Origin of the sequence: Pseudomonas sp. NBRC 111131, from assembly GCF_001320525.1 — a bacterium.
Taxonomy (GTDB): Bacteria; Pseudomonadota; Gammaproteobacteria; order Pseudomonadales; family Pseudomonadaceae; genus Aquipseudomonas; species Aquipseudomonas ceruminis.
Genome location: NZ_BCBH01000008.1, coordinates 115344 through 173014 on the forward strand (window position 1 = coordinate 115344; position 57671 = coordinate 173014).

The following is a 57671-nucleotide window of genomic DNA, read 5'->3' on the forward strand; positions in this document are numbered from 1 at the left end:
ACCCTCGGCCGCCAGTCGGTGGATACACCGATGATCGCCTACATCGGCAACCGTGCCCTGCCTTCCAGCTTCCAGGGGGCCTTTGTGCACAGCGCCGAATTCGACAACCTGTCGTTCGACCTGGGCACCTTCGACCGGGTCTCGCCGCGCACCGAACAGAGCCTGAGCAAATTCCGCAGCGAGTATGGCGCCACCGGTATCGAAACCGACCGCGCCAGCACCGCAGGGGTCAACTACCAGCCGTTCAAAAGCCTGACCACCAGCCTCTATGCCACCAAGGTCGACGACTTCTGGAACCAGTACTACTTCGGCGCCAGCCACGTGCTGGGCGACAACGCGGTGTTGGCCCTGACCACGGGTCTGAACTACTACAAGACCGTGGACGAAGGCAGCAAGAAGATGGGCGAGATCGACAATGACACCTACAGCGTGTCGCTCGGCCTCACCCACCAGGCTCACACCCTCACGGCCTCCTGGCAGCAGGTCAACGGCAACGAGTACTTCGATTACCTGCACGAGACCAATGGTATTTTCCTGGCCAACTCGCTGCTGTCGGATTTCAACGGCCCCAACGAGAAGTCCCTGCAAATTTCCTACGTGCTGAACATGGCCCCCTATGGTGTGCCAGGCCTTAAGTTCAACCTGTACAACGCACGCGGCTGGGGCATCGACGGGACCCACTACCGTGGCACTGCCTATGACGTTGCTGGCATGGATGGCGAAACCCACTACGAGTGGGGCATCGGCACCAGTTATGCGCTGCAGAGCGGGCCACTGAAGGACACCAGCATCCGCGCCACCTATACCGCTCACCGTGCCAGCAAAGCCCAGGCCGACGGTAGCCTGGACGAGTTGCGCATCGTCACCACCATTCCGTTCAACATTCTCTGACCTCCAGCGCCACGGTTCATCTACGCATGGCCCGTGGCGACTACGCTGGAACCAATGCAGGCAAGGGAGCCATCAACGTATGTACAGAGCCTTCGTGAAGACATTACCGCTGCGCGCTGCCTTGGCAGCGGTCATTCTCACCGCCACCGGCAACCTGGCGGCCAAGCCGCTGGTGGTGTGCACCGAAGCCAGCCCGGAGGGCTTCGACATCGTCCAGTACACCACTGCAGTCACCGCCGATGCCTCTGCCGAGACAGTGTTCAACCGCCTGATCGACTTCAAACCTGGCACCACCGATATTCAGCCGGCGCTGGCCGAGCGCTGGGACATCTCCCCCGATGGCCTGACCTACACCTTCCATCTGCGTCAGGGGGTGAAGTTCCACACCACCCCCTACTTCACGCCAACCCGGAACTTCAACGCCGACGACGTGTTGTGGAGCCTGCGCCGACAGCTGGACCCTACTCACCCTTGGCACGACAAGACCAGCGTCGGCTACCCGTATTTCGAGAGCATGGCCTTCAACGACCTGCTCAAGTCGGTGGACAAGGCCGACGACCATACCGTGGTCATCACCCTGACTCGCCAAGAGGCGCCGTTTCTACGGGACATGGCCATGGCTTTCACCTCGATCTATTCCGCTGAGTACGGTGACCAGTTGCTCAAGGCCGGCAAGACCGCCGAGCTGAACAGCAAGCCGATTGGTACCGGCCCGTTCATTTTCCAGCGCTACAACAAGGACGCCCAGGTTCGTTACAAGGCCAACCCGGACTATTTCCGCGGCAAGCCACCGGCCGATACGCTGGTCTTCGCCATCGCCTCCGACAGCAACGTGCGCCTGCAGAAGCTGCGCGCCAACGAATGCCAGGTCGCGCTGTACCCCAAGCCGGACGATGTCGCGTCGATCAAGGCCGATTCCAGGCTCAAGGTCGCCGAGATCGAAGCGCTGGTCACCGGCTACATCGCCATGAACACCGAACACAAGTACCTCAGCGACGTCCGCGTGCGCAAAGCCATCAACATGGCCTTCGACCGCCAGACCCACGTGGACCAGCTGTTCGGCAAGGGTAACGCGCTGGTCGGGGTCAACCCCTACCCGCCGACCATGATCGGCTTCAACACCGATAACAAGAACCCGCCCCGCGATCTGGCCAAGGCCCGGGCACTGCTCAAGCAGGCCGGCGTGCCGGAGGGCACGGTCATCACCCTGTTCACCCGCAACGGCGGCGGCGCGACCAACCCCAACCCGCGCCTGTCTGCCGAGATGCTGCAGTCCGACCTCGCCCAGATCGGTCTCAAGCTGGATATCCGCGTGATGGAGTGGGCAGAGATGCTGCGCCGGGCGAAAAACGGTGAGGCGGATCTGGTGTCCACCGGCTGGGCCGGCGACAACGGCGACCCGGACAACTTCCTCAGCCCCCTGCTCAGCTGCGATGCCGTCAAGAACGGCGAGAACTAAGCCCGCTGGTGCAACTCGAAGTTCCAGGACCTGATCACCCGCGCCCGCGAGGTGATCGACAACGACGAACGTGCAAGGCTCTATGCCGAGGCATTGAAGGTGTACGATGACGACCAGCCCTGGATCAGCATGGCCCATCCGAAGATGTTCACCGCCATGCGTGACAACGTGGAGGGTTACGTGATCAACCCTCTGACCAACAACAACTTCGCCACCACCAAGGTGAAGTAGAACAACAACGATCGCCGGCAACCCACACGGGCACCGGCGGCACCGCCGTACAACGGCTGATGAGGTAACCCCGACAATGTTGAGTTTTATTGCCCGGCGCCTGGGCCTGCTGATTCCGACCTTTTTCGGCATCACCTTGCTGACTTTCGCGCTCATACGCCTGATCCCCGGCGACCCGGTGGAAGTGATGATGGGCGAGCGCAGGGTGGACCCCGAAATGCACGCCCAGGCCATGGAGCGCCTGGGCCTGAACAAGCCGCTGCCTGCCCAGTACCTGGACTACATCGGCAAGCTTGCCCACGGCGACCTGGGCGAATCGCTGCGTACCCGCGAAAGCGTCTGGACCGAGTTCCTCACGCTGTTCCCGGCCACCCTCGAGCTGGCGTTCGCCGCGCTGGTGTTCGCCGGCATCGTCGGCCTGCTGGCCGGGGTGATCGCCGCACTCAAGCGCGGCTCGCTGTTCGACCACGGGGTGATGGGCATATCGCTGGCGGGCTACTCGATGCCGATCTTCTGGTGGGGCCTGATCCTGATCATGTTCTTTTCGGTAAGCCTGGGCTGGACACCGGTTTCCGGGCGTATCGACCTGCTCTACGACATCGAGCCGAAGACCGGTTTCATGCTCATCGACACCCTGCTCAGCGACGAGGAAGGCGCATTCAAGGATGCGGTGATGCACCTGATATTGCCGGCCATCGTGCTCGGCACCATCCCGCTGGCGGTCATCGCCCGCATGACCCGTTCGTCGATGCTTGAAGTGCTGCGCGAGGACTACATCCGTACCGCACGCGCCAAGGGCCTGTCACCGGCCCGCGTGGTGTTCGTGCACGGCCTGCGCAACGCGCTGATCCCGGTACTGACCGTGTTCGGCCTGCAGGTCGGTACGCTGCTGGCCGGTGCCGTACTGACCGAAACCATCTTTTCCTGGCCGGGCATCGGCAAGTGGCTGATCGAAGCCATCGGTGCCCGTGATTACCCCGTGGTCCAGAACGGCATCCTGTTGATCGCCTGCCTGGTGATCCTGGTCAACTTCGTCGTGGACATTCTCTACGGCCTGGCCAACCCACGCATCCGTCATCAGCGCTGAGGCCTTCACCATGACTAGCCCGATTCCGAAACCCGTTTCGCCGGCCAGCCCGGTGGACCAGAGCCTGCTCTACCCGTCGCCGTACAAAGAATTCTGGCACGCCTTCTCGCGCAACAAGGGCGCGGTGATGGGCCTGGCCTTCATGTGCCTGGTGGTGTTCTGCGCGTTGTTCGCACCCTGGGTCGCACCGCACAACCCCAGCGAGCAGTACCGCGACTTCCTGCTTACGCCGCCGGTGTGGCTCGAAGGCGGCACCTGGCAGTTCATCCTTGGCACCGACGAGCTTGGCCGCGACCTGCTTTCGCGGCTGATCCAGGGGGCCAGGTTGTCCCTGCTGATCGGCCTCTCGTCAGTGGTGATGTCACTGATCCCCGGCATTCTGCTGGGTTTGCTGGCCGGTTTCTTCCCACAGTTGCTCGGCCCGTCGATCATGCGCCTGATGGACGTGATGCTGGCGTTGCCGTCGTTGCTGCTGGCCGTTGCCATCGTCGCCATCCTCGGCCCTGGCCTGATCAACACGGTGATCGCCATCGCCGTCGTCTCGCTGCCCTCCTATGTGCGCCTGACGCGCGCTGCGGTGATGGGCGAACTCAACCGCGACTACGTCACCGCCGCCCGCCTGGCCGGTGCCGGGCTACCACGGCTGATGTTCGTCACCGTGCTGCCCAACTGCATGGCGCCGCTGATCGTGCAGGCGACCTTGAGCTTTTCCTCGGCCATTCTCGACGCCGCTGCCCTGGGTTTCCTGGGCCTGGGCGTGCAACCGCCCACCCCGGAGTGGGGCACCATGCTGGCGTCGGCCCGTGACTACATCGAGCGCGCCTGGTGGGTGGTGAGCCTGCCCGGCCTGACCATTCTGCTCAGTGTGCTGGCAATCAACCTGATGGGCGACGGCCTGCGCGATGCGCTGGACCCGAAACTCAAGAACGCCGCCTGAGGAGAACGCCATGTCACTGTTGCAGATCAACAACCTGAACGTGCGCTTCGGCGACGCCAATGCGGTCCCTGTCGTGGATGGCCTGGACCTGGCGGTGGAGGCTGGCGAGATCCTGGCCATCGTTGGCGAGTCCGGCTCGGGCAAGTCGGTGACGATGATGGCCCTGATGGGCCTGATTGACGCCCCGGGGCGCATCACTGCCGACTCGCTCACCTTCGACGGTACCGACATGCTCAAGCTCAGCGGCCGCCAGCGGCGCAAGGTAGTGGGCAAGGACATCGCGATGGTCTTCCAGGATCCGATGACCGCACTCAACCCCAGCTTCACCGTGGGCTACCAGATCGAAGAAGTGCTGCGTCAGCACCTGGGCCTGAAGGGCAAAGCGGCGCGCCAGCGCGCCTTGGAGCTGCTGAAGAAGGTCGAGATTCCGGCAGCCGAAAGCCGTCTGGATGCCTACCCGCACCAGTTGTCCGGTGGTATGAGCCAACGGGTGGCCATTGCCATGGCGATTGCCGGCGAGCCCAAGCTGCTGATCGCCGACGAACCGACCACGGCGCTCGACGTCACCATCCAGGCGCAGATCATGGAGCTGCTGGTCAACCTGCAGCAGGAGCGCAACATGGCGCTGATTCTGATTACCCATGACCTGGCGGTGGTTGCCGAAACAGCCAGGCGCGTCTGCGTGATGTACGCCGGGCAAGCCGTGGAAGTAGGCCAGGTGCCGGAACTGTTCGACGTGCCTGCACACCCCTACAGCGAAGCGCTGCTGGCCGCGATCCCCGAACACAGCGCTGGCGCCGAGCGCTTGGCGACCCTACCCGGCATCGTTCCCGGCCGCTACGACCGACCCGTTGGCTGCCTGCTATCGCCGCGTTGCCCCTATGTGCAGGACAACTGCCGGCGCGAGCGTCCGCCCCTCGCCCCCCAGGCCCATAGCCTGGTGCGTTGCTTCTACCCACTGAACCAGGAGGTGGCGTGATGGCCGTCGTTCTGACTGCACGGGAGCTGACCCGGCACTACGAAGTCTCCCGTGGCCTGTTCAAGGGCAACGCCCTGGTGCGTGCGCTCAACGGTGTATCGTTCGAACTGGAGGCCGGCAAGACCTTGGCCGTGGTGGGCGAGTCGGGCTGCGGCAAGTCGACCCTGGCCCGTGCCCTGACCCTGATCGAGGCGCCCTCCTCCGGTTCGTTGCAAATCGCCGGCACCGAGGTCACGGGCGCCAGCAAGCACCAGCGCAAGCAACTGCGCCGCGACGTGCAAATGGTGTTCCAGAGCCCTTATGCCTCACTCAACCCCCGGCAGAAGATCGGCGATCAACTGGCCGAGCCCCTGCTGATCAATACCTCGCTGAGCAAGGCCGAGCGGCGCGAGAAGGTGCAGAAGATGATGGAGCAGGTCGGGTTGCGGCCTGAGCACTATCAGCGCTATCCGCACATGTTCTCCGGCGGCCAACGCCAGCGCATCGCCCTGGCCCGGGCAATGATGCTGCAGCCAAAGGTGCTGGTGGCGGACGAACCAACCTCTGCACTGGACGTGTCGATCCAGGCGCAGGTGCTGAACCTGTTCATGGACCTGCAAAAGGAGTTCAACACGGCCTATGTGTTCATCTCCCACAACCTTGCAGTGGTGCGCCATGTGGCAGACCAGGTGCTGGTGATGTACCTGGGCAAGCCGGCGGAAATGGGGCCAAAGGAAGATATCTATGGAAAGCCGCTGCACCCCTATACCCAGGCGCTGCTGTCGGCGACCCCGACGATTCACCCTGACCCGCTAAAGCCGAAGATCCGCATCGTCGGTGAGCTACCCAACCCGCTTAACCCGCCCGACGGCTGTGCGTTTCACAAGCGATGCCCGTATGCGACGGAGCGCTGCGCCCGGGAAGTGCCAGCGTTCAGGCCCGTGGGCACCCGGCAGGTGGCCTGTCACTATGCGGAGCAGTTTCTGTAGGTAGCAAAGCCGCGGCTGCAGAGGTGAAACGGTCCTCTGTAGCCGCGGCCATGTGACGCGAAAGGGGCGCCAGGCGCCCCACACGTCAATGCATGAATATCGCGATCAGGATGATGACCGGAATCGGTACCCCAAGCATCCACAGCAGTAATGAGCGCATGACCTTCTCCTTCCTTAACGTTGAACGGTACGACGAGCCGTAGCCGAGTAGTCCACACCTTCACCTTCCAGCCACAGCACGCGATCGCGCTGACGGCCACCGAACAGCGCCGCCAAGCTGGCGAAGAAGGCCCCGCACAGCAGTGCGACAAACGTCCACAGGGCAGTCCATGCCGCCACTTTGGCCGCCGTGTCAGCTGCTTGCTGTGCCTGCACCTTGGCTTGCTGAACCTGCGCGATCACTTGGTCCACCCGGGCCTCGGCCTCGGCCTGGCTCAAGCGGGTACGCTGGGCCACCAGCTGCGCCAGGTAAGCACGGTCACCTTCGTCCAATGTGCCCCCCTGGGCGACGCCTTTGGCCAGAATGCGCGCGGCCACACCGTTGGCGGCATCTTCACTCACGGCGACCGGGCCATCGCTACGGAACAGGCTGTCGACGAAATAACCACTAGGGTCAGGCTTGGGTGCCACGCTGGCAGCGGCGCCCACAGCACTGGCTCCCGCCTGTGCCCCGGCACTGGCAAGGCCACCGGCGGTGCTCACGATCAGCATGGCGGCCACCAGGGTCGCCACCGCCCAGGCCAGGAAGCCATGGGCCGTATCGCGAAAGTACACTTCATCACCGTGCAAGTTGGCCCACTTCACCCGCAGGCGGCCGGCGATATAGCCACCGAGGCCAGAGGCAAGGATCTGTGTCAACAGCAGCCAGATGATCGTGGAGATGCCCAACGCCTTGGCGCTGGCACCTTCATTAGCCCAGGGCGAGGTGGCCGCAAAGCCAAGCCCGGCGCCGAGCACCACGAGGATCAGGGACAATGACGCAGCGGCGGCAGCACCTGCGAAGATGGCCGCCCAAGAGACACCTGAACGGGTCTGGGAATCGACATAGGGGTAATCGGCAGAGGGGATCATGAGTTTTTTCGCCTTTGTTGTGAGCGTCAGGATCAGTTGCCCTGTGATCAGTGCAGACGCTGTGCCAATTGTGTCGAGAAGTGAGTTGCAGGAAAATCAATGGGTTAGCTCTAACCCACGTCCTAGGATCGTGCAAAACACCCGGTTTGAGGGTTAGGGCTCAGGGTTTATGCAATGTCACGACCCTCACGGCGCATGAAGGCGCGCGCCCAGAGGCCGCACTGACTTGCCTGTATCCCGTCTCCCTTGCACTATCTGCACATGAGCCCGAACACTCCCCCTGACGGCCCCGGACAAACGCCGATCACTGCCGAAACGGTCATGCGCTACCACTTGTGCTGGAAGCACCGTGACCTGGACGGGGTCATCGCGCTGTACCATCCCGAGGTCCAGTACCACGACTTCTTCCAGAACCGCATGCTCGGTTACGGCGAGCTGCGCGAGTACGTGCGCGCCTGCCTGCCCGCTGATGCCGGCGAGGACATCGTTCACAACGACCGTATTCGCGTCGATGGCTGTACCGCCTTCATCCAGTACCAGGTCACGGTGCAGGGCGGTGACGGGCTGGTGGCGTTCCAGTCCAGCGAAGCGATCACGGTCAAGGACGGCCTGATCTGGCGGGTCAACGAGTACGCCACGCTGGTGCGACAGACCAGTCAGGGCTTGGCCAGCAGCGGCCCGCGTCCGGCCACCAGCCGCTTGGGGCTGTCACCACGGCAGTTGTCGACCATGGCCCAGGACCTGGAGCACTATTTCCAACGCCAGCGCCCCTACCTCGACCCCGAACTGGACCTGCAGCAGGTCGCCGACGCCAGCGGCTATAGCCGCAACCAGATCTCCTACCTGCTCAACCAGGTGCTCGGCCAGAGCTTCTATCGCTACGTCAACCAGGCGCGCCTGCAGCACCTGATGGCCCGCCTGGATGATGACAGTGTCGAGGCAACAATCGACGACCTGGCGTTCGGTGCCGGCTTCAACTCCCTGTCAGCGTTCTACAAGTGCTTCCGCGCGCACACCGGGCTCACGCCCAAGGCGTACCTGAAGCAAATTTCCCTGCGTGCACGCACGTAAGACAGCCCTCGCCCGACGCCACTAGGATCGCCCACAGACCTTGATGGATGTGGAGCCGAACCCCGATGCAACCCCTGCGTACGCTCAGCCTGTGGATGGACCAGCTCGACGAGCCGCTGTGCGCCCGCCCGGCCCTGCGCGAAGACCTTGAGCTCGACGTATGCATCATCGGTGCCGGCTACACCGGCCTGTGGACCGCCTACTACCTCAAGCGCCAGGCGCCACACCTGAATATCGCCGTGATCGAGGCCAACATTGCCGGCTTCGGTGCCTCCGGGCGCAATGGCGGCTGGCTGATGGGCAACCTGCTGGGCGAAGACCGCCTGCTTGCCACGCTGTCGCCGCAACAGCGCCGCGCCAGCGTCGACCTTCTGCATGGCATCCCCGATGAAGTCCACGCCGTGTTGCAACGTGAAGGCATCGACTGCGACTACCGCAAAGGCGGTGTGCTGTATTGCGCTGCACGCTACCCGGAACAGGAGCGCAGCCTGCGCGCCTACCTGGATGAGCTGTACCGCCAAGGCATGACCGAGGACGACTACCGCTGGCTGCGTCCCGAGCAGTTGGATGGGCAGCTTCGGCTGAGCAATGCCTACGGCGCGATCTACAGCCCGCACACCGCGACCATCCAGCCGGCCAAGCTGGTCCGCGGCCTGGCCCGGGCGGTAGAGGCGCTGGGGGTAACGATCTACGAAAACACCCCGGCCATCGACTGGCAGCCCGGCGAGGTGCGCTCACCACTGGCGCGCATCCGCTGCCAGTGGATGGTGCCTGCGGTCGAGGGCTATGCCGCCAGCCTGCCGCCGCTGGGCAAGCACCAATTGCCGGTGCAGAGCCTGCTGGTGGCCACCGAACCGCTGCCCGAATCGACCTGGGAGCAGATCGGCCTGGGCCAGGGCCAGGCGTTCAGCGAAAGCAGCCGCCAGGTCACCTACGGTCAACGTACCGCCGACAACCGCCTGGTGTTCGGCGCCCGCGGTGGCTACCGTTTTGGTGGTCGGCTGCGCGAAGACTTCACCCTCAGCGAAGCCGAGGTCGGCCTGCGCCGTTACCTGTTCAGCGAGCTGTTCCCGCAGCTCAGGCATGTGCGCATCACCCACTCCTGGGGCGGCAACCTGGGCATGGCACGGCGCTTCCGCCCGCACATGCTGTGTGATCGTCAGCGCGGCATCGCGCTTTCGGGCGGCTATGGTGGCGAAGGTGTCGGCGCCACCAACCTCGGTGGGCGCACGCTGGCCGCGCTGATCCTCAACCAGCACAACCAGCTGACCGCGCAACCCTGGGTACTGGACAACCGTCCATTGTCGAGCCTGGCCAGCTGGCCGCCCGAGCCCTGCCGCTGGCTCGGCTACAACGCCATCATCCAGAGCTTCGTCCACGAGGACCGGACCCTCGCCAACCCCGCCAGCGCGCCCTGGAGGCGGCGCCTGGCCAGCTCACTCGCGGACTTCATGGAAGGCTTCATGCACTGACTTCCCTTTCACTCGCACAGGATCCACCGGTCATGAGCATCACCCAGTTCAAACACACCGACAGCGCCGTCCTGGACAGTTCCAACCCGGTCGCGGTACCGCTCGGCGACCCCGTGGCGGTGGCGTCAGTCACCTGCGTGGAGCGCAGCGATGGCGTCGAAACCGGCATCTGGGAATGTACCCCCGGGCGCTGGCGGCGGCAGATCGTGCAACAGGAGTTCTGCCACTTCATCAAGGGCCGCTGCACCTTCACCCCCGACGGTGGCGAAACCCTGTACATAGAAGCCGGAGACGCACTGATGCTACCGGCCAACAGCACCGGTATCTGGGACATCCTGGAAACCGTGCGCAAGACCTACGTGCTAATTTTCTGATCCGCTGATCGCCTGCCTTCGATAACAACAGACAAAGCAAGGTATACCCGACATGCGTACACTTCTTCTCGCACCCCTGATGCTGGCCGCCAGCGTGGCCAGCGCCGCCGACACAGTGAAGATCTACAACTGGTCCAGCTATGTCGCGCCCGACACCCTGAAGAACTTCCAGCAGGCCACCGGCATCGTGCCGACCTACGACGTATACGACAGCAACGAAACCCTTGACGGCAAATTGATGACCGGCAATTCCGGTTACGACGTGGTGTTTCCCTCCAACCATTTCATGGCCCGGCAGATCCAGGGCAAGGCCTTGAAGCGCCTGGACAAGTCGCAGTTGCCCAACTGGCACAACCTGAACCCGGTGTTGCTCAAGGCACTGGAAGTGAACGACCCTGGCAACCAGTACGGCTTCCCGTACCTGTGGGGCAGTACCGGGATCGGCTACAACATCGACAAGGTCAAGGCGGTGCTCGGCGACAACGCGCCCGTGGACTCGTGGGACCTGATTTTCAAACCCGAGTACATGAGCAAGCTGAAAAGCTGCGGCGTGGCAGTGCTGGACAACGGCCCCGAACTGCTGCCAATCGCCCTGCACTACCTCGGCTTGCCACACCACAGCCAAGACCCGAAGGACTACGAAAAAGCCAAGGACCTGTTGATGAAGGTGCGGCCGTACATCAGCTACTTCCATTCGTCCAAGTACACGGGCGATCTGGCCAACGGCGATATCTGCGTGGTGGTGGGCTTCTCGGGTGATGTACTGCAGGCCAAGAACCGCGCCGACGAGGCGAAGAACGGCGTGAAAGTAGGGTATTCGATACCCAAGGAAGGCGCGCCGATGTGGTTCGACATGGTGGCCATGCCAGCCGATGCACCAGACGAGAAGGCAGGCTATGCCTACATGAACTACCTGCTGCAGCCGGAGGTGATGGCCAACATCAGCAACTCCGTGCAGTACGCCAACGGCAACCTCAAGGCTGACGCCCTGGTGGACCCGGCGATGAAGGGCAATACGATGATCTACCCCAGTGACGAGGTGATGGGCAAACTGTATGCGCTGGAGGCGATGCCGGCCAAGATCGACCGCATTCGCACGCGGATCTGGACCAGTATCAAGGCAGGTAATTGAAGCCTGTAGCACGCGGGTTGGCACCGGCTTCGCCGGTGTTCGCGGGGCAAGGCCGCGCCAACAGGCATGGACGGCTCCCAATGTTGGACACCCATCCAGCTCTTTGATGCAACCCAGCAATTGCACAAGCCTTTGTGCCTGTGCAGGGCCTGATAGGAAGCCGACTTGCCGGCGACAGGGCCAGATCAGACACCACCCGGTGCTGATCTGGCATTGACGGTCAGTGGTGCTCGCGGGTCGCGCGGAACTTGATGTCCGACCAACGCTCTTCCATCAGCGACAGGTTGACCCGGGTCGGGGCCAGGTAGGTCAGGTGACCGCCACCGTCGATGGCCAGGTTCTCCATGGCCTTGTTCTGGAATTCCTCGAGCTTCTTCTTGTCGTCACAGGTGATCCAGCGTGCCGACCAGACAGTGATCGGCTCGTAGGCGCATTCCACCTTGTACTCTTCCTTCAGGCGGCTGGCGACCACGTCGAACTGCAGGACACCGACCGCACCGAGGATGATGTCGTTGCTGCGCTCAGGGAAGAACACCTGGGTTGCACCCTCCTCGGCGAGCTGTTGCAGGCCCTGGCGCAACTGCTTGGACTTGAGCGGGTCTTTCAGGCGCACACGGCGGAACAGTTCCGGGGCAAAGTGCGGGATCCCGGTGAAGCCCAGCGCCTCGCCTTCGGTGAAGGTGTCGCCGATCTGAATGGTGCCGTGGTTGTGCAAGCCGATGATGTCGCCGGCGTAGGCCTCTTCCAGCTGCTCACGCTCGGACGAGAAGAAGGTCAGCGCATCACCGATACGCAGGTCCTTGCCCAGGCGCACATGGCGCATCTTCATGCCCTTTTCGTACTTGCCCGAGCAGATGCGCATGAAAGCGATGCGGTCGCGGTGTTTCGGGTCCATGTTCGCCTGGATCTTGAACACGAAGCCCGTGAACTTCTCCTCGACCGGCTCGACAGTCCGCTCGTGGGCCACACGGCCCAGCGGGCGCGGCGCCCAGTCGACGACCGCGTCGAGTACGTGGTCGACACCGAAGTTGCCCAGCGCAGTACCGAAGAACACCGGGGTCAATTGGCCGTTGATGAACTCTTCCTGGTTGAACTCGTGGCAGGCGCCCTGCACCAACTCGAGCTGCTCGACGAACGAATCGTACTGGTCGCCCAGGTGCGCACGGGCCTCGTCCGAGTCCAGGTTCTGGATGATCTTGGCCTCGGTGCGTTCGTGGCCATGCCCCGGGGTGTAGACCACGATGTAGTCGCCGGTCAGGTGATACACACCCTTGAAGTCACGGTAGCAACCGATCGGCCAGGTGATGGGCGCGGCCTTGATCTTCAAGACGGCCTCGATTTCGTCGAGCAGCTCGATCGGGTCGCGGATGTCGCGGTCGAGTTTGTTGATGAAGCTGACGATGGGCGTGTCGCGCAGGCGGCAAACGTCCATCAGGGCGATGGTCCGTGGCTCTACACCCTTACCGCCGTCGAGCACCATCAGCGCCGAGTCCACCGCCGTCAGGGTGCGGTAGGTGTCTTCCGAGAAGTCTTCGTGGCCAGGGGTGTCGAGCAGGTTGATCATGTGCTCGCGGTACGGGAACTGCATCACCGAGGTGGTGATGGAGATACCGCGCTGCTTCTCCATTTCCATCCAGTCGGAGGTGGCGTGGCGGTCGGACTTACGCGACTTCACGGTACCGGCGACGGCAATGGCCTTGCCCATCAGCAGGAGCTTCTCGGTGATGGTGGTCTTACCGGCGTCGGGGTGGGAAATGATTGCGAAAGTGCGGCGCTTCGCGACTTCGGCGGCCTGGTTGGTCATGGGAAATCGCCTGACTGGGGGATTTAAAAGGGGCGATATCATACCTGAACTGAGGCATTGGACCAAAGCCCACGTCATCGGCAACCCATACCCGCGCAGAGGCCGGCAGTGACCCACGACTTTCCTCCAAGCGCCCGTTTTTTCATGATAAATGGCCACAGGCCAGTTATTTCAACGCCTTCAGCGCATTAAGTCGCTGTTTTCTCTCGCCATATTTCACACCTTCCAGTGATTAGCACTGGCCAAATGCCGCCTCAGATGGGAACCTTTACGCCCTCGGAGACGTCCACTCCCCTGCAACCCGCTTCGCTTGGGGACTGGTTTCATCAGCTTTTTCGGGCCCGACGGGGTTCGGCTCATGGCCTGATCGCAGCCTTCGGTTTGCATCACGCTGCTACTCGCGAACACACCCAGCGCCGCCAGGTATGGCCGGCTAACAAGAAGTGTGCTCGCCGACTACACAAGGAGTCCGCCTGTGGCTAAACGCTACGGAAAAGGGCTGTTGGGATGGGCCGCCGTGCTCGTCATCCTGGCCCTGCTGGTCCACTGGATCGGCATCGACACGATCGCGCGCTACCGCGACGATCTTGGGTTCTACCTGCAAGCGCACCTGGTTCTGGTGCTGGCTTCGATGGCGGCGGCGTTGGCCGTGGGCATCCCCGCTGGCATTGCCTTGAGTCGACCGCACCGGGTCGACAAAGCCGAGCGCTTCATGCAGTTCTTCAACGTTGGCAACACCATCCCCCCTCTGGCCGTTCTGGCCATCGCCCTGAGTATCCTGGGCATCGGCGCCGGTCCTGCGATCTTCGCGCTGTTCCTCGCCTCGCTCCTGCCCATCGTGCGCAATACCTACGAGGGCCTGAAAAACGTCCCCGCCTCGCTCAAGGAAGCCGCCACCGGCATCGGCATGACCCCACGTCAGCAACTGTGGCAGGTGGAACTGCCCAATGCCGTGCCGATCATTGTCGGCGGTGTGCGCGTGGCGCTGGCGCTGAACGTCGGCACTGCGCCGCTGGCGTTCCTGATCGGTGCCAACAGCCTGGGCAGCCTGATCTTCCCCGGCATCGCCCTGAACAACCAGCCACAGCTGTTGCTGGGTGCCGCGTGCACCGCGCTCCTGGCCCTGCTGCTCGACGCGTTGGTGAGTTTCTCCAGCAAGCGCTGGCTGGAACGTGGCCTGGCCCAATAACAAGAGGGAACGTATGAAGAAGAGAATCGCCTTGCTGCTGGGCGCGGCCCTGCTGTTTACAGGCTTTGCCCAGGCGGCGGACAAACCGCTGATCCGCATCGGCGCGCGGGTGTTCACCGAACAGACCGTGCTGGCCGAAATCACTGCGCAGTACCTGCGCGCCAACGGCTTTGACGTGCGCGTGACCGCCGGCCTTGGCAGCAGCATCGCCCGCCAGGCTCAGGAAACCGGCCAGCTAGACCTGATGTGGGAATACACCGGCGTGTCGCTCGTGTCCTATAACCACATCGACGAACGCATGCCCAGCGCCGAGGCCACCTATGCCAAGGTCAAGGCACTGGATGAGAAGAAAGGCCTGATCTGGCTGACACCGTCGAAATTCAGCAATACCTACGCCCTGGGCCTGCCCAAGCAGGTTGCCCAAGCCTACCCACAGGTCAACTCGATCAGCGACCTCAACCAGGTGCTGCGCGACGAGCACCAGCGTAACCACCTGGTGGCCCTGGACACCGAGTTCGCCAACCGCCCGGACGGCCTGGTAGGCCTGAAGGACATGTACGACCTGCAGGTCGGCCGCGCCAACATCCGCCAGATGGACGCGGGCCTGGTCTACACCGCCATGCACAACAACCAGGTGTTCGCCGGCCTGGTCTACACCACCGACGGCCGCCTGAGCGCGTTCAACCTCAAGCTACTGGAAGACGACAAGCACTACTTCCCGGACTACACCGCCGCACCAGTGGTACGCAAGGCTGTGCTCGACGCCCACCCGCAACTGGTCGGCCTGCTCAAGCCCCTGGCCGAGCAACTCGACGACGAGACCATGCGCCAGCTCAACGCCAAGGTCGATGTCGAACACCAGAACCCGACCGCCGTCGCCGCCGCGTTCCTGCGCGAGCATCCCCTCAAGGAGGTACAGCCATGAGCCTGCTCGACACGTTCGCCCATCTCGATTGGGCACAGGTGCTGCAACTGACCTGGCAACACATCATGCTGGTCGGCGTTGCCGTCGGCCTGGCGATCATCGTCGGCGTACCGCTGGGCATCCTCATGACCCGCTTCCCCGCCGTCGCCGGCCCGCTGCAGGCCAGTGCCACCGTACTGCTGACCATCCCGTCGATCGCCCTGTTCGGCCTGCTGCTGCCGTTCTACTCCAAGTTCGGCCAGGGGCTTGGGCCACTGCCAGCGATCACGGCGGTGTTCCTGTATTCGCTGCTGCCGATCCTGCGCAACACCTACCTCGCCCTGACCAATGTCGAGCCCGGCATCCGTGAGGCCGCACGCGGCATCGGCATGACGTTCGGCCAGCGCCTGCGCATGGTCGAATTGCCCATCGCCGTGCCGGTGATCCTCGCTGGCGTGCGCACCGCCGTGGTGATGAACATCGGCGTGATGACCATCGCCGCCACCATCGGTGCCGGTGGTCTGGGCGTACTCATCCTGACCTCCATCAGCCGCAGCGACATGTCGATGCTGCTGGTCGGCGCCGTACTGGTCAGCCTGCTGGCGATCATCGCCGATCTGCTCCTGCAAACCCTGCAACGTGCCCTGACTCCAGAAGGACTGCGCTCATGATCGAACTCAAGAACCTCAGCAAAACCTTCAACGTCAACGGCAAGGACGTCAAAGCCGTCGACGCGGTAAGCCTCACTGTCAACGAAGGTGAGATCTGCGTGTTCCTCGGCCCGTCGGGCTGCGGCAAGAGCACCACGCTGAAAATGATCAACCGCCTGATCACCCCTACCTCCGGCCAGGTGTTCATCAATGGTGAGGACACCAGCGGGCTGGACGAAGTGACCCTGCGCCGCCACATCGGTTATGTGATCCAGCAGATCGGCCTGTTCCCGAACATGACCATCGAGGAAAACATCACCGTGGTTCCACGCCTGCTCGGCTGGGACAAGCAGCGCTGCCATGACCGCGCCCGCGAGTTGATGAGCATGATCAAGCTCGAGCCCAAGCAGTACCTGCAGCGTTACCCACGGGAACTGTCCGGCGGCCAGCAGCAGCGTATCGGCGTGATTCGCGCGCTGGCGGCCGACGCACCGGTGCTACTGATGGATGAGCCGTTCGGCGCGGTCGACCCGATCAACCGCGAGATGATCCAGAACGAATTTTTCGAGATGCAACGGGCGTTGAACAAGACCGTGATCATGGTCAGCCACGACATCGACGAAGCGATCAAGCTTGGCGACAAGATTGCCATTTTCCGCGCGGGCAAGCTGTTGCAGCTGGACCACCCGGACACCCTGCTGGCGCACCCGGTGGATGATTTCGTCAGCAACTTCGTCGGCCAGGACAGTACGTTGAAACGCCTGCTGCTGGTACGTGCCGAAGATGCAGCGGACAACGCGCCTTCGGTCAGCCCGCAGACGCCGGTGAACGATGCGCTGGAACTGCTGGACGAACATGATCGCCGCTACGTGGTGGTCACCGATGAGCAGAACAAGGCCCTGGGCTATGTGCGCCGGCGTGACATGCACCGCCAGCAAGGCACCTGCGGCGACTTCCTGCGCCAGTTCAATGCCACGGCGTCGCACGATGAGCACTTGCGCATTCTGTTGTCGCGGATGTACGAGTTCAACCGGGCGTGGTTGCCGGTGCTGGACGCCGAGCAGGTGTTCCTGGGCGAGGTGACCCAGGAGTCGATCGCGGCTTACCTGAGTTCGGGGAGATCGCGCGGGGCGAAGACCAGCATCGTCTCGCCGGCCGAGGCGGTGGTTTCGTAATCGCCACGGGGCGCGTTGCGCCCCGATCGCCAGCAAACCGACCTGCCGGCGATCGGGGGCAGCGCAGCTATCAGAACCCTACGCTGGCCTGCACATAGAAGGTCCGTGGCTCACCCACATAGATGCCGGCGTTGTTGTCGCTGGAGCGGGTGAAGTACTGCTTGTCGAACAGGTTCTTCACCCCTGCCGCCAGCTTCAGGTTCGACGCCTGCGGCCCGAAGTCATAGCCTCCACGGACATGCCAGGTCACGTAGCCCGGGATGTCGCCATACTGCCCATCGGCGCTCGGCTTGGTGATGTAATCGCCATTGAAGCTACCGTTGCCATTGATCCCAGTACCCGGCGCGCGCTGCTTGGATTGGGCGTAGGCGTCCAGGTTCCAGGTCCAGCGGTTGATCTCGTAACGCAAGCCGGCAGTGGCCACCTGGCGCGAGTAGAACGGCAGGTCACGGCCCTTGAAGCCAGGGATTTCCCCTTCGTAGGTCGCGCGGGTGTAGGTGTAACCACCGGTGACCGACAGGCCCACAAGCCGTGGGTCCAGGGCGTCCAGGTCATACCGTGCCGACGCTTCGATACCCTGGTGCTTGGTGGCACCCAAGTTGGTCCAGCCGATATCGTTGCTGATGTATTGCAGTTCGTCATCGAAGTCGATGTAGAACGCCGTCAGCTCGCCCGCGAAACCGCCGTTGTCATAGCGCGTACCGATTTCGTAGGTCTTGGCCTTTTCCGGCTCCAGGCCATTGGCCGTGCTGTTGCCGGTACCACCCTGGCCCAGCTGGAAGTACTGCAGGCTGCCGAACGACGTCTCGTAGTTGGCGAACACTTTCCACGCATCGGAGAGGTGATACATCACGCTCAGCGCCGGCAGGGGCTCGTTGCTGGTGATGCTGCGGTTCTTCTCCGGTACCGGGCGGTTGTTGGTGTCCAGCACCGGCCGGTCGCGCCAGTCGGTGTTGATGTGCTCGAAGCGGATGCCCGGGGTGATAGTCCAGTTGCCGATATCGATCTTGTCATCGATGTAGTAGGCACTGGCTTCAGTGCCACCGCTGCGGTCCTGATACACATGGCCATCGGAGGTCGGGGTGACGGTTGGCACGTTGTCGATCAGTGCCAGGCGGGTCGCCTGCTCGCGCATGGCCTCCTTCAGGTAGCGATAACCCACGCTGACTTCCTGGGTGGTCGGGCCGGCGAAGAAGATCCGCGACACACGTGGCTCGATGGCGAAGGTGTGGTAGTTGCGCGGGTACGACGACAGGGTTTTCAGGTCACGCGCGGCGATGGCGCTGCCGCGGAAACTGTCGGTGTAGTAGGTCAACACTTCGAACTGGGTGGCTTCGTCCAGCTGGCGCTGCCATTTGAACGACACATCCTTGCGCCGGCCGGCGAAGTAGTCATAGTCACGCAGCGACTGCCACGGGTTGCTGTCGTACTGTGCCTGGGTCAGGCCGCCCGGCATGTCGGCTCGGCCATCGTAGTAATGGAAGTTGAGCCAGAACTCATCGACGTCGGTCGGCGCCCAGTGGGTCTTGAGGAGCACGTCGTCGATGTCGTTGCTGTTGTTGCTTTCACGGTAGCCGTTGCCGTTCACACCGGTGTACAGCAAAGCCACGCCCATGCCGTTGTCAGCAGTACCGCCGGCAAAGGCCGATTCGGTGTGCTTCCAGCCGCCGTGCTGCGACGTTTCCAGGGTGGTGGAAAGCTCCGCCGAGGCTTTTTGCGGGATCGCCCGGGTGACGAAGTTGATGACCCCGCCGACGTTCTGCGGCCCATAACGTACCGAGCCTGCACCCCGTACCACGTCGATGCTATCGAGGTTGCCAGAGGAGATCGGCGCCATCGACAGTTGCGGCTGGCCATAGGGCGCGAAGGCCGCTGGGACGCCATCGATCAGCACGGTCGAGCGTGGCGACAGACGCGAAGTCAGGCCGCGAACGCCCACGTTCAGCGACAGGTCGCTGCCACCGGTACCGTTGGAGTCCTGCACCTGCACACCAGGGATGCCGCGCAGCACGTCACGCACACTCATGGCGCCCTGCTCGACCATCGCCTCTCGACGCACCACCGTACGCGCACCGGGGTGGTTCTGCACCACCGCCTGGTCGGCATCGCCCAGCCAGTCACCCACCACCTTGATGTCGGTGGGCGCCAGCTCCAGGCTGCCACTGCCCAGGTCCACCGTGTTCTGTACAGGTTTGACCACCACGGTGTCCTGGGACATCTCGAAGGTCAGCCCGCTGCCTTGCAGCAACTGTTGCAAGGCCTGCACCGGCGACAGGTTGCCAGACACCGCCGGCGCCTGCTTGCCCGCGACCAGCTCAGGGCTGAAGAACAGTTGCAGGCTGGTCTGCTGGCCCAGCTGGCTCAGCGCCGAGGCCAGGGGTTGTGCCTGAATCTGGATTGCGGCCGGGGCCTGCTCGGCCTGGCTGTTCATGGCAACGGCGCTGACCGCAAGGGCCAGCGCCAGGGCGCGGAAGCGTGGGAAAGGCTTGTTGTTGTTCACGTCGTCGAGACATCCTGAAGTGCGGGATAAACGCCAACTGCATGCAAATGGAAATGCGTGGCAGTTGCAGCTGGCGAGGAAGACGAACGAGCGGAAAAAAACCTGAATCTATTTCGCAATTATTTCGCGAGAGCCGTCTTCATGGGTCTTGATGGCCACCGGCAGGATGCTCGGCAACGCGCGCAGCAAGGCGCCGGTGTCGTCGGTACTGAAGGTGCTCGACAGCCGCATCTGCGCCACTTTGCCAGGCGCCACGCGCAGTGGCTGGGTGCGATAACGCGAGGCTTCGGCAACCACGTCGGCCAGGGTGGCGTTGTCGAACACCAGTTTGCCGTGGCGCCAGGCGGTCACTGCAGCGGCATTGACCGCGTAGGGTGCAGCCACCTTGCCGTGTGCATCTATATGCGAACCCTGGCCAGCGGTCAGCTGCGCCAGCGAGGCCTGCGTGCCCTGCACGCGTACCGAACCCTGCTCGACCGCCACCCGCGTGGCAGCCGGGTCCAGCCGCACGTCGAACCGGGTACCGGTTACGGTCACGCTGCCTTGAGCGGTATCCACCACGAACGGCCGGCTGCTGTCGTGGGCGACGATGAACATCACCTCGCCGGCCTGCAGTTGAATGTGCCGACGCCCGGCGCTGAAGTCGACCTGCAGCTGGGTACTGCCATTGAGGGCTAGGTGCGAGCCATCGGGCAGCTCCACCTGGCGGCGCTCACCGAAGGCGGTCTGCAGGGTGTCCTGATGGTTCAGGCGCTGGTACTGCCAACCACTCCAGCCCACCCCCAGGGCCACCGCTGCCACCGCAGCGGCCATTGCCAGGCGCAGCAAGCGCCGGCGCGGCAGTTGCTGTACCGGCGTCGGCCGGCACAAGGCTTCAAGCCGCTGACGCGGGACAAGCTCAGCGGCGCGCCAAAGCCGGGCGAGCTGCTCGTACTCTTCGCGATGCCGCGGGTCGGCATCCTGCCAGGCGCACAATTGCGCCTGCAGCCCGGCGTCCCGAGGCGCATCCTGCATGCGGGCGAACCATTGGGCCGCCTGCTCACGGACGGTATCAGCACCGTGCTGTTTCATGGAAAAGGTCTCCTGACTCATCTTGCCGACACATCCAGGTGCTCACGCAGATGTCGGAGCGTGCGGATCATATACTTTTCGACCATGTTCTTGGTCAAACCCATGCGCTCTGCGATCTCGGCCTGGGTCAGGCCCTCGAGCTTCTGCCAGACGAACACCTGCCGGCAGTTGAGCGGCAACTCGGCCAGCGCCCGTTCGACACAGTCTGCCAGCTCCAGGGCATGAACGTAGGCTTCGGGGTCGCCGCTGCCAGCCCCGCCCTCATCGAACGCTTCCAGCTCGAGGGCGTGGCGACGGTCCTCGCGGCGAAAACCGTCCACGGCGATGTTGCGTGCCGTCTGGTGAAGGTAGGCGCGTGGCTGCTCGACCTGTTCGCGCGGGTTTTCCAACACGCGCACAAAAGCATCGTGGGTAAGGTCCTCGGCCTGCTGACGACTGCGCAACTTGCGCGTCCAGGTGCCGATCAGCTCATGGTAATGGTCGAGAAAGCCTTTGTGTCCGGACACGGTCAGGTTCGTCAGGGAGGCAGATAAGGCTGCGAATAGTAATGTTTCTCATCAAACACAGCAAATCCGCCAGTCGGTAACAAAAAATTTATGGCTGATTCATGCACGCCAGTGCCAGGAAACCGTGGCCATAAATATGAACACCATGGGCTTCTCCAGGGGGGTGCTCGGGCCGTCTGCAACCGCGTAAGCCCAGTGGAAAAGGGATCACCCACACAGTGGCCAATAAGCTCTATTCCACAATTTTTTACGCTCGCCACCCTCTGCGGAACATCTGCCGTTCACATGAGTCGTCTATTCAACTGAGGGAGCGTCGATCCGCGACGAACAGGCCCGGATTGCCTGTTGATCTTGCTTTCTTCTCGCCCTAAAGTGCGCGCCGAACGTCCATGCTGGAAACGATCCATCCGGCTCAAGTACTGAGTAGGCGAACCAAAGTGGGGATACGGAGGACGTTCAGTTTGCAGCCACTTATCTTTTCAGTTTGCCCATGGAGTCCCTGAGCATGTCGATCCAAGTCGAAGACTATTTCGCACGTGACACTTTCCAGAAAATGAAGGCGTTTGCCGACAAGCAGGAAACCCCGTTCGTACTCATCGACACCCAGATGATCAGCCAGGCCTATGACGACCTGCGCGCCGGGTTCGAGTTCGCCAAGGTCTATTACGCGGTCAAGGCCAACCCTGCGGTCGAGATCATCGACCTGCTCAAAGAGAAAGGTTCGAGCTTCGACATCGCCTCGATCTACGAGCTGGACAAGGTACTGGGCCGCGGCGTCACCGCCGATCGCATCAGCTACGGCAACACCATCAAGAAGTCCAAGGACATCCGCTACTTCTACGAGAAGGGCGTGCGCCTGTATGCCACCGACTCGGAAGCCGACCTGCGCAACATCGCCAAGGCTGCACCGGGTTCCAAGGTCTACGTACGTATTCTCACCGAAGGCTCGACCACCGCCGACTGGCCGCTGTCGCGCAAGTTCGGCTGCCAGACCGACATGGCCATGGACTTGCTGATCCTCGCTCGCGACCTGGGCCTGGTGCCGTACGGCATTTCCTTCCACGTGGGTTCCCAACAGCGCGACATCAGCGTCTGGGACGCCGCCATTGCCAAGGTCAAAGTGATCTTCGAGCGCCTGAAGGAAGAAGACGGCATCGAATTGAAGCTGATCAACATGGGTGGCGGCTTCCCGGCCAACTACATCACCCGTACCAATAGCCTGGAAACCTACGCCGAAGAGATCATCCGCTTCCTGAAGGAAGACTTCGGTGACGACCTGCCGGAAATCATCCTCGAGCCGGGCCGCTCGCTGATTGCCAACGCCGGTATCCTGGTCAGCGAAGTGGTACTGGTGGCGCGCAAGTCGCGTACCGCCGTGGAGCGCTGGATCTACACCGACGTGGGTAAGTTCTCCGGCCTGATCGAAACCATGGACGAAGCCATCAAGTTCCCGATCTGGACGGAAAAGAAAGGCGAGGCCGAAGAAGTGGTCATCGCCGGCCCGACCTGCGACAGCGCCGACATCATGTACGAGAACTACAAGTACGGCCTGCCGCTGAACCTGGCCATCGGTGACCGCCTGTACTGGCTGTCGACCGGTGCCTACACCACCAGCTACAGCGCGGTGGAATTCAACGGCTTCCCGCCGCTGAAGGCGTACTACCTGTAAGACAGAACGGGGCCGCAAGGCCCCGTTTCATGTGGTCGCTGCCTCAGAGGTCGCGCTGCTCGATCTCCTGCGCATACCCTGGCGCATACCCCGCCAGGAATGCTCCTCCTCTGGACAGGGTCGCCAGCGCACTGCGCAGGAAGTTCACATTCCCCTCAACCCTGGCCCGCTCCAGCCAAGGCCCCGCCTCGGCCAGTTGACCGCGCTCGACCAGCACCAACGCCAGGCTGAACATCCCACGAAAATCCCCGGCCTCGGCCGAGCGCCGATACCAGCGCACTGCCCGTGCCGGGCTGGCTGCAGTCGCGATGCCTTGCTCAAGGTACCGCCCGTAAAGGTTCATCGACTTGGCATGCCCCAAGTGCGCTGCCCGCTCGTAGCAGGCCAGTGCCAATGCCTGGTCCATCTCCACACCGCGCCCGGTGGCCAGTAGATTGCCGAGGTTGTACATCCCCCAATCCAGGCCGGCGATGGCAGCCCGCTGGTAGTGCTGCGCCGCACCGGGCAGGTCCGCTTCCCCGCCCCACCCATGCTCCAGGCAGCGCCCCAGCATGTTGCAGGCCATGGCGCTGCCACCGCCCGCCGCAATGGCAAACCAGCGGCGGGCCACCCGCGCGTCTTGTTCGATGCCCCGGCCATCGAGCAGGATCTGCCCCAGCAGCAACTGTGCCTCGACCGCGCCCTGCCCCGCCGCGGCCAGGATCGCCTGGGCGGCTTTGCCGGGGCTCTCTTCGAGCATGGCCTGCAGGCCCGCAACATCCACCACTTCCTCACGACGCAGCTGGTAGGACACCGTTTAGACCTCAGCCCAGCGGCGCAGCAAGTTGTGGTAGGTGCCGGTCAGTTGCAATAGCGAAGGGTGTTCCGGCACATCGGCAGTCAGTTGCTGGATGGCATTGTCCATCTCGAATAGCAGCGCCCGCTGGCTGTCTTCGCGCACCAGGCTCTGGGTCCAGAAGAATGCGGCATAACGCGCGCCCCGGGTCACCGGGTTGACCTTGTGCAAGCTGGTGCCGGGGTACAACACCAGGTCGCCCGCCGCCAGCTTGACCTGCTGAATGCCGTAGGTGTCCTGAATCACCAACTCGCCACCGTCATAGCTATCGGGGTCGCTGAGAAACAGTGTCGAAGACAGATCGGTACGCACCCGCTCCGGGCTGCCTTTGGGTTGGCGCAGGGCGTTGTCGATGTGAAAGCCGAAGTTGCCACCGTCGCGATAGCAATTGATCAACGGCGGGAACACCTTGTGGGGCAGCGCCGCCGACATGAAGCGTGGGTTCTTCCACAGGCGCTCGATCAGCGCGCTGCCGATTTCCTTGGCCAGCCGATGCCCTTCTGGCAGTTGCAGGTTGTGCTTGGCCTTGGCCGATTGATACCCAGCCGTGACCTTGCCATCAGCCCAGTCGGCCTGCTCCAGCGCCTCGTGGATGCGGGCGAGCTCGTCGGCATCGAAAAGGCCGGGGATATGAAGCAGCATGGCAGCAGCACCGTAGAAAAGTGTAAAGGCGCCAATGATATTGATTCCCTTTTACGCCGCACAAGCCCTTTCGACGCCTTAGACGTTTCAGCCTGAGTAAACCGTAAAGCGAAGGTGTAAAGATTGTAAATTCCTAGCGAATGGTAACGAGTCTCAATTGTTAGTTACAATCGCTTACATTATGCTCCGCGGCCTTCACACCTTGGGGAAGGTCTACAACAATGCGTCACGTACCATCTGCAGTGAGCTCACCACGCCTGATCGTGTCGGCCATCGGCGTCGCCCTCAGCGCTTCGTCCGCGTATGCGGCCGATCCAGCTGCCAATAGTGCTATTACCCTCGACGCCACCAGCGTCAATGGCAAAGCCGAACAGGCCAGCACCGATTACAAGGTCGAGAAGGCCTCCTCGCAGAAGTACACCGCGCCACTGGTGGATACACCGCGCTCGGTCACCGTGATCCCCCAACAGGTGATCAAGGACACCAACGCCCTGAGCCTGCAGGACGCCCTGCGCACGGTGCCTGGCATTACCTTCGGTGCCGGCGAAGGTGGCAACCCGCAAGGCGATCGCCCGTTCATCCGCGGCTTCGACGCCCAGGGCGACACCTACCTGGACGGCGTGCGTGATACCGGCGCGCAGACGCGCGAGATCTTCGCCATCGAATCGGTGGAAGTGGCCAAAGGCCCGAACTCGGCCATCGGTGGCCGCGGTGCCGCCGGCGGCACCATCAACCTGGTGAGCAAACGTGCGCACCTGGGCAACTCGCTCGATGGTGCCTGGACCTGGGGCAGCGACCAGACCCAGCGCTACACCTTCGATGGCAACTACCAGTTCAGCGATACCGTTGCCGGTCGTCTCAACCTGATGACCCACGAGAGCAACGTCGCCGGTCGTGACAAGGTCAACTACGACCGCTGGGGCATCGCCCCGTCCCTGGCCTTTGGCCTGGGCACACCCACCCGCGTCAACCTTGACTACTACCACCTGGAAAGCGACGACCTGCCCGATTCGGGCATCCCGTACACCATTCCAACCGGTGGCAGCGGCGCCCGTACCTCGGCAGACCCGAGCAAGCCCTATGCCGGTGGCGACCACGACAACTTCTATGGCCTGACCGGTCGCGACTTCCGCAAGTCCCGTGTGGACATCGCCACCTTCGGCATCGAGCATGACCTGACTGACTCGCTGACCATCAAGAACACCCTGCGTCACGGTAACAGCATGCAGGACTACATCCTTACCCAGCCTGACGATAGCAAGGGCAACGTCAACAACGGCAGCGTCTGGCGCCGGGCCAACACCCGTGTGGGCAACACCGCCACGACCACCAACCAGACCGACCTGTTCGGCGAGTTCTACCTCGGTGGCCTGAAGAACAGCTTCTCCACCGGTATCGAACTGAGCCGCGAAGAGAGCGAGCGCTCCTCGTACAACGTTGATACCAACACCAAGGGCTCGTCGCCCACCACGTGCACTCCGAGCCTGATCGGCGCGAACAGCGACTACAACTGCACCTCGCTGAGCAACCCTAACCCGGACGATCCGTGGAACGGCGCCATCTCGCGCAACTACGCCGGCACCGACACCAAGAGCAATACCCGCGCCCTCTACGTGTTCGACACCCTCGAGTTGTCGCCTGAGTGGTTGCTGAACATGGGCCTGCGCTACGATCACTTCGATACCCAATACCGTACCTACGATGCCTCCGGCGCCACTGTAGTGAACAGCAAGGGCGTTGCGTCCAAGAGCCGCGACACCAGCGAGTTCGTCACGGGCCAGCTGGGCCTGGTGTGGAAGCCCGCTGAAAACGGCAGCATCTATGTCTCCTACGCAACCTCCGCAACGCCACCAGGTGCCCTGCTGGGTGAAGGCATGGAAGGCAACCCGCTGGGCAATACCACCGACCGCACCGGCAACCTGCTGAGCAGCGACATGGAGCCGGAAGAAACCACCAACTACGAAATCGGCACCAAATGGGACCTGCTCGACCAGCGCCTGTCCCTGACCGCTGCGTTGTTCCGCACCGAGAAAGAAAACGCCCGCGTGCAGGTGGACACCACCAGCTACGAGAACGTCGGCGAAACCCGCGTCCAGGGCATCGAACTGTCGGCCAGCGGCAAGCTTACCGACAAGTGGCAGGTATTCGCCGGCTACACCTACATGCAAGCCCGCCAGATCGACGGCGGCCCGCTGGGCAAGGCCAACGACGGCAACCAGTTGCCGAACACCCCGAACAACAGCGCCAGCCTGTGGACGACCTACTCGATCACGCCAAAGCTGACCGTCGGAGGCGGTGCGTTCTACGTGGATGATGTATACGGCAGCGTGGCCAACACCACCATGGTCGACAGCTACGTGCGCTACGACGCCATGGCTGCCTACAAGCTGACCAAGAACGTCGACCTACAGTTGAACGTGCAGAACCTCACCAACGAGGTGTACTACGACAAGGCATTCTCCACCCACTTCGCCAACCAGGCGGCGGGCCGGACTGCACTGTTGACCACCAGCGTGCACTTCTGATGTCGGGATTGGGTTGATCCGCTAGTAGAAAGGCGGCTCCTGTAGCGGCCTTTCGCGGAGCAAGCACATGCATCACTAAAGGCAGCCCACCCCTGCCCCGTTCAATGAGCGGGGCTTTTGCGTATCAAGGCATAATGCATGCCGCGCAGTCAGCGGCAGCAACACAAGGTGATCGATGTGGTGAAAAAGACACTGTTCCAATTGCACTGGTTCTTTGGCATCACCGCCGGCCTGGTGCTGGCCTTGATGGGGATTACCGGGGCCATCTGGTCATTCCAGGAAGAACTGCTGCGCGCATTCAATGCCGATGTGCTGAAGGTCGAAGTGCGCGCCGAAGGCGTACTGCCCCCCGCCGAGTTGGTCCGCCGAGTCGAGGCCGAGCAGGGCGACAAGGTATCGATGCTGTGGGTCGACACCCGCGAGGGCAATGCCGCACGCATCTTCTTCACCCCTGCCCCAGGCGAGCGGCGCGGCGCCCTGCGCTATGCAGACCCTTATACCGGCGCGCTCAAGGAAGCAGTCGCCGGCCAGGGCTTCTTCGACCTGATGCTGCAACTGCACCGCTTTCTGGCCATGGGCGACACCGGCCGGCAGATCACCGGCGCGTGCACCCTGATGCTGATCTTCTTCTGCCTCTCAGGCTTGTACCTGCGCTGGCCGCGCAAGGCCCTGAACTGGCGGGCCTGGCTGACCTTCGATTGGGCCAAGCAAGGTCGCGCCTTCAATTGGGACCTGCACGCGGTGGCCGGTACCTGGTGCCTGCTGTTCTACCTCTTGTTCGCGCTCACTGGCCTGTTCTGGTCTTATGAGTGGTACCGCGAAGGCCTGAACAGGCTGCTGGCCGACGCGCCAGCCGCAGGTCAGCAGCAAAAACGCGGAGAAGGCCGTGGACGCCACGGGCCGCAGAAGGTCGACAAGAACGCGCCCCCCCTCGTGGTGGACTATGACGCGATCTGGGCCAACCTCAAGGACGCCGCAGGGCCGGGCCTGGCGGCCTACAACCTGCGCCTGCCGCCGGTCGGTGGCCAGCCGGCAACCCTCTTCTACCTGCTCGACAGCGCCGCGCACCCACGCGCCTTCAATACCCTGACCCTGGACCCGGCCACCGGTCAGGTGAAGAACCACGACCGTTACACTGACAAATCTTTCAAGGCGCAGTTGCTGCAAAGCGTTTACGCCTTGCACGTGGGCGAATACTTCGGCCTGCCGGGGCGCATCATCGTCACGATTGCCAGCCTGACCATGCCGCTGTTTTTCGTCACCGGCTGGTTGCTCTACCTCGACCGCCGTCGCAAAAAGCGCCAAGTACGCGCAGCCCGTGGCACTGTCGACAGCGCAACAGCCAGTGCCGACAGCTGGCTGATCGGCTTCGCCAGCCAGAGTGGCTTTGCCGAGCAGTTGGCCTGGCAAAGCGCTGGGCAATTGCAGGCTGCCGGCCTGCCAGTGCAGGTGCGGGCGCTGTCCGAACTGAGCGAGGGCGATTTGCGCCAGGCCCACCGCGCACTGTTTGTGGTCAGCACCTTTGGCGACGGCGAAGCGCCCGACAGCGCTCGCGCCTTCGAACGCAAGGTCCTCGGCCAACCCTGGGCGCTGAATAACCTCAGTTACGCCCTGCTCGCGCTCGGCGACCGCCAGTACCCGCACTTCTGCGGCTTTGCCCGGCGCCTGCAGGCATGGCTGGCTGAGCGCGGCGCCAGCAGTGCGTTCAGCCCGGTGGAAGTGGACAACGCCGACCAGGCAGCCTTGCAGCAATGGCAGCAGGCCCTGGCGCAAATAACCGGTGCCCAGCCAGTGGCTGCATGGCAACCGCCAAGCTTCGGCAACTGGAGCCTGATCAAGCGCGAGTTGCTCAACCCAGGCAGCCAAGGCCAACCGGTCTACTTGATCGGCCTGCGCGCCGAGGCGCCCGTCAGCTGGGAAGCCGGTGACCTGGTGGAGATCCTGCCGCTCAATGGCCGTGCGCGGGTCGATGCATTCCTCAGTGGTATGGCACTGGATGCCAACGCGACCGTGCAGCTCGATGGCCTGAATGAAACCCTCGGCCAGGCCCTGTCGGCACGCCAACTGCCGAGCCGCCGTGATCACCTGATCGGCTTGCAGCCGCAGGCGCTGGTCGATGCGCTGGTGCCGATCGGCAGCCGCGAGTACTCCATCGCTTCGATCGCCAGCGACGGTGTGCTGGAGCTGATCGTGCGCCAGGAGCGCCACCCCGACGGTAGCCTGGGCTTAGGCTCGGGCTGGCTGACCGAGCACCTGCCGCTCCATGGCACCCTGAGCCTGCGGCTGCGCCGCAACAGCAGCTTCCATCTGCCCGATAGCGCGGCGCCGATGGTACTGATTGGCAACGGCACTGGCCTGGCGGGCCTGCGCAGCTTGCTGCGGGCGCGGGTAAACGCTGGCGAGCAGCGCAACTGGTTACTGTTCGGTGAACGCAACCGGGCGCACGACCTGTTGTGTGGCCAAGAGCTGCACGCCTGGTTGGAGAACGGCGATCTGGCGCGGCTGGACCTGGCGTTTTCGCGGGATCAGGCCGAGAAGGTGTACGTACAGGATGTGTTGCTGCAGCAGGCCGAGGCGTTCAAGCGCTGGGTGGCGGACGGGGCTTGTGTATATGTCTGCGGCAGCCTGCAAGGGATGGCCGCGGGGGTAGATGCGGCGCTCAAGGGGATTCTTGGCGAAGAAGTGGTCGAGCAGTTGATCGAAGATGGGCGATATCGTCGGGATGTCTACTGATCAGCCACTGATGTAGTCCGTATTGGCCCCATCGCCGACAACCCGGCGACGGGGCCAATACAGGCTCAGTGAAGCTCGAAGGTATCGGCATCCAGGTTGGCCGGAAAGCGCGTGCGGTAGGCCGCCAGCTCCGCCGCACTCAACACCGCCGTGAACACCCCGTCCGCTTCGCCTGCGCTCAGCAGGCTCTCACCCTGGAAGTCGAGCACCTGGCTGTCGCCGGAATAGGCGAAGCCCTTGCCGTCGGTACCCACCCGGTTCACCGCTGCCACGTAGCACAGGTTCTCGATGCCCCGTGCCGGCAGCAAGCGGTTCCAGTGCTGGCGCCGTGCAGCCGGCCAGTTGGCGGTGTACAACAGCAGGTCGGTGTCTTGGGCATCACGGCTCCACACCGGGAAGCGCAGGTCGTAGCAAATCAGTGGGCGCACCCGCCAGCCCTTGATCTCGAACTGTACCTGGCGCTCACCTGGGGTGTAGTGCTTGTGCTCCCCTGCCATGCGGAACAGGTGGCGTTTGTCGTAGAACAGGATTTCACCGTCCGGCCGCGCCCACAGCAGGCGGTTGCGATGACTGCCGTCGGCGGCCTGGATGATCACGCTGCCAGTGACCACCGCATCGATGCGCTTGGCCTGGGCCTTGAGCCATTTGTAGGTCGGGCCATTCTCGGGCTCGGCCAGGGCCTGCGACTCCATGGAAAAACCAGTGGTGAACATCTCCGGCAGGATCACCAGGTCAACGTCACCTGCCTGGTCCAGCAACACCTCGAAGTGTGCGTAGTTGGCCTCGCGGTCATGCCAGGCCAGGGTGGTCTGTACCAGGGCAATGTTCAGGTTGGGCAGTACACTCAGATCGCGCATAGTTTTTCCGCTGCCTGACGCAGCGTCTCCTCACGTTTGGCAAAACACAGGCGAACCAGGCGTTGCTCGGGGATGGGTTGCTGGTAGAACACCGACACTGGAATGGTCGCCACGCCATGCTCACGGGTGAGCCACAGGGCCATGTCGACATCGTTCAGGTCCGGACGGATCTGTGAATAGTCCACCAGTTGGAAATAGGTGCCGGCCGTACGCCGGAAACTGAAACGCGACCCCTCAAGCAGGTCACAGAACAGGTCGCGCTTGGCCTGGTAGAAGCCCGGCAGTTCATCGAGATGCTGCGGGTGCTCAGCCATGAAATCGGCCAGCGCACACTGCAAGGGCGTCACACCGCAGAAATTGACGTACTGGTGTACCTTGCGCAGCTCGGCGCTCAAGGCCGGGGGCGCAATCACGTATCCGGTTTTCCAGCCTGTCACGTGGTAGGTCTTGCCGAACGAGCTGACCACAAAAGCACGGCTGTAGAGCTCGGCATGGGCCAGCACACTGGCGTGGTGTACGCCATCGTAAACCAGGTGCTCGTATACCTCGTCGCTGACCAGGTAGATATCGCGCTCGGCGATCAAACGCGCCAATTGGTCCAGGTCCTCCCGGGTGATCAGCGCGCCACTGGGGTTATGGGGCGAATTGAGGATCACCATGCGTGTGCGTGGGCTCAAGGCATCGCTGAACGCCTGCCAGTCGATACGAAAATCGCCGTCACTGAGCTGCACATGCACGCAACGGCCGCCGGCGAGTTCTACGGACGGTTCATAGCTGTCGTAGCAAGGGTCGAAGACGATCACCTCGTCACCCGCCTGGATCACCGCCTGAATGGCGCAGAAGATAGCCTCGGTGGCGCCTGGGGTGATGGTGACCTCGTGGTCGGCATCGACCTTGGCCCCATACAGGCGCTCGACCTTTGCTGCCACCTGCTGGCGCAGGGCCGGCAGGCCGGTCATCGGCGCGTACTGATTGTGCCCGGCGGCGACGTGGCGACCGACCGCGTCGAGCAGTGCCTGCGGGCCATTGAAGTCGGGAAACCCCTGGGAGAGATTGAGCGCACCGGTCTGCACGGCGAGCTGGGACATGGTGGTGAAGATGGTCGTGCCGACATTCGGCAGTTTGCTGCGAATCATGAAGCCCTCTTTCCTGGGGGACTGAGAGCTATAAGCTACAAGTTCCAAGCCACAAGAAAAAGCGGCACGTATCAGTGTCCGCGCTTTCTTGCAGCTTGCAGCGTGTAGCCTGGCACCTGTCAGCGCTTGTCGCGGCGCTTCTTCTCGGCCTTCTTGTGGTGCGACATCAAGCGGCGCTTCTTGTTGACCTGGCGGTCGGTGAGGGTGTTTTTCTTGCCCTCGTACGGGTTCTCACCGCCTTTGTACTCGATGCGGATCGGCGTACCGACCAGCTTGAGCACCCGGCGGTAGGTGTTTTCCAGGTATCGGGAGTACGACTTGGGGATCTTCTCGGTCTGGTTGCCGTGGATCACGATCAGCGGCGGGTTGGCCCCACCGAGGTGGGCATAGCGCAGCTTGATGCGGCGGCCATTGACCAGCGGCGGCTGGTGCTCGCTGACCGCATCTTCGAGGATCTGGGTCAGACGGCTGGTCGGCCAGCGGGTGACCGCCGATTTGAACGCAGCCTGTACCGACTTGTACAGGTGGCCAACGCCAGTACCGTGCAGGGCCGAAATGAAGTGAATGTCGGCGAAGTCGACGAAGAACAGCCGGCGCTCCAGCTCGGTCTTCACGTAGTCGCGCTCACCTGGCTCCATGCCATCCCACTTGTTCAGGGCAATGACGATGGCGCGGCCGGCTTCGAGGGCGAAGCCCAGCAGGTTGAGGTCGTGGTCGACCACCCCTTCGCGGGCATCCATGACAAAGATCACCACGTTGGCGTCCTTGATCGCCTGCAGGGTCTTCACCACGGAGAACTTTTCGACTTCTTCATGGATCTTGCCGCGCTTGCGCACCCCAGCGGTGTCGATGAAGGTGTACTTCTCGCCATCGCGCTCGAACGGGATGTAGATACTGTCACGGGTAGTGCCCGGCTGGTCGTAGACCACCACGCGCTCCTCGCCGAGCATGCGGTTGACCAGGGTCGACTTGCCCACGTTGGGGCGGCCGATGATGGCGATCTTGATGCCGTCCTTCTCGCTCGGGCCCGGGATGCGTACCGCTTCCTCGCCTTCGGCAACTTCCTGGTCGAGAGCCTCTTCCTCGGCGTCACGCGGGATATGACCGAGCACGGTTTCCATCAGCGCGTTGATGCCACGGCCTTGGGAGCCCGCCACCGGAATAGCGTTGCCCATGCCCAGCGGCGAGAACTCGGCCCGGGCCACGTCGGCATCGATGTTGTCGATCTTGTTGGCGACCAGAATCGCTTCTTTGTTGCGCTTGCGCAGGTGCTCGGCAATCATCTGGTCGGCGGCGGTCATGCCAGCGCGCGCGTCGACCAGGAACAGCACATAGTCGGCTTCTTCGATGGCCATCAGCGACTGCTCGGCCATCTTCTCGTCCATGCCCACTTCGTCACCGGTGATACCACCGGTGTCGATCAGGATGAAGGAGCGACCCTGCCAGCTGGCATCACCATACTGGCGGTCACGGGTCAGGCCCGACAAGTCACCAACGATGGCATCGCGGGTTTTGGTCAGGCGATTGAACATGGTGGATTTGCCGACGTTCGGCCGTCCCACCAGGGCGATTACGGGAACCATGCGGCTCTCCACTCTTGAATTCTTGAAAATGCAAAGGCCGCTGCAAGGCAGCGGCCGGAGTTCGTGCGGCACATCATGTGCCGCGGCCTGAAGCCCGCCAAGGCTTCAAGCATAGCTTCAGCGGATGGTCAGTGCCTCGAGCTTGCCGCTGTTGCCGAAGACATAGATGGTGTCGCCGACCACCAGGGGCCGGGCGCGCAGGCCATCGCTGTCGATACGCTCACGGCCGACGAAACGGCCATCGACCTGGCTGAGCAGGTGCAGGTAACCCTCGAAGTCACCCACCGCCACATAGCTGGAGTACACCTCGGGCGCCGTCAACTGGCGGCGGGCCATCGAATCGTTGGTCCACAGGGCGCTGGAAGAGCGCTCATCGACGCTCTCGACACTGCCCGAAGCTTCGCTGACATAGACGTTGCCAAAGCCCTGGGCGACACCCACGTAGCTGGAAGCATCACGCTGCCACAGCACGCGGCCGCTTTCCAGGTCCAGGCCCGCGACACGGCCCTGGTAGGTGCTGACGTACAGGGTACCACCGGACAGCAGCAAGCCGCCGTCGATATCGACCACACGGTCCAGCTCGGAACGCCCCTGCGGGATAGCCACGCGGCTCTCCCATACGGGCACGCCGTTGTTGATGTCCACCGCAACCACCTTGCCAGTGGACAGGCCGGCGACGGCCAAGTGGTTGGTTGCGATCGGCGCACCAGTACCCCGCAGGGTCAGCACGGCCGGGGTGCTCTCGTAGATCCAGCGACGGTCGCCGGTGGCGGCATCGAGGCCAATCAGGCGGTCGTCCTGAGTCTGGACCACCACAACGTCACCGTTGTTGGCAGGTGGCGCCAGTACTTCGCTGGTCACGCGGGAACGCCAGCGTTCCTCACCGGTGCTGGAATCAAGGGCAATGACCTCACCTTTGAGCGTACCGAGCATGACCAGGCCGTAGCCTACGCCGACCGCGCCGGAAACCGGCAGGTCAAGGTCCTTCTTCCACACCACGTCGCCATTGATGCGGTCGAGGGCGAACACTTCGCCGTTGACGTCGGAGGCGTAGATGCGGTCGTTCTCGATCGCCGGCACCAGGGTGTTGTACGTCTCGCCCTGGCCGTCACCGATCGAACGGCTCCACTGCTTTTTCAGCACCACTTCTTCGGTGAACTTGGTCAGCTCGGCCGGAGGCAGTTCCTTCTTGCTGTTGCTGCTGCAACCTGCGGCCAGTACGGCCAGGGTCAGCACTGCTGCTTGTTTCCAACCGATCACGTCACGCGTCCCCTTTGGCCAGGTCATCCAGCTTCAGTTGCAGGCCACCGACCGCTGCGTCATCCGACAGCGCGGCCTTGGCTTTTTCGTATGCGCTGTGGGCATCGTCGGCGCGACCCAGCTGCACCAGCAGGTCACCCTTCAATTCTTCACGGCTGGCCAGGAAGGCCTTGTCGGCATCACCGTCGAGCAGCTTCAGCGCATCCTCGGCCTTGTTCTGGGCCGCAAGCACGCGCGCCAAGCGCTGACGCGAGATTTCACCCAGGGTCACGTCGGCCGGCTTGTCCAGCACAGCTTTCAGCTCGGCAGCTGCGTCGTCGAGCTTGCCGCTTTCGACCGCCACCTTGGCCACGAACAGGCTGCCGTACTGGGCGTAGGCGGTACCACCGAACTCGCTCTTGAGCTTGCCGGAGAGTTCCGCGACCTTGGTCGCGTCAGGCTGGCCGCTTGGCGTCAGGCTGGTTTCCAGCAAGGCCTGGTACAGCTGCGAGGCGCCCTGCGACTGGTTGTTCTGGTACTTGTGCCAGGTATTCCAGCCCAGCACCACCACACCGGCCAGCAGGGCACCGGTCAACAGCGGCTTGCCGTTGCGGTTCCACCAGTCCTTGACCCCTGCCAGGTCATCATCATCGGTACTCGACACCCCAATACTCCTTTTCGCCTATTCGCTTGTTGAACCGCGTTACGCCTGTGCGATCGCGGTTTCCAGGTGCTCAGCCAGAGCATCCCAGGCAATGTTCTGTTGTTCGCCCTGACCACGCAGGGGCTTGAGACCGATCTCTTGCTTGGCCAGCTCGTCGTCACCCAGGATCAGGGCGAACAACGCGCCGCTCTTGTCGGCTTTCTTGAACTGGCTCTTGAAGCTGCCACCACCGGCGTTGACCGCCAGGCGCAGGCCCGGCAGGCGATCACGCAGGCGCTCGGACAGGCGCAGGCCGGCCAGCTCTGCCTGCTCGCCGAAGGCGCACAGATAGACGTCGATCTGACGGTTGATCGACTCCGGGACCTTGCCCAGGGTCTCCAACAGCAGGATCAGGCGCTCGATACCCATGGCAAAGCCTACCCCCGGCGTCGGCTTGCCGCCCATCTGCTCGACCAGCCCGTCGTAACGGCCACCGGCGCAGACGGTGCCCTGGGCGCCGAGCTTGTCGGTGACCCACTCGAACACGGTCTTGCTGTAGTAGTCCAGGCCACGCACCAGCTTGGTGTTGATCACGAACGGGATACCGGCAGCGTCCAGGCGGGCCTTGAGGCTCTCGAAGTGCACGCGGGAGTCTTCGTCCAGGTAGTCTTCCAGCTTCGGCGCACCGACCAGCACCGCCTGGGTGCCTTGGTCCTTGCTGTCGAGGATGCGCAGCGGATTGCTCTTGAGGCGGCGCTGGCTGTCTTCGTCGAGCTGTTCCAGGCGCGCCGAGAGGAACTCGACCAGCGCGTCACGGTAGCGGGCACGGGCTTCGCTGGTGCCCAGGCTGTTCAGTTCGAGCTTGACCGCATCCTGGATGCCCAGCAGGCCCCACAGGCGCCAGGTCAGCATGATCAACTCGGCATCGATGTCCGGACCGTCGAGGTTGAACACCTCCACACCGATCTGGTGGAACTGACGGTAACGACCCTTCTGCGGGCGCTCGTGGCGGAACATCTGGCCGATGTACCAGAGCTTCTGCACCTGGCCGTTGCCGGTGATGCCATGCTCGAGCACGGCACGCACGCAGGCGGCAGTGCCTTCAGGGCGCAGGGTGAGCGAATCGCCGTTGCGGTCCTCGAAGGTGTACATCTCTTTTTCGACGATGTCGGTGACTTCACCGATGGAGCGTTTGAACAGCTCGGTGAACTCGACGATCGGCGTGCGGATCTGGCTGTACCCATAGGTGTCCAGCAGCCCGGCCACGGTGCCTTCGAAGTAGCGCCACAGCGGCGACTGCTCTGGCAGGATGTCGTTCATGCCACGGATGGCTTGCAGCGATTTGCTCACGAAAAGTCCTTACGAATCTGTGTGTCAGCCGCGGGCGATCAGCGCCGCGTCGGCCTCGACCTTTTCGGCCGCTTTCTGGCGGATGAGCTTTTCCAGCTCATCGACCAGGTTGTCATTGGTCAACTTCTGCGCCGGCTTGCCGTCGATGTAGACCAGGTTCGGCGTACCGCCGGTGAGCCCCACATGGGACTCCTTGGCTTCACCGGGGCCGTTGACCACACAACCGATCACCGCCACGTCCAGCGGCACCAGCAGGTCTTCCAGGCGCCCTTCCAGCTCGTTCATGGTCTTGACCACATCGAAGTTCTGCCGCGAGCAGCTCGGGCAGGCGATGAAGTTGATGCCACGCGAACGCAGGTGCAGCGACTTGAGGATGTCGTAGCCGACCTTCACTTCCTCGACCGGGTCGGCCGCCAGCGAGATACGGATGGTATCGCCAATGCCTTCGGCCAGCAGCATACCGAGGCCGACGGCGGATTTCACCGTCCCCGAGCGCAGGCCACCGGCTTCGGTGATGCCCAGATGCAGCGGCTGGATGATTTGCTTGGCCAGCAGGCGATAGGCTTCGACGGCCATGAACACGTCGGAGGCCTTGACGCTGACCTTGAAGTCCTGGAAGTCCAGGCGGTCCAGGTGCTCGACATGGCGCAAGGCAGACTCGACCAGCGCAGCCGGCGTGGGTTCGCCGTACTTCTTCTGCAGGTCCTTCTCCAGCGAGCCGGCGTTGACACCGATACGGATCGGGATGCCCCGGTCACGGGCGGCATCGACCACGGCGCGCACACGGTCTTCACGGCCGATGTTGCCCGGGTTGATACGTAGGCAATCGACACCCAGTTCGGCCACGCGCAACGCGATCTTGTAGTCGAAATGGATATCGGCGACCAGCGGCACGCTGACCAGCTGCTTGATCTTGCCGAAGGCTTCAGCGGCGTCCATGTCCGGAACCGAGACACGGACGATGTCGACGCCGGCATCGACCAGGCGCTGGATTTGCGCGACGGTGGCGGCAACATCATTGGTATCGGTGTTGGTCATGCTCTGCACCGCGATGGGGGCATCACCACCCACCGGCACATTGCCGACCCAGATTTTGCGGGATTCGCGACGTTTGATCGGAGATTCGCCGTGCATGACTTACTGTCCCAACTTCAGGCGAGCGGTTTCGCCACTGGTGAACGGGGCTACATCGACGGCCTGGCCGTTGTAGCTGACCTGGGCGCCACGGGCAAAGCCCAGGCGCACCGCGAACGGCGGCTTGCCAGTCAGTTCCAGGCTGTCACCCTTGCGCTTGATGGCGCTGAACAGCACCTTGCCGTTGCCATCGGACACCTGGGTCCAGCAGTCGGCGGTGAACTGGATGGCAACCTTGGCGCTGCCAGCCGGTACGGTAACAGGCTCGGCGGCGGCAATGGCCGGCACGCTGGCGGCGGGTGCTGCGGTAGCGGTGGGTGCTGCAGGGGGTGTGACCGGTGTTGCGGCCTGTACTGGCGCCTGCTGCGCAGCTGCCGGCGAAACCGGCGCGGGCGCGGCCGGATCGGCGGCCTCGGCGACCGGCTCGGCGGGGGCCTGCTCCAACGGCAGCGGTGCGCTTTCGGGCTGCTGGCCAGCGGTCACGGCCTGATCCTCAGGCTCGTCCAGCGGGTGGATCTGGGTGGTGCCGTCGGCGCTTTCGACCTCGACGTGCTCCAGGGCGATCTTGGCCAGGTCCTTGCCTGGCAAGCTGCCCTGATCCTGCCACCAGAGAAAGCTGCCGCCAACCACGGCCACCAGCAGCACCAGGCTGACACCGCGCAGGATGTTGTGCGAAAGGCGCACCGGCTCTTCGATTCGGCCCAGTGAATGCACTTCGCTGCCTTTGGCGTGGGTGCCGGTGTACTGGTCGAAAGCCTCGACCAGCGGCGCCTGGTCCATGTCCATCAGCTTGGCATAGGCACGGATATAGCCACGGGCAAAGGTATGCCCTGGCAGCTTGTCGAAGGCGCCGGTTTCCACGTGGTTCAGCGAATTTACAGTGAGGTTCAGCTTACGAGCCACCTCGGCTTGCGACCACTCGCGTTTCTCGCGGGCCTGGCGCAACAGCTCGCCGGGGTTCTGGCCAGTCGCTGCTGCTACTTCGGGATGCGCGGCTTTCATCGTTGCTCCGACAGGTATTGCTGATATTCCGGCGTACCGGGATAAAGTCGTTGTAATTGCTGGCCCAGCTCGGCCAGTGTGCCCTGCTCGTCGAATACCCGGGCAAGACGGCTGCCCAGCAGGAGGCTACGGGCGCTGTGATCGCTCAACTGGCTGAAACGATCGTAATAGTCCCGGGCCGGCACATAATGCCTGTTTTCGTAGGACAACTCAGCCATTTCCAGCAATGCCCTGGGTTGCCGCTGGTTGAGTTGCAGGGCCTTGGTCAGATACGCCTGTGCCTGGCCACGGTTGTCGAGCCGCAGGGCCGTCAGGCCCAGGTTTTCGTACACCCGCGAACGTTCAGGATACAGGGTATCGGCGCTGGCCAGGCGAAACATCTGCTCGGCTTCGGCAAAACGCTGCTGAGCATATAGGAAACTGCCGTAGTTGTTGCGAATTCGCGTGTCGCCCGGGCGAGCTGCCAGCGCCTTTCTGAAGTGCGCCTCGGCAAGCGCTGGCTCGCCCTCGGCCTGAAACACAATGGCCAACGCCGCGTGGGCATCCGCGTCACCGGCGTCCAGCGCCAATGCCTTGCCAAGGGGCTCCTTGGCCTGCTCGGTCAAACCTTGTTGCAAATAACCAAGCCCAAGTTGCACATAAGCGCGCCCTGCTTCCACGCGCCCCTGGCGACTGGCCAGCGGATCGCTCGCGCCGCCCGACACGCAGCCGGCCAGCAGCGAAAGCGCAAGGATCGACAGCGCGGCGCGCAGGCTCATGGCGGGGCCGGGCTCAGTGGCGCACAGCGCTGTCTTGCAGCTCGGCGTCGGCAGAGAGCTGGCGCACGGCGATGTAGCGCTCGCTGCGGCGGGTACGGTCATTGACCTGGCCGACCAACTGACCACAGGCCGCGTCGATGTCGTCGCCACGGGTGGTACGGGTAGTGACGTTGAAACCACCGTGGTGCAGCAGGTCCTGGAAGCGGCGGATAGCGTTGTTGCTAGGCCGCTCGTAGCCCGAATGCGGGAAGGGGTTGAACGGGATCAGGTTGATCTTGCACGGTACGTCGCGCAGCAGCTCGATCATCTGCGCGGCATGCTCGGGCTGGTCGTTGACGTCCTTGAGCAGGGTGTATTCCACAGTCAGGACGCGTTTGCCACCCAGGGTGGACATATAGCCCATGCACGATTCCAGCAGTACCTTGAGCGGGTACTTCTTGTTGATCGGCACCAACTGGTTGCGCAGCTCGTCATTGGGGGCGTGCAGCGACAAGGCCAGCGACACGTCGATATGCTTGGCCAGTTCGTCGATCATCGGCACCACGCCCGAGGTGGACAGGGTGACGCGACGCTTGGAAATGCCATAGCCCAGATCGTCCATCATGATCTTCATGGCGGCGATGACATTGTCGAAATTCAGCAGAGGCTCGCCCATGCCCATCATGACCACGTTGGTGATGGCGCGGTCGATCTTGGCCGGAACGGTCCCGAAGGATTTATTGGCAAGCCACACCTGGCCAATCACTTCGGCGGCGGTGAGGTTGCTGTTGAAGCCCTGCTTGCCGGTGGAGCAGAAACTGCAGTCCAGGGCGCAGCCGGCTTGGGACGAAACGCAGAGGGTACCGCGGTCGTCGGTGGGAATGTAGACGGTCTCGACGCAGCTGCCGGAGGCAACGCGGATCACCCATTTACGGGTGCCGTCGGCGGAAATGTCTTCACTGACCACTTCCGGCGGGCGAATTTCGGCAACGGCCTCGAGCTTTTCGCGCAAGGCCTTGCCGACGTTCGTCATGGCGGCGAAATCATCGACGCCAAAATGGTGAATCCATTTCATCACCTGGCCGGCACGGAAGCGTTTCTCCCCGATCGAGTCGAAGAATTGTTCCATTTCCGGCTGGGTCAGGCCCAACAGGTTGATTTTGCCAGTAGATGTCGTCATGGATTCACCCTCACCCGTAAGCTTTCGCTTAGCGAGTGGTTACCTCGGTAGCAGCGAAGAAGTAAGCGATTTCGCGAGCAGCAGCAGCTTCGGAGTCCGAACCGTGGACGGCGTTGGCGTCGATGGACTCGGCGAAGTCAGCACGGATGGTGCCTGGAGCAGCTTCTTTAGGGTTGGTAGCACCCATCAGCTCACGGTTCAGCGCGATGGCGTTTTCGCCTTCCAGCACCTGAACGACAACCGGGCCGGAAGTCATGAAGGCAACCAGGTCACCGAAGAAACCGCGCTCTTTGTGCTCAGCGTAGAAGCCTTCTGCTTCGGCTTTGGACAGTTGCTTGATTTTCGAAGCAACGATGCGCAGGCCGGCATCTTCGAAGCGAGTGGTGATCTTGCCGATGACGTTTTTGGCGACGGCGTCAGGCTTGATGATGGAGAAAGTACGTTGAACAGCCATGGAAAACTCCAGAAATATGAGTGTTGCGAAAAATTAAACCCGCGAATTATACGCGGGTTCCAGGGGATTGCCTAACCTGCAGCACACGCTCAGTCGGCTTCTTCGATCCAGGCCGCCTGGATGGCCTCGAGCACTTTCTCACCGCCGCGTGACGGATCGTCGCTGAATTCTGGCAAGGCCAGCACCCAGCGGTGCAGATCGACGAAATTCACATAACGAGGATCGACGTCCGGCTTGCTTTCCGCAAGCTGGATGGCGATCTCAAGTACATCAATCCATTTCAGGCTCATGCGGCTAACCTCAGTGCGGCGCTTCGGCAGCGTGATTGAGCGAATACTTGGGGATCTCGATGGTCAGGTCCTGATCACCGACAACCACCTGGCAGCCGAGGCGCGACTGGGCCTCCAGGCCCCAGGCCTTGTCCAGCATGTCCTCTTCGAGTTCGTCGGCTTCTTCGAGCGAGTCGAAACCTTTGCGAACGATACAGTGGCAGGTGGTGCAGGCCTTGACGCCACCGCAGGCGCTTTCCATCTCGATGTGATGGTCGTGGGCCAGTTCCAGGATGTTGGTCCCGGGCTCGACCTCCACGGTCAGCCCCTCAGGGCAGAACTTCTCATGCGGCAGGAATGTCACCAGCGGCATCGGTTACTCCTCGATCTCATTCAGGTTGCGCCCGGCCAGTGCGGCTTTGACCGTCGAATCAAGGCGACGGGCGGCAAATGCATCGGTCACCTGCGACAGACGCTTGGTCTGTTGCTCGATGGCGGGGCCATCGGTGCCGGTCAGCAAATCACGTAGTTCCTGCATCTGGAATTCGATGGCTTCGCGTTCTTCGCTGCTGAGCAGGCGCTCGCCATCAGCGTCCAGGGCGCCCTGTACGGCCTCGAGCAGACGTTCGCCGTCTACTTGGTGCTCACGCAGCTGGCGTGCCTGTTTATCGGTGCCGGCGTGCTCGAAGGAATCCTTGAGCATGCGCGCAATCTCGCCATCGGTCAGGCCGTAGGACGGCTTGACCTGGATGCTGGCCTCCACCCCTGAACCCAGCTCGCGCGCAGCGACGCTGAGCAGGCCATCGGCGTCGACCTGGAAGGTGACACGGATCTTGGCTGCCCCGGCAACCATGGCCGGGATGCCACGCAACTCGAAGCGCGCCAGCGAGCGGCAGTCGCTGATCAGCTCGCGCTCACCTTGCAGGACGTGGATCATCATGGCCGACTGGCCATCTTTGTAGGTAGTGAATTCCTGGGCACGGGCCACCGGAATGGTGGTGTTGCGAGGGATCACCTTTTCCATCAGGCCGCCCATGGTCTCAAGGCCCAGGGACAGCGGGATCACATCGAGCAGCAACAACTCGCCCCCTTCACGGCGGTTGCCGGCCAGGGTATCGGCCTGGATGGCGGCACCGATGGCCACCACCTGGTCAGGGTCGATCGAGGTCAGCGGCGTACGGCCGAACAGCGAGCCTACCGCTTCGCGTACACGTGGCACGCGGGTCGAACCGCCGACCATGACCACCGCACCGACCTCTTCAAGCTCCACACCGCTGTCGCGCACGGCACGGCGGCAGGCCTTGAGGCTGCGGGCGATGAGCGGCTCGATCATGGCTTCAAAAGCGCTACGGCTGAGTTCGCCCTGCCAGGCGCCATGGCGGACCGTGACCACATCTGCATCGGTCAGCGCTTCCTTGGCGGCACAGGCAGCCTGCAGCAGTTGGCGCTGCGTGGCCGGGTCGAGGTCGGCGGACAGCCCTGCCTGTTCGATAATCCAACCGGCAATGGCATGGTCGAAGTCATCGCCACCCAGGGCCGTATCGCCACCGGTGGCCAGCACTTCGAACACGCCTGCCGTCAGGCGCAGAATCGAGATGTCGAAAGTACCACCACCCAGGTCATAGATGGCCACCAGGCCTTCGGCATTCTGATCCAGGCCATAGGCCACGGCTGCCGCAGTCGGCTCGTTGAGCAGGCGTAGCACGTTCAGACCGGCCAGACGCGCAGCGTCCTTGGTAGCCTGACGCTGGGCATCGTCGAAGTAGGCCGGAACGGTGATCACTGCGCCAACCAGCTCGCCGCCTAAGGTCTGTTCAGCGCGCTCGCGCAGCACCTTAAGGATATCGGCAGACACTTGCACCGGGCTTTTCGGCCCCTGGACAGTGTCGATGAACGGCATGTGCGATTCGCCACCGGTGAAGCGGTACGGCAATTGTTCACCCAGCTGCTTGACGTCGGCCAGGCCACGCCCCATGAGGCGCTTGACGGACAACACGCTGTTCAGGGGGTCGCTGGAGGCTGCATCGCGCGCCGCCTGCCCGACCTCGATACGCCCTTCGAGGTAGCGCACCGCGGACGGCAGAATGACGCTGCCCTGCGCATCGGGCAGGGGCTCGCTGCGACCGCTGCGCACAGCAGCGACCAGGGAATTGGTGGTACCGAGGTCGATCCCCACCGCCAGGCGGCGCTGGTGTGGCTGGGGGGTTTGACCGGGTTCGGCGATCTGCAGTAGGGCCATGCTTATCTGAATACCTTAGGTGCCATCACGGGCGACACCGGGTTAATCGTCGAGGCGCTCTTCCAGTTGGCGCACTTCTTGGGCGAGCTTGTCGAGGAACTGCATGCGGCGCATCAGGCGTTCGGCCTTGTCGCGCTCGGCAGGCACATCCCAGCAGGCGGCGAAATCCTCGTTCAGCGTGTCCTGGGCACCCTTCAGGCGCTTCTTGAACACAGCCACACCGTCGAGGTCGGCTTCGTCCTGCAGCTCTTCGAGCTCTTCGCGCCACTGCATCTGCTGCAACAGGAAGTCCGGGTCGTGGACCGTGACTTCCTGAGGCACTTCGTGGCCACCGATGGCCAGCAGGTAGCGGGCACGGCGCGGCGCACTGCGCAGGGTCTGGTAGGCGTCGTTGAGGGCGGCGGACTTTTCCAGCGCTACCCGCTGCTCCCGCTCGGGAGCGTCGGCGAAGCGGTCCGGATGGACCTCACGGGCCAGCTCGCGATAACGAGTGGCCAGCTTGTCGAGGTCCAGACGGAAGCTGGGCTGGAGATCAAACAGCGCGAAATGACAAGGAGTACCCACAGCCAGCCTCAGACGTTGAAGCTTTCGCCGCAGCCACACTCACCGCGCACGTTGGGGTTGTTGAACTTGAAGCCTTCGTTCAACCCTTCCTTGACGAAGTCCAGCTCGGTACCGTCGAGGTAGACGAGGCTCTTGGGATCGATGATCACCTTCACGCCATGGTTCTCGAACACGGTGTCTTCGTCCGCCAGTTCATCGACGAACTCCAGCACGTAGGCCAGGCCCGAGCAACCGGTGGTGCGCACGCCCAGGCGGATGCCCTCGCCCTTGCCGCGCCCTTCGAGGGAACGCCGCACGTGGTTGGCGGCGGCTTCTGTCATGCTGATAGCCATCGGAACTCCTTACCTCAACACAGGCGACTTAGATCAAGCCTTTTTTCTGCTTGTAATCGCGAACGGCTGCCTTGATGGCATCCTCGGCGAGAACCGAGCAGTGGATCTTGACCGGCGGCAACGCCAGTTCTTCCGCCAGCTGGGTGTTCTTGATGGTTTCGGCTTCGTCCAGGGTCTTACCCTTCATCCACTCGGTGGCCAGGGAGCTGGACGCGATAGCCGAACCGCAGCCGTAAGTCTTGAACTTGGCGTCTTCGATGACGCCTTGTTCGTTGACTTTGATCTGCAGACGCATCACGTCACCGCACGCTGGAGCGCCGACCATGCCGGTACCGACATCCGGGTCTTCGGCATTCATCTTGCCGACGTTGCGTGGGTTTTCGTAGTGGTCGATGACCTTTTCACTGTATGCCATGGTGCTATTCCTTCCTCATCAGGGAGCCGCTCTTGCTGGCGACTGCTTAGTGGGCGGCCCACTCGATCTTGGAGATGTCAACGCCGTCTTTGTACATGTCCCACAGCGGCGACAGCTCACGCAGTTTGTTCACTGCCTCGCAGACTTTCTGCGCGGCGTAGTCAACTTCTTCTTCGGTGGTGAAGCGGCCGAAGGAGAAGCGGATCGAGCTGTGCGCCAGCTCGTCGTTGCGGCCCAGCGCGCGCAGTACGTACGACGGCTCGAGCGAAGCGGAGGTACAGGCCGAACCGGACGATACGGCGATGTCTTTGAGCGACATCAGCAGCGACTCGCCTTCGACGTAGTTGAAGCTCAGGTTCAGGTTGTGCGGCACGCGGGCAGTACGGCTGCCGTTGACGTACAGCTCTTCGAGGTCCGAGACCTGCTTGAAGAAGCGGTCGCTCAGGGCCTTGATGCGCTGGTTCTCAGCGGCCATTTCCTGCTTGGCGATGGCGAAGGCTTCGCCCATGCCGACGATCTGGTGGGTCGGCAGGGTGCCCGAACGCATGCCGCGCTCATGGCCACCGCCGTGGATGATGGCTTCCAGGCGTACACGCGGCTTGCGGCTGACGTACAGCGCGCCGATGCCTTTGGGACCATAGACCTTGTGCGCCGAGAACGACATCAGGTCGACCTTGAGCTTTTGCAGGTCGATTTCGACCTTGCCGGCCGACTGGGCAGCATCGACGTGGAACAGGACGCCACGGGAGCGGGTCAGCTCGCCGATGGCTGCGATGTCGTTGATCGAACCGACTTCGTTGTTCACGTGCATCAGCGAGACCAGGATGGTGTCATCGCGCAGCGCCGCCTCGACCATGGCCGGCGTGACGATGCCGTCTTCGCCCGGTTCCAGGTAGGTGACTTCAAAACCTTCACGCTCCAGCTGGCGAGCGGTGTCGAGGACCGCCTTGTGCTCGATCTTGGAGGTGATGATGTGCTTGCCCTTGGTCTGATAGAAGTGCGCCACACCTTTGAGGGCGAGGTTGTCGGACTCGGTGGCACCGCTGGTCCAGACGATCTCGCGCGGGTCGGCGTTGATCAGCTCGGCAACCTGGCGGCGGCCGTTCTCGACCGCTTCTTCAGCTTTCCAGCCGAATACGTGGGAACGCGAGGCCGGGTTACCGAAGTTCCCGTCTACCAGCAGGCAGTCGGCCATTTTCTGGGCGACACGGGGATCGACCGGCGTGGTCGCGGAGTAATCGAGGTAGATCGGCAACTTCATTGAATATCTCCTATCAGGCGGTGGCGTCGCTCGTCGTCACTGTTTAGCGAAAATCAGTCGACGGCGGACGTCTCAATCTTGTCCAGCTGGGCGGAACGGCCTGCGACACGACGCAGGTCCTGGCGCTGGGCGACTTCCTGCACCTCACGGCGCATGACGAGGTCGGCCAGGCTGATGCCGCTGAGGAATTCGTGAATTTGCTGGCTGAGGTCGCACCACAGGTGGTGGGTCAGGCAGGTATCACCGGCATGACAATCCCCCAGCCCTTGGCAACGGGTGGCATCGACCGATTCATTGACCGCGTCGATGACCTGGGCCACCTGGATGGTTTCCATGCCACGCGACAGCTGGTAACCGCCACCCGGACCGCGCACGCTGGAGACCAGGCTGCTGCGGCGCAGCTTGGCGAACAGCTGTTCCAGATAAGAGAGGGAAATGCCCTGGCGCTCGGAAATGTCGGCCAAAGACACCGGCCCATGCTGCGCGTGCAACGCCAGGTCAAGCATGGCTGTCACCGCGTATCGGCCTTTGGTAGTCAGTCGCATGGCTAATGGGTACCACAGGAGTTACAGGATGTGAGCGAGTATGCTATTCCCGAGCATTTAAGTCAACTATTAGACCTACTGCTTTAGTCGGGTTTGCATCGGGGAGGCGGGCGCGATTGTAGCAGTAATGGGGCGTGAGCACACGCCCCATATGTCAGTATGCCTGCAGCGTGCCGTGATCAATGCGACTGAGTGTCGCGCTGCGCAGCCTGCACGGCCTCGATGAAATCGTCTTCCGGCAGGGCAGGCAGCTCCGTGGCACAGTAGTCGCTACCCATCTTGGTCAGCGCCCCGCACATCCCCTCCAGACGCTCGTCGACCGCCTGCAGGTGGTCGAGCATCTGGCCAATGGCACGCGCCACCGGGTCCGGCATGTCGCCGCTGACGCCATAGGCGTCAAAGCCTATCTTCTCGGCCATGGCCTTGCGCTTGGCCTCGACTTCGCTGTCTTCGCTCTTGACGATGATCCGCCCGGGGATGCCAACCGCAGTGGCGCCCGCAGGCACCGCCTTGGTGACCACTGCATTGGAGCCGATCTTGGCCCCGGCTCCAACGGTAAATGGGCCGAGCACCTTGGCCCCCGCCCCCACCACCACACCGTTTTCCAGAGTCGGGTGGCGCTTGCCCTTGTTCCAGCTGGTGCCGCCCAGGGTCACGCCCTGATACAGGGTGACATCGTCACCGATCTCGGCTGTTTCGCCGATGACGATACCCATGCCGTGGTCAATGAAGAAGCGCCGGCCAATGGTCGCGCCGGGATGGATCTCGATACCGGTCAACCATCGACCGAAGTTCGACACCAAGCGGGCCAGCCATTTGAGGTCGCGCCTCCACAGGGCATTGCCCAGGCGGTGCAGCCAAATGGCGTGCATGCCCGGGTAGCAGGTGAGCACCTCGAAGGCATTGCGCGCTGCCGGGTCACGGTGGAAAACGCTCTGGATATCTTCACGCAGACGTTCGAACATCTGTCAGCCCTTCCTTTTATGCGGTTCGCCCCGTGCGACCTTCTGGGTCTCGGTGAGGATACCGCGCAAAATGCTCATTTCCGGACGCTCGACCGAGCTTCGCCCATACAACCGGCGCAGGCGCGCCATCAGGTGTTTGGGTTTCTCTGGGTCAAGGAAGCCGATGTCCACCAGGGTTCTTTCCAGGTGTTCGTAGAACAGCTCCATTTCGTCCATGGTCGCCAGCTCGCTGGCGTCGACCTTCTCGGCTCTGGGCGCCGAACCGTGTGCCGCCAACCAGGCCATGCGTGCCTCGTAGGAAAGCACCTGGACCGCGGCGGCCAGGTTCAGCGAACTGAAGTCGGGGTTCGAGGGAATGTGCACGTGGAAGTGACATCGCTGCAGTTCTTCGTTGGTCAGGCCGGCGTGCTCGCGCCCGAACACCAGGGCGACGTCTTCACCGCCACTGGCGTGCTCCACGGCCTTGGCCCCACATTCACGGGGGTCGATCAACGGCCACGGGATGCTGCGCTCACGGGCACTGGTGCCCATGACCAGGCTGCAGCCGACCAACGCCTGCTCGAGGGTGTCGACCACCTGGGCATTGGCCAGTACATCGTCGGCACCGGAGGCACGGGCACTGGCGTCAGCGGCGGGAAACTCTTTTGGCTGCACCAGTACCAGACGCGACAAGCCCATGTTTTTCATGGCACGCGCAGCGCCGCCGATGTTGCCGGGGTGGCTGGTATTGACCAGAACAACACGAATATTTTGCAGCAAGGTGCTGTGCTCACAGATGCAGGTTTCGGGGGTTACGATCTTACAGAACCGACCAGCGTAACGCCATGAAAGCAAATGTGACACTTCAGCCGCCAAGATTTTCTGCTAGAATGATCGGCTTTCTTCTTTAACATCTCCAGGTGACCCGCCCATGCAGCCTATGCTGAATATCGCCCTGCGCGCCGCTCGCAGCGCCAGTGAACTGATTTTCCGCTCCATCGAACGCCTGGATAGCATCAAGGTGGACGAGAAAGAGGCTAAGGATTACGTGTCCGAGGTTGATCGCGCCGCCGAGCAGAGCATCGTCAACGCCCTGCGCAAGGCCTATCCGAATCACTCCATCCAGGGCGAGGAAACCGGTCTGCACGCGGGTACCGGTGAAGAAGGCAAGGACTACCTGTGGATCATCGATCCGCTGGACGGCACCACCAACTTCCTGCGTGGCATCCCGCACTTCGCGGTCAGCATTGCCTGCAAATACCGTGGCCGCCTCGAGCACGCCGTCATCGTCGACCCGGTGCGCCAGGAAGAATTCACCGCCAGCCGTGGCCGTGGCGCCCAGCTCAATGGCCGCCGCCTGCGCGTCAGCTCGCGCACCAGCCTGGACGGCGCCCTGCTGGGTACCGGCTTCCCGTTCCGTGACAGCCAGATGGCCGACATGGACAACTACCTGGGCATGTTCCGCGCCCTGACCGGCCAGACCGCTGGCATCCGCCGCGCCGGCTCGGCCAGCCTGGACCTGGCCTATGTGGCAGCCGGCCGTTTCGATGCCTTCTGGGAGTCGGGCCTGTCCGAGTGGGACATGGCTGCGGGTGTGCTGCTGATTCAGGAAGCAGGCGGCCTGGTCAGCGACTTCAACGGTGGCCACGACTTCCTCGACAAAGGCCACATCGTTGCGGGCAACATCAAGTGCTTCAAGGCCGTGCTGACTGCTATTCAGCCGCACCTGCCAGAGCACATGAAGCGCTAAGCGCCGATTGCCACAAAAAAAGCACCCTCGCAGGTGCTTTTTTTGTGCCTACTTTTCATGCCGCCTGTGCCAGCGATGCGGCCAGCACTGGCGACATCAGCTCACTGGCCCGCTTCGCTGAGGATCAGCTTACCATTCTTGTCCAGCGGAATGGTCGAACCCGGCTCGCGATCCATCTTCACCTTGCCCACCTGATCGCCAATGGAATAGGTCACGTTGTAACCAACGACCTTCTCGCTGATGTCATTGACCGTGTTGCAACGGGTTTGCGTGGTGGTGTAGGTATCACGCTGCTGCATGCCTTCCTGCACCTTGTTACCGGCATAGCCACCACCCACCGCACCGGCCACGGTCGCGATCTTCTTGCCGGTACCACCACCGATCTGGTTGCCCAGCAAACCGCCTGCCAGGGCGCCCACCACGGTGCCTGCGATCTGGTGCTGGTCCTTCACTGGCGCCTGACGCGTCACGGCAACGTCCTTGCAGACCTCACGCGGGGTTTTCACCTGCTGCTTGATTGGCTGCACGTCGGTGACCTGGGCGTATTCAGGGCCCTTGTTCATCAAGCTGTAGGTCGCCACAGCACCTCCGGCGGTTACACCGACAGCACCCAGTACCGCACCCACCAGCATTGATTTGTTCACTTGAACCTCCTGACCGTACCTGTGGGGGGCTACCCCACCTTCTCCCAGCCTTGGAGCAAAAAAAAAGGCGCGAGTTCAACACTCGCGCCTTTCGGGCCGCCGAACGGCAAGGGCTAACCCTTACGGACGATCATCCACACCTTCAGTCTTGGCAGGTGGAATCAGGTCTTCGCTGTTCAGGTTGAGCCAGATCAGCACCACGTTGGCGATGTAGATCGACGAGTAGGTACCGGCCATGACACCAATGAACAGTGCCAGGGAGAAGCCGAACAGGTTGTCACCACCGAAGAACAGCAGTGCAGCGATCGCCAACAGGGTCGAAACCGAGGTGGCGATGGTGCGCAGCAGGGTCTGGGTGGTCGAGACGTTGATGTTCTCGATCAGCGAGGCCTTGCGCATGACGCGGAAGTTCTCACGCACCCGGTCGAACACGACGATGGTGTCGTTCAGCGAGTAACCGATGATCGCCAGCACCGCTGCCAGCACCGTGAGGTCGAAGGTGATCTGGAAGAACGACAGGATACCCAGCGTCACCACCACGTCGTGAATCAGCGAGATGATCGCACCCACGGCGAACTTCCACTGGAAGCGGAAGGCCAGGTAGATAAGGATGCCACCCAGCGCCAGGAGCATACCTAGCCCGCCCTGGTCACGCAGCTCTTCACCCACCTGGGGACCAACGAACTCGACCCGCTTGATGGTTGCCGGGTTGTCACCACCGGCCTTCTGCAAGGCGGCAGCCACTTTGTTACCCAGTTGCGGGTCGTCCCCAGGCATGCGCACGAGCAGGTCGGTGGTCGCGCCAAAGCTCTGCACCACGGCTTCGTGGAAACCGGAGTCGACCAGCTCGGCACGCACCGTCTTGAGGTCGGCCGGGCGTTCGTAGGTCAGCTCGATCAGCGTACCGCCGGTGAAGTCCAGGCCGAAGTTCAGGCCCTTGTGCCACCAGCTGAACAGCGCCAGTACGGTGAGGAGCACGGTAACGGCGAACGCGACATTGCGCACGCCCATGAAATTGATGGTTTTCATCGCAGCTCCCTCAAACCCACAGCTTCTTGATGTCACGCCCGCCACAGGTCAGGTTGACCATTGCACGGGTCACCATGACGGCGGTGAACATCGAGGTGAAAATCCCGAGGGACATGGTGACCGCAAAGCCCTTGACCGGACCGGTACCCATGGCGAACAGGATACCGCCGACCAGCAGGCTGGTCAGGTTGGCGTCGATGATCGCGGTGTAGGCGCGGTTGAAACCTTCATGGATGGCACGTTGCACCGACATGCCGGCTTTGAGCTCTTCGCGAATTCGCGAGAAGATCAGCACGTTGGCATCGACCGCCATACCCATGGTCAACACGATACCGGCAATACCCGGCAGCGTCAGGGTTGCGCCCAGCAGCGACATCAATGCCAGCAGCAGCACCATGTTGCCCGCCAGGGCAACGGTGGCGATCACGCCAAAGCCGCGGTAGATGGCGATGATGAACAGCGAGACGAACAGCATGCCCCACAGCGATGCATCCACACCCTTGGTGATGTTGTCGGCACCCAGGCTTGGGCCAATGGTACGTTCTTCGGCGAAGTACATCGGCGCGGCCAGACCACCGGCACGCAGCAACAGGGCCAGCTCAGAGGATTCGCCCTGGCCGTTGAGGCCGGTGATGCGGAACTGGCTACCCAGCGGCGACTGGATGGTCGCCAGGCTGATGATCTTCTTCTCTTCCTGGAAGCTCTGAACCGGCACTTCCTTCTCGACGCCGTCGACAGTCTGCTTGACGTAGCGGGTGATCGGCTTCTGCTCGATGAAGATCACCGCCATGCTGCGACCGACGTTGCTGCGGGTCGCGCGGCTCATCAACTCGCCACCGTGGCCATCCAGGCGAATGTTCACCTGCGGGCGACCGTGCTCGTCGAAGCTGGCCTGGGCGTCGGTGACCTGGTCACCGGTGATGATCAGGCCGCGCTCGACGGCAGCGGAACGGCCGCCTTCGCGGAACTCGAAGACTTCGGTAGTGGCCTTGGACGCACCCGGCTCGGCACCGAAGCGGAACTCAAGGTTGGCAGTCTTGCCGAGGATGCGCTTGGCTTCGGCAGTGTCCTGCACGCCCGGCAGCTCGACCACGATGCGGTTGGCGCCTTGGCGCTGTACCAGCGGCTCAGCCACGCCCAGCTCGTTGACACGGTTGCGCACGGTGGTGAGGTTCTGTTTGATCGAGTATTCGCGGATCTCGGCGACTTTCGCCTGGGTCAGCGCCAGACGCAGCACGGCGAGCTCGTTGCGCTCGGTGGTGGTCAGGTCGAAATCATTGAAATTCTTGCGGATCAGGGCACGTGCCTGTTCGCGGGTGGCATCGTCAGCGAAGCCCAGCATGATGCCGCCATCCTGCTGAGGCAGGCTGCGGTAGCGGACGCGCTCTTTGCGCAGCAAGGTCTTGACCTCGCCTTCGTAGACTTTCATGCGGGCGCTCATGGCCTTGTCCATGTCCACTTCCAGCAGGAAGTGCACACCACCGGACAGGTCCAGGCCCAGCTTCATCGGGCTTGCGCCCACGTTACGCAACCATTGCGGGGTGGTCTGGGCCAGGTTCAGGGCCACGACGTAATCATCGCCCAGTGCCTTGCGCACCACATCCTTGGCCGGAAGTTGGTCTTCCTGGTTGGTCAGGCGTACCAGCCCGCTGCCCTTCTCGCCCAGGCTTGCGCCCTTGACGGTGATCCCGGCATCGGCCAGCGCCTTGCTGACGCGGTCGAGGTCGGCCTGGTTTACCTGCAGCGCCGAGCTGGCACCGCTGATCTGCACCGCCGGGTCATCCGGGTAAAGGTTGGGAGCGGAATAAATAAAACCGATCGCCAGTACCAACACGATCAGTGCGTATTTCCACAGAGGGTATTTGTTCAGCATCACGCCGCCCGTTCAAGACGCGGGGCGCGTTGCGCGCCCCGACTGGAAAGAAAAACCGGTAACTCAGATAGCCTTGAGCGTACCTTTAGGCAGGGTCGCGGCAATGGCGCCCTTCTGGAACTTCAGTTCGACGGTGTCGGACACTTCCAGCACCACGAAATCATCGGAAACCTTGACGATCTTGCCGGCGATGCCGCCGTTGGTGACAACTTCGTCACCTTTTTGCAAGTTGCTCAGCAGGTTCTTCTGCTCTTTGGCACGCTTGGCCTGCGGACGCCAGATCATCAGGTAGAAGATGACCAGGAAACCGACCAGGAAAATCCACTCGAAGCCGGTGCCGGCTGGGCCAGCGGCGGGTGCAGCAGCGTCCGCGTAGGCGGCGGGGATCAAGAAGCTCATTGGGCACTCCAGTTGCTATAAGTTTTAATTAGTAGGTGCGAACAGTCAGTCCAAAGGCGGCACAGGCAGCCCGCGCTTGGCATAGAAGGCGTCGACAAAGGCGGCCAATTTACCCTGATGAATAGCCTCGCGTAAACCGGCCATCAAGCGCTGGTAATGGCGCAAGTTGTGGATGGTATTCAGCATGCTGCTCAGCATTTCGCCGCACTTGTCCAGGTGATGCAGATAGGCGCGCGAGAAGTTGGTGCAGGTGTAGCAGTCACAGGTCGGATCCAGCGGCGAATCATCGTGGCGATGGAACGCATTGCGGATCTTGATCACCCCTGTATCGACGAACAGATGGCCGTTGCGCGCGTTACGCGTCGGCATCACGCAGTCGAACATGTCGACGCCGCGGCGCACACCCTCAACGAGATCTTCCGGTTTGCCTACCCCCATAAGGTAACGAGGTTTGTCAGCAGGCATTTGTGCCGGTAGGTAATCCAGCACCTTGATCATTTCGTGCTTGGGCTCACCCACCGACAGGCCGCCGATGGCCAGGCCGTCGAAGTCGATGTTGACCAAGGCTTCCAGCGAACGCATGCGCAGGTCTTGGTACATGCCACCCTGGACGATGCCGAACAATGCCGCGGTGTTGTCGCCATGGGCGTTTTTCGAGCGCTGGGCCCAGCGCAACGACAGCTCCATGGAGGTGCGCGCCACGTCATGCTCGGCCGGGTAAGGCGTGCACTCGTCGAAGATCATCACGATGTCCGAACCCAGGTCGCGCTGCACCTGCATGGACTCCTCAGGCCCCATGAACACCTTGGACCCGTCAACCGGCGAGGCGAAGGTCACGCCCTCTTCCTTGATCTTGCGCATGGCACCCAGGCTGAATACCTGGAAGCCACCGGAGTCGGTGAGGATGGGGCCTTTCCACTGCATGAAGTCGTGCAGGCCGTTGTGCTTCTTGATCACCTCGGTGCCCGGGCGCAGCCACAGGTGGAAGGTGTTGCCAAGGATGATCTCGGCACCGATGGCCTCGATATCACGCGGCAGCATGCCCTTGACCGTGCCATAGGTGCCCACTGGCATGAAGGCCGGGGTCTCGACCGTGCCACGGGGGAAGGTCAGGCGGCCCCGACGGGCCTTGCCGTCGGTGGCCAGCAGTTCGAAGGACATTCGACAGGTGCGACTCATGCTTGATCCTCTGGGCCGCGTGGCGCCGGATTGCGGGTGATGAACATGGCATCACCGTAACTGAAGAAGCGGTAACCCTGCTCGACCGCCGCCCCGTAGGCAGCCATGGTCTCGGGGTAACCCGCGAAGGCCGAGACCAGCATCAGCAGCGTGGACTCCGGCAGGTGGAAGTTGGTGACCAGGGCGTCGACCACGTGGAACGGCCGGCCCGGGTAGATGAAGATATCGGTGTCACCGCTGAAGGCCTTGAGCACGCCGTCACGCGCCGCGCTCTCCAGCGAACGCACGCTGGTGGTGCCGACCGCGATCACACGGCCACCCCGGGCACGACAGGCCTCGATGGCATCGACCACGTCCTGGCCCACTTCAAGCCACTCTTTATGCATGTGGTGGTCTTCGATCTTGTCGACCCGCACCGGCTGGAAGGTGCCCGCGCCCACATGCAGAGTGACGAAGGCACGTTCCACACCCTTGGCGGCGATCTGATCCAGCAGCGCCTCGTCGAAGTGCAGGCCAGCAGTCGGCGCGGCCACGGCGCCAGCACGCTCGGCGTAGACGGTTTGGTAGCGCTCGCGGTCGGCGCCTTCGTCGGGGCGGTCGATGTAGGGCGGCAACGGCATGTGCCCAACACGTTCAAGCAGTGGCAGCACCTCTTCGGTGAAGCGCAGTTCGAACAGCGTTTCGTGGCGGGCGACCATCTCAGCCTCGCCACCGCCGTCGATGAGGATCATCGCGCCTTCCTTGGGCGCCTTGCTGGCGCGCACATGGGCGAGCACCCGGTGGCTGTCGAGCACGCGCTCGACCAGCACTTCCAGCTTGCCGCCAGAGGCTTTCTGGCCAAACAGCCGCGCCGGGATAACCCGGGTGTTGTTGAACACCATCAGGTCGCCGGGGCGCAGGTAGTCGAGCAGATCGATGAACCGCTTGTGTGCCAGCGCCCCGCTCGGCCCATCGAGGACCAGCAGACGGCTGCCATGGCGCTCGGCCAGAGGGTGGCGGGCGATCAGGGAATCGGGGAGTTCGAAGGAAAAATCGGCGACGCGCATGATGTTGTTCGGGTTCGGCAGGGCCGGGAAGTTTAGCCCAATGTGTGAAAATTGACCATGAAAGCCGATTGACCGACCAGCGGCACCTCTCTATACTGCGCGCCACTAGCCCTGATGGCGGAATTGGTAGACGCGGCGGATTCAAAATCCGTTTTCGAAAGGAGTGGGAGTTCGAGTCTCCCTCGGGGCACCAAATCCAGAAAAAACCGACCTTATGGTCGGTTTTTTTGTGCCTGACGTTTGCCCCGCCTACCGCCCTCGATTTGACGCCACCCCGCCGGCCCCGAGCCCTGCAACCATGCCGTGAATCTATTGGCCACGGCCCCCGCCCCTACCTAAGATGTCATTCGTCAGATATATGCAGAAAGTATTGTTTGCGTAATATCACTTAGCCATAGTTCCGCTCCCATTTTCTAATCCTATGTGCAGACCATGAAAACAACTGTGCCCTGTGTGGCAGCGATGATGCTGTTGAGCGGGTGCAATGGAGTGCCGACGTCCTACGTGTCAGATCCTGTCTACGACCAGGCTTTCGTGGTCACTTCCGGTGCCCCGTTGCCGATGCTGTTGATGGCTACCGCCATCCAGTGGAACGAAGACTATGCGGTGACCGCCAAACACACCCCCTTCCTGCGCAACGTGGTGCATGAAGGGCTCGGTGACGTGGTGTTCTTCAAGCACAAGGCCACGCAGGTACCGCTATGGCGTCAGTACGTACCGGGCGAGTCGGTGACTGCGGTGGGCTTCAACAGCCTGATGATGCCGGTGCAGGGCAAAGGCCAGACCTTGGCGTCGCTGGTGCGCCTGGAAGGCACGCCAGGCAGCGTGTTCTATTCGGTGCACGACGGCCCGATGGTCAAAGGCATGTCCGGTGGCCCAGTATTCGCCGACGATGGCAAGGTGGTCGGGATCAATGTTGCGTTCATCCCCAAGACTGAGATCGATGCGCGCAACCGGCCCGACCTGGCCGGGAAGGCGCGCGTCAGCGTGTTCATGTCGTACAGCGAAATCGACAAGGAATGGCGACGCTTCCAGTACTTGGCCCATAAGGGCAAGCCAACTGCCGCGCCTGCTGCGGTCAAAGGGTATGTGGCAGTGACAGCCCACCCCTGAGGCGCCCCTCAAGAACCAGGCGGAGCGTTCCGCCTGGTCGAACGCTCCAGTCACAATGGCGGGCCAGCACCACTGCGGCCTTGCCGCCCTATCAGCGCTTTACCCCTGCGGCCTCCAGCACCGATAATGTCATTTTGAAATCAACCGTCCCGGCAAACGCGAGGGGCATGACATGGAGTTCGTATGTCCCAAATGGAGCAATCGCTGCCCTCTACGCGCAGCAATCGGATCACTACGCTGGTAGCAAAGGTCATGACCGGGGTAGGTGTCGCACTGGGCGGTATGTGGGCCGTCATCACCTACCTGGTACCTGACCCCAGCGTATTCGGTTTCGGCTTCCTCAACTGGCGTAACATCGTCTTGCTGGTTAGCACGTTCCTGTTGTTATCCAGCCTGTCGATCTGCTGGCAGATACGCAACCTCCCCAGAATAATGCGCGGCACATTGACCACCGTGTTGATCGTGGCCCTGTCGTTTGCCTTTTTCGTTCTCGGCACCGAGTTCGCCAAGCCAAGCTTCGAATTCGCCAAGGTACAGTCGAACATCGTTGAAAACGATGGCAGCAACCTGTTGGGCAAGCGCATCGAGGTGGTCGATGATGTCCGCTTCGAGCTGATCGAATGCGAGAACATCGGCAGCTACCCCAACTGCACATTCCAGCTGACCAACTTGGGCATGGATCGCGAGTTCAGGTTCAGCGGTGACTCACGCCTGTTCGACGAAGCCGGCGCGCCTCTCAAGATCAGTGAGTTGCGGGTAGGTCAGCAGCGCAACAGCGCCTGGAGCGAGTTTCAGCTGATTCGTAACGTTACGACGACCGTGACACTGCAGTTCCAGGAAGCCGACAGGAAAATCAAGCGTTCGCCGTCTATCAAGCTT

At 62.5% G+C, this 57671-nt stretch carries 53 protein-coding genes, 1 tRNA gene and 1 pseudogene (2 of these 55 cut by a window edge); 21 read left to right on the top strand and 34 right to left on the bottom strand.

Annotation, left to right across the window (positions count from 1 at the left end):
• The 6 genes and pseudogenes from APH34_RS10300 to APH34_RS10325 all read left to right on the top strand — a co-directional run.
• On the top strand, positions 1-891 hold the 3' portion of the coding sequence (locus tag APH34_RS10300) for an OprD family porin (protein ID WP_054901064.1). 489 nt of this gene lie to the left of the window's left edge; only the last 891 of its 1380 coding nucleotides appear in the window; the start codon falls outside the window, past its left edge; the stop codon is at positions 889-891.
• A gap of 79 nt (positions 892-970) precedes the next feature.
• Positions 971-2581: pseudogene (locus APH34_RS10305) on the top strand (ABC transporter substrate-binding protein).
• Between the two features lie 76 nt (positions 2582-2657).
• Positions 2658-3668 carry an ABC transporter permease subunit gene (locus APH34_RS10310; protein ID WP_054901065.1) on the top strand — a complete coding sequence of 337 codons (1011 nt, stop codon included), beginning with the start codon at positions 2658-2660 and terminating at the stop codon, positions 3666-3668.
• A 10-nt stretch (positions 3669-3678) separates the two neighbouring features.
• The gene (locus APH34_RS10315; RefSeq protein WP_054901066.1) at positions 3679-4605 is read left to right on the top strand and encodes an ABC transporter permease subunit; all 927 of its coding nucleotides are present in this window, start codon (positions 3679-3681) and stop codon (positions 4603-4605) included.
• Positions 4606-4615: 10 nt separating this feature from the next.
• A complete protein-coding gene (locus APH34_RS10320; RefSeq protein WP_054901067.1) occupies positions 4616-5584 on the top strand; it encodes an ABC transporter ATP-binding protein in 969 nt (322 codons plus the stop codon).
• Positions 5584-6552, top strand: coding sequence for a peptide ABC transporter ATP-binding protein (locus APH34_RS10325; RefSeq protein WP_054901068.1), 969 nt, complete (start codon positions 5584-5586; stop codon positions 6550-6552). Before APH34_RS10320 ends, APH34_RS10325 begins: the two co-directional genes overlap by 1 nt.
• Positions 6553-6726: 174 nt before the next feature.
• Here APH34_RS10325 and APH34_RS10330 read toward each other — a convergent pair whose 3' ends face one another.
• Complete coding sequence (locus APH34_RS10330) at positions 6727-7623, bottom strand: hypothetical protein (RefSeq protein ID WP_054901069.1); 897 nt, start codon at positions 7621-7623, stop codon at positions 6727-6729.
• A 261-nt stretch (positions 7624-7884) separates the two neighbouring features.
• On the opposite strand from APH34_RS10330, the gene APH34_RS10335 reads away from it, so the two are divergent.
• From APH34_RS10335 to APH34_RS10350, 4 genes are all read left to right on the top strand, one after another.
• Positions 7885-8694 (top strand): nuclear transport factor 2 family protein, encoded by an 810-nt coding sequence (locus tag APH34_RS10335; protein WP_054901070.1) that lies wholly within the window; start codon positions 7885-7887, stop codon positions 8692-8694.
• Positions 8695-8759: 65 nt separating this feature from the next.
• Complete coding sequence (locus APH34_RS10340; RefSeq protein ID WP_054901071.1) at positions 8760-10166, top strand: FAD-binding oxidoreductase; 1407 nt, start codon at positions 8760-8762, stop codon at positions 10164-10166.
• Positions 10167-10198: 32 nt separating this feature from the next.
• Positions 10199-10540 (top strand): cupin domain-containing protein, encoded by a 342-nt coding sequence (locus APH34_RS10345; RefSeq protein ID WP_054901072.1) that lies wholly within the window; start codon positions 10199-10201, stop codon positions 10538-10540.
• Positions 10541-10592: 52 nt separating this feature from the next.
• Positions 10593-11672 (top strand): polyamine ABC transporter substrate-binding protein, encoded by a 1080-nt coding sequence (locus APH34_RS10350; RefSeq protein ID WP_054901073.1) that lies wholly within the window; start codon positions 10593-10595, stop codon positions 11670-11672.
• Positions 11673-11892: 220 nt separating this feature from the next.
• Here the strand turns inward: APH34_RS10350 and APH34_RS10355 are convergent, their stop codons facing one another.
• Positions 11893-13476: a peptide chain release factor 3 gene (locus tag APH34_RS10355; protein ID WP_054901074.1), complete on the bottom strand. Its 1584-nt coding sequence runs from the start codon at positions 13474-13476 to the stop codon at positions 11893-11895.
• 475 nt (positions 13477-13951) lie between these two features.
• Here APH34_RS10355 and APH34_RS10360 point away from each other — a divergent pair, with 475 nt between their 5' ends.
• The 4 genes from APH34_RS10360 to APH34_RS10375 are packed head-to-tail and all read left to right on the top strand — an operon-like array spanning position 13952 to position 17394.
• A complete protein-coding gene (locus tag APH34_RS10360; RefSeq protein WP_054901075.1) occupies positions 13952-14665 on the top strand; it encodes an ABC transporter permease in 714 nt (237 codons plus the stop codon).
• Between the two features lie 13 nt (positions 14666-14678).
• Positions 14679-15590, top strand: coding sequence for a glycine betaine ABC transporter substrate-binding protein (locus tag APH34_RS10365; protein WP_054901076.1), 912 nt, complete (start codon positions 14679-14681; stop codon positions 15588-15590).
• Positions 15587-16240: an ABC transporter permease gene (locus APH34_RS10370; protein ID WP_054901077.1), complete on the top strand. Its 654-nt coding sequence runs from the start codon at positions 15587-15589 to the stop codon at positions 16238-16240. The genes APH34_RS10365 and APH34_RS10370 overlap by 4 nt, the downstream gene beginning before the upstream one ends.
• A complete protein-coding gene (locus tag APH34_RS10375; RefSeq protein ID WP_054901078.1) occupies positions 16237-17394 on the top strand; it encodes a betaine/proline/choline family ABC transporter ATP-binding protein in 1158 nt (385 codons plus the stop codon). Before APH34_RS10370 ends, APH34_RS10375 begins: the two co-directional genes overlap by 4 nt.
• Before the next feature lie 70 nt (positions 17395-17464).
• Here the strand turns inward: APH34_RS10375 and APH34_RS10380 are convergent, their stop codons facing one another.
• The 3 genes from APH34_RS10380 to APH34_RS10390 form a co-directional block, all read right to left on the bottom strand.
• Positions 17465-19894 (bottom strand): TonB-dependent receptor, encoded by a 2430-nt coding sequence (locus APH34_RS10380; RefSeq protein ID WP_054901079.1) that lies wholly within the window; start codon positions 19892-19894, stop codon positions 17465-17467.
• A 108-nt stretch (positions 19895-20002) separates the two neighbouring features.
• Complete coding sequence (locus tag APH34_RS10385) at positions 20003-20965, bottom strand: FecR family protein (protein WP_054901080.1); 963 nt, start codon at positions 20963-20965, stop codon at positions 20003-20005.
• 17 nt (positions 20966-20982) lie between these two features.
• Positions 20983-21471 carry an RNA polymerase sigma factor gene (locus APH34_RS10390; RefSeq protein WP_054901081.1) on the bottom strand — a complete coding sequence of 163 codons (489 nt, stop codon included), beginning with the start codon at positions 21469-21471 and terminating at the stop codon, positions 20983-20985.
• Positions 21472-21976: 505 nt separating this feature from the next.
• Between APH34_RS10390 and APH34_RS10395 the strand changes: the two genes are divergently transcribed.
• A complete protein-coding gene (locus tag APH34_RS10395) occupies positions 21977-23140 on the top strand; it encodes a type III PLP-dependent enzyme (protein WP_054901082.1) in 1164 nt (387 codons plus the stop codon).
• Between the two features lie 43 nt (positions 23141-23183).
• Here APH34_RS10395 and APH34_RS10400 read toward each other — a convergent pair whose 3' ends face one another.
• Both APH34_RS10400 and APH34_RS10405 read right to left on the bottom strand, forming a co-directional pair.
• The gene (locus tag APH34_RS10400; RefSeq protein WP_054901083.1) at positions 23184-23933 is read right to left on the bottom strand and encodes a tetratricopeptide repeat protein; all 750 of its coding nucleotides are present in this window, start codon (positions 23931-23933) and stop codon (positions 23184-23186) included.
• Positions 23934-23936: 3 nt separating this feature from the next.
• The gene (locus tag APH34_RS10405; protein ID WP_054901084.1) at positions 23937-24617 is read right to left on the bottom strand and encodes a Fe2+-dependent dioxygenase; all 681 of its coding nucleotides are present in this window, start codon (positions 24615-24617) and stop codon (positions 23937-23939) included.
• Between the two features lie 221 nt (positions 24618-24838).
• Here APH34_RS10405 and APH34_RS10410 point away from each other — a divergent pair, with 221 nt between their 5' ends.
• Entirely contained in the window at positions 24839-27142 is a 2304-nt protein-coding gene (locus APH34_RS10410) for a TonB-dependent siderophore receptor (protein ID WP_054901085.1), read from the top strand.
• 177 nt (positions 27143-27319) lie between these two features.
• On the top strand, positions 27320-29875 hold the full coding sequence (locus APH34_RS10415; RefSeq protein ID WP_054901131.1) for a sulfite reductase flavoprotein subunit alpha: 2556 nt from the start codon (positions 27320-27322) through the stop codon (positions 29873-29875).
• A gap of 65 nt (positions 29876-29940) precedes the next feature.
• On the opposite strand, the gene APH34_RS10420 is transcribed toward APH34_RS10415, so the two are convergent.
• The 21 genes from APH34_RS10420 to trmJ all read right to left on the bottom strand — a co-directional run bounded on the left by APH34_RS10420 (position 29941) and on the right by trmJ (position 48539).
• The gene (locus tag APH34_RS10420) at positions 29941-30732 is read right to left on the bottom strand and encodes an amidohydrolase (RefSeq protein WP_054901086.1); all 792 of its coding nucleotides are present in this window, start codon (positions 30730-30732) and stop codon (positions 29941-29943) included.
• Positions 30720-31868 carry a pyridoxal phosphate-dependent aminotransferase gene (locus APH34_RS10425; RefSeq protein WP_054901087.1) on the bottom strand — a complete coding sequence of 383 codons (1149 nt, stop codon included), beginning with the start codon at positions 31866-31868 and terminating at the stop codon, positions 30720-30722. Before APH34_RS10425 ends, APH34_RS10420 begins: the two co-directional genes overlap by 13 nt.
• Positions 31869-31987: 119 nt before the next feature.
• Positions 31988-33451, bottom strand: coding sequence for a ribosome biogenesis GTPase Der (der, locus tag APH34_RS10430; RefSeq protein ID WP_054901088.1), 1464 nt, complete (start codon positions 33449-33451; stop codon positions 31988-31990).
• Between the two features lie 117 nt (positions 33452-33568).
• The gene (gene bamB, locus APH34_RS10435; RefSeq protein WP_054901132.1) at positions 33569-34711 is read right to left on the bottom strand and encodes an outer membrane protein assembly factor BamB; all 1143 of its coding nucleotides are present in this window, start codon (positions 34709-34711) and stop codon (positions 33569-33571) included.
• 1 nt (position 34712) lies between these two features.
• Positions 34713-35354, bottom strand: a complete 642-nt coding sequence (locus APH34_RS10440; RefSeq protein ID WP_054901089.1) for a tetratricopeptide repeat protein — start codon at positions 35352-35354, stop codon at positions 34713-34715.
• Positions 35355-35393: 39 nt separating this feature from the next.
• Positions 35394-36683, bottom strand: coding sequence for a histidine--tRNA ligase (gene hisS / locus APH34_RS10445; RefSeq protein WP_054901090.1), 1290 nt, complete (start codon positions 36681-36683; stop codon positions 35394-35396).
• A 24-nt stretch (positions 36684-36707) separates the two neighbouring features.
• A complete protein-coding gene (gene ispG / locus APH34_RS10450) occupies positions 36708-37817 on the bottom strand; it encodes a flavodoxin-dependent (E)-4-hydroxy-3-methylbut-2-enyl-diphosphate synthase (RefSeq protein ID WP_054901091.1) in 1110 nt (369 codons plus the stop codon).
• 3 nt (positions 37818-37820) lie between these two features.
• Positions 37821-38819 carry a RodZ domain-containing protein gene (locus tag APH34_RS10455; protein ID WP_054901092.1) on the bottom strand — a complete coding sequence of 333 codons (999 nt, stop codon included), beginning with the start codon at positions 38817-38819 and terminating at the stop codon, positions 37821-37823.
• Positions 38816-39577: a type IV pilus biogenesis/stability protein PilW gene (gene pilW / locus APH34_RS10460; RefSeq protein WP_054901093.1), complete on the bottom strand. Its 762-nt coding sequence runs from the start codon at positions 39575-39577 to the stop codon at positions 38816-38818. Before pilW ends, APH34_RS10455 begins: the two co-directional genes overlap by 4 nt.
• Before the next feature lie 13 nt (positions 39578-39590).
• Positions 39591-40736 carry a 23S rRNA (adenine(2503)-C(2))-methyltransferase RlmN gene (gene rlmN / locus APH34_RS10465; protein ID WP_054901094.1) on the bottom strand — a complete coding sequence of 382 codons (1146 nt, stop codon included), beginning with the start codon at positions 40734-40736 and terminating at the stop codon, positions 39591-39593.
• A 28-nt stretch (positions 40737-40764) separates the two neighbouring features.
• Positions 40765-41190: a nucleoside-diphosphate kinase gene (ndk, locus tag APH34_RS10470; RefSeq protein ID WP_028942767.1), complete on the bottom strand. Its 426-nt coding sequence runs from the start codon at positions 41188-41190 to the stop codon at positions 40765-40767.
• A gap of 89 nt (positions 41191-41279) precedes the next feature.
• Positions 41280-41480 carry a Fe-S cluster assembly protein IscX gene (gene iscX / locus APH34_RS10475; RefSeq protein ID WP_023382209.1) on the bottom strand — a complete coding sequence of 67 codons (201 nt, stop codon included), beginning with the start codon at positions 41478-41480 and terminating at the stop codon, positions 41280-41282.
• A gap of 10 nt (positions 41481-41490) precedes the next feature.
• Positions 41491-41832, bottom strand: coding sequence for an ISC system 2Fe-2S type ferredoxin (gene fdx, locus APH34_RS10480; protein ID WP_054901095.1), 342 nt, complete (start codon positions 41830-41832; stop codon positions 41491-41493).
• 3 nt (positions 41833-41835) lie between these two features.
• A complete protein-coding gene (gene hscA, locus APH34_RS10485) occupies positions 41836-43698 on the bottom strand; it encodes a Fe-S protein assembly chaperone HscA (protein ID WP_054901096.1) in 1863 nt (620 codons plus the stop codon).
• Positions 43699-43740: 42 nt separating this feature from the next.
• The gene (gene hscB, locus APH34_RS10490) at positions 43741-44262 is read right to left on the bottom strand and encodes a co-chaperone HscB (RefSeq protein ID WP_054901097.1); all 522 of its coding nucleotides are present in this window, start codon (positions 44260-44262) and stop codon (positions 43741-43743) included.
• Positions 44263-44270: 8 nt separating this feature from the next.
• Positions 44271-44594, bottom strand: coding sequence for an iron-sulfur cluster assembly protein IscA (gene iscA / locus APH34_RS10495; RefSeq protein ID WP_008092567.1), 324 nt, complete (start codon positions 44592-44594; stop codon positions 44271-44273).
• Between the two features lie 28 nt (positions 44595-44622).
• Positions 44623-45009 (bottom strand): Fe-S cluster assembly scaffold IscU, encoded by a 387-nt coding sequence (iscU, locus tag APH34_RS10500; protein WP_003248539.1) that lies wholly within the window; start codon positions 45007-45009, stop codon positions 44623-44625.
• 46 nt (positions 45010-45055) lie between these two features.
• Positions 45056-46270, bottom strand: coding sequence for an IscS subfamily cysteine desulfurase (locus APH34_RS10505; RefSeq protein ID WP_054901098.1), 1215 nt, complete (start codon positions 46268-46270; stop codon positions 45056-45058).
• Between the two features lie 53 nt (positions 46271-46323).
• Positions 46324-46815 carry a Fe-S cluster assembly transcriptional regulator IscR gene (gene iscR, locus APH34_RS10510; RefSeq protein WP_042111731.1) on the bottom strand — a complete coding sequence of 164 codons (492 nt, stop codon included), beginning with the start codon at positions 46813-46815 and terminating at the stop codon, positions 46324-46326.
• 179 nt (positions 46816-46994) lie between these two features.
• Entirely contained in the window at positions 46995-47780 is a 786-nt protein-coding gene (gene cysE / locus APH34_RS10515) for a serine O-acetyltransferase (protein ID WP_054901099.1), read from the bottom strand.
• A 3-nt stretch (positions 47781-47783) separates the two neighbouring features.
• Positions 47784-48539, bottom strand: a complete 756-nt coding sequence (gene trmJ, locus APH34_RS10520) for a tRNA (cytosine(32)/uridine(32)-2'-O)-methyltransferase TrmJ (protein WP_054901133.1) — start codon at positions 48537-48539, stop codon at positions 47784-47786.
• A gap of 151 nt (positions 48540-48690) precedes the next feature.
• Between trmJ and suhB the strand changes: the two genes are divergently transcribed.
• Entirely contained in the window at positions 48691-49509 is an 819-nt protein-coding gene (suhB, locus tag APH34_RS10525) for an inositol-phosphate phosphatase (protein WP_054901100.1), read from the top strand.
• Between the two features lie 101 nt (positions 49510-49610).
• Here the strand turns inward: suhB and APH34_RS10530 are convergent, their stop codons facing one another.
• The 6 genes from APH34_RS10530 to queA form a co-directional block, all read right to left on the bottom strand.
• A complete protein-coding gene (locus tag APH34_RS10530; RefSeq protein WP_054901101.1) occupies positions 49611-50153 on the bottom strand; it encodes a glycine zipper 2TM domain-containing protein in 543 nt (180 codons plus the stop codon).
• A gap of 120 nt (positions 50154-50273) precedes the next feature.
• On the bottom strand, positions 50274-51182 hold the full coding sequence (gene secF / locus APH34_RS10535) for a protein translocase subunit SecF (RefSeq protein ID WP_054901102.1): 909 nt from the start codon (positions 51180-51182) through the stop codon (positions 50274-50276).
• 10 nt (positions 51183-51192) lie between these two features.
• The gene (gene secD / locus APH34_RS10540; protein WP_054901103.1) at positions 51193-53055 is read right to left on the bottom strand and encodes a protein translocase subunit SecD; all 1863 of its coding nucleotides are present in this window, start codon (positions 53053-53055) and stop codon (positions 51193-51195) included.
• Between the two features lie 63 nt (positions 53056-53118).
• Positions 53119-53454, bottom strand: a complete 336-nt coding sequence (gene yajC / locus APH34_RS10545) for a preprotein translocase subunit YajC (protein ID WP_008092587.1) — start codon at positions 53452-53454, stop codon at positions 53119-53121.
• A 45-nt stretch (positions 53455-53499) separates the two neighbouring features.
• Complete coding sequence (gene tgt, locus APH34_RS10550) at positions 53500-54615, bottom strand: tRNA guanosine(34) transglycosylase Tgt (RefSeq protein WP_176513221.1); 1116 nt, start codon at positions 54613-54615, stop codon at positions 53500-53502.
• 14 nt (positions 54616-54629) lie between these two features.
• Positions 54630-55679 carry a tRNA preQ1(34) S-adenosylmethionine ribosyltransferase-isomerase QueA gene (queA, locus tag APH34_RS10555; RefSeq protein ID WP_054901105.1) on the bottom strand — a complete coding sequence of 350 codons (1050 nt, stop codon included), beginning with the start codon at positions 55677-55679 and terminating at the stop codon, positions 54630-54632.
• A 108-nt stretch (positions 55680-55787) separates the two neighbouring features.
• Between queA and APH34_RS10560 the strand changes: the two genes are divergently transcribed.
• The 3 genes from APH34_RS10560 to APH34_RS10570 all read left to right on the top strand — a co-directional run.
• Positions 55788-55872: transfer RNA gene (locus APH34_RS10560), tRNA-Leu, on the top strand.
• 272 nt (positions 55873-56144) lie between these two features.
• Positions 56145-56792, top strand: coding sequence for a trypsin-like peptidase domain-containing protein (locus tag APH34_RS10565; RefSeq protein WP_054901134.1), 648 nt, complete (start codon positions 56145-56147; stop codon positions 56790-56792).
• A 183-nt stretch (positions 56793-56975) separates the two neighbouring features.
• A protein-coding gene (locus APH34_RS10570) for a hypothetical protein (RefSeq protein WP_054901106.1) crosses the window boundary here: on the top strand, positions 56976-57671 show its 5' portion. The gene runs 72 nt beyond the window's last position; only the first 696 of its 768 coding nucleotides appear in the window; its start codon is at positions 56976-56978; the stop codon falls past the right edge of the window.

Bases quoted from the DNA above. Each gene is read 5' to 3' on its own strand.
- APH34_RS10310 (WP_054901065.1), top strand. From the start codon at position 2,658: ATGTTGAGTTTTATTGCCCGGCGCCTGGGCCTGCTGATTCCGACCTTT.
- APH34_RS10315 (WP_054901066.1), top strand. From the start codon at position 3,679: ATGACTAGCCCGATTCCGAAACCCGTTTCGCCGGCCAGCCCGGTGGAC.
- APH34_RS10320 (WP_054901067.1), top strand. From the start codon at position 4,616: ATGTCACTGTTGCAGATCAACAACCTGAACGTGCGCTTCGGCGACGCC.
- APH34_RS10325 (WP_054901068.1), top strand. From the start codon at position 5,584: ATGGCCGTCGTTCTGACTGCACGGGAGCTGACCCGGCACTACGAAGTC.
- APH34_RS10330 (WP_054901069.1), bottom strand. From the start codon at position 7,623: ATGATCCCCTCTGCCGATTACCCCTATGTCGATTCCCAGACCCGTTCA.
- APH34_RS10335 (WP_054901070.1), top strand. From the start codon at position 7,885: ATGAGCCCGAACACTCCCCCTGACGGCCCCGGACAAACGCCGATCACT.
- APH34_RS10340 (WP_054901071.1), top strand. From the start codon at position 8,760: ATGCAACCCCTGCGTACGCTCAGCCTGTGGATGGACCAGCTCGACGAG.
- APH34_RS10345 (WP_054901072.1), top strand. From the start codon at position 10,199: ATGAGCATCACCCAGTTCAAACACACCGACAGCGCCGTCCTGGACAGT.
- APH34_RS10350 (WP_054901073.1), top strand. From the start codon at position 10,593: ATGCGTACACTTCTTCTCGCACCCCTGATGCTGGCCGCCAGCGTGGCC.
- APH34_RS10355 (WP_054901074.1), bottom strand. From the start codon at position 13,476: ATGACCAACCAGGCCGCCGAAGTCGCGAAGCGCCGCACTTTCGCAATC.
- APH34_RS10365 (WP_054901076.1), top strand. From the start codon at position 14,679: ATGAAGAAGAGAATCGCCTTGCTGCTGGGCGCGGCCCTGCTGTTTACA.
- APH34_RS10370 (WP_054901077.1), top strand. From the start codon at position 15,587: ATGAGCCTGCTCGACACGTTCGCCCATCTCGATTGGGCACAGGTGCTG.
- APH34_RS10375 (WP_054901078.1), top strand. From the start codon at position 16,237: ATGATCGAACTCAAGAACCTCAGCAAAACCTTCAACGTCAACGGCAAG.
- APH34_RS10385 (WP_054901080.1), bottom strand. From the start codon at position 20,965: ATGAAACAGCACGGTGCTGATACCGTCCGTGAGCAGGCGGCCCAATGG.
- APH34_RS10395 (WP_054901082.1), top strand. From the start codon at position 21,977: ATGTCGATCCAAGTCGAAGACTATTTCGCACGTGACACTTTCCAGAAA.
- APH34_RS10405 (WP_054901084.1), bottom strand. From the start codon at position 24,617: ATGCTGCTTCATATCCCCGGCCTTTTCGATGCCGACGAGCTCGCCCGC.
- APH34_RS10410 (WP_054901085.1), top strand. From the start codon at position 24,839: ATGCGTCACGTACCATCTGCAGTGAGCTCACCACGCCTGATCGTGTCG.
- APH34_RS10420 (WP_054901086.1), bottom strand. From the start codon at position 30,732: ATGCGCGATCTGAGTGTACTGCCCAACCTGAACATTGCCCTGGTACAG.
- APH34_RS10425 (WP_054901087.1), bottom strand. From the start codon at position 31,868: ATGATTCGCAGCAAACTGCCGAATGTCGGCACGACCATCTTCACCACC.
- der (WP_054901088.1), bottom strand. From the start codon at position 33,451: ATGGTTCCCGTAATCGCCCTGGTGGGACGGCCGAACGTCGGCAAATCC.
- ispG (WP_054901091.1), bottom strand. From the start codon at position 37,817: ATGCACGGCGAATCTCCGATCAAACGTCGCGAATCCCGCAAAATCTGG.
- APH34_RS10455 (WP_054901092.1), bottom strand. From the start codon at position 38,819: ATGAAAGCCGCGCATCCCGAAGTAGCAGCAGCGACTGGCCAGAACCCC.
- pilW (WP_054901093.1), bottom strand. From the start codon at position 39,577: ATGAGCCTGCGCGCCGCGCTGTCGATCCTTGCGCTTTCGCTGCTGGCC.
- rlmN (WP_054901094.1), bottom strand. From the start codon at position 40,736: ATGACGACATCTACTGGCAAAATCAACCTGTTGGGCCTGACCCAGCCG.
- ndk (WP_028942767.1), bottom strand. From the start codon at position 41,190: ATGGCTGTTCAACGTACTTTCTCCATCATCAAGCCTGACGCCGTCGCC.
- iscX (WP_023382209.1), bottom strand. From the start codon at position 41,480: ATGAGCCTGAAATGGATTGATGTACTTGAGATCGCCATCCAGCTTGCG.
- fdx (WP_054901095.1), bottom strand. From the start codon at position 41,832: ATGCCGCTGGTGACATTCCTGCCGCATGAGAAGTTCTGCCCTGAGGGG.
- hscA (WP_054901096.1), bottom strand. From the start codon at position 43,698: ATGGCCCTACTGCAGATCGCCGAACCCGGTCAAACCCCCCAGCCACAC.
- iscA (WP_008092567.1), bottom strand. From the start codon at position 44,594: ATGGCTATCAGCATGACAGAAGCCGCCGCCAACCACGTGCGGCGTTCC.
- iscU (WP_003248539.1), bottom strand. From the start codon at position 45,009: ATGGCATACAGTGAAAAGGTCATCGACCACTACGAAAACCCACGCAAC.
- APH34_RS10505 (WP_054901098.1), bottom strand. From the start codon at position 46,270: ATGAAGTTGCCGATCTACCTCGATTACTCCGCGACCACGCCGGTCGAT.
- iscR (WP_042111731.1), bottom strand. From the start codon at position 46,815: ATGCGACTGACTACCAAAGGCCGATACGCGGTGACAGCCATGCTTGAC.
- cysE (WP_054901099.1), bottom strand. From the start codon at position 47,780: ATGTTCGAACGTCTGCGTGAAGATATCCAGAGCGTTTTCCACCGTGAC.
- suhB (WP_054901100.1), top strand. From the start codon at position 48,691: ATGCAGCCTATGCTGAATATCGCCCTGCGCGCCGCTCGCAGCGCCAGT.
- secF (WP_054901102.1), bottom strand. From the start codon at position 51,182: ATGAAAACCATCAATTTCATGGGCGTGCGCAATGTCGCGTTCGCCGTT.
- secD (WP_054901103.1), bottom strand. From the start codon at position 53,055: ATGCTGAACAAATACCCTCTGTGGAAATACGCACTGATCGTGTTGGTA.
- yajC (WP_008092587.1), bottom strand. From the start codon at position 53,454: ATGAGCTTCTTGATCCCCGCCGCCTACGCGGACGCTGCTGCACCCGCC.
- tgt (WP_176513221.1), bottom strand. From the start codon at position 54,615: ATGTCCTTCGAACTGCTGGCCACCGACGGCAAGGCCCGTCGGGGCCGC.
- queA (WP_054901105.1), bottom strand. From the start codon at position 55,679: ATGCGCGTCGCCGATTTTTCCTTCGAACTCCCCGATTCCCTGATCGCC.
- APH34_RS10565 (WP_054901134.1), top strand. From the start codon at position 56,145: ATGCTGTTGAGCGGGTGCAATGGAGTGCCGACGTCCTACGTGTCAGAT.